At 39.1% G+C, this 57,671-nt stretch carries 60 protein-coding genes and 3 pseudogenes (1 of these 63 running past the window's edge); 13 read left to right on the top strand and 50 right to left on the bottom strand.

Features of this window, described 5'->3' with window-relative positions:
- The 6 genes and pseudogenes from FZC40_RS05150 to FZC40_RS05125 form a co-directional block, all read right to left on the bottom strand.
- A protein-coding gene (locus FZC40_RS05150; RefSeq protein WP_148602855.1) for a MutS-related protein crosses the window boundary here: on the bottom strand, positions 1-92 show its 5' portion. Its footprint begins 1,576 nt before the window's first position; only the first 92 of its 1,668 coding nucleotides appear in the window; it begins with the start codon at positions 90-92; its stop codon lies off the left edge, out of view.
- A 382-nt stretch (positions 93-474) separates the two neighbouring features.
- Complete coding sequence (locus FZC40_RS05145) at positions 475-1,485, bottom strand: uroporphyrinogen decarboxylase family protein (RefSeq protein ID WP_148602854.1); 1,011 nt, start codon at positions 1,483-1,485, stop codon at positions 475-477.
- A gap of 293 nt (positions 1,486-1,778) precedes the next feature.
- Positions 1,779-2,027: pseudogene (locus FZC40_RS05140) on the bottom strand (molybdenum cofactor biosynthesis protein MoaE); the annotation flags it as partial.
- Between the two features lie 182 nt (positions 2,028-2,209).
- A complete protein-coding gene (locus tag FZC40_RS05135; protein ID WP_148602853.1) occupies positions 2,210-5,149 on the bottom strand; it encodes a bifunctional diguanylate cyclase/phosphodiesterase in 2,940 nt (979 codons plus the stop codon).
- A 22-nt stretch (positions 5,150-5,171) separates the two neighbouring features.
- Entirely contained in the window at positions 5,172-6,632 is a 1,461-nt protein-coding gene (locus FZC40_RS05130; protein ID WP_148602852.1) for an extracellular solute-binding protein, read from the bottom strand.
- A gap of 310 nt (positions 6,633-6,942) precedes the next feature.
- Positions 6,943-7,650, bottom strand: coding sequence for an alpha/beta hydrolase (locus FZC40_RS05125; protein WP_148602851.1), 708 nt, complete (start codon positions 7,648-7,650; stop codon positions 6,943-6,945).
- Between the two features lie 430 nt (positions 7,651-8,080).
- Between FZC40_RS05125 and FZC40_RS05120 the strand changes: the two are divergent.
- A pseudogene (locus FZC40_RS05120) lies at positions 8,081-8,446 on the top strand (helix-turn-helix transcriptional regulator); the annotation flags it as partial.
- Here FZC40_RS05120 and FZC40_RS05115 read toward each other — a convergent pair.
- The 4 genes and pseudogenes from FZC40_RS05115 to FZC40_RS05100 all read right to left on the bottom strand — a co-directional run bounded on the left by FZC40_RS05115 (position 8,445) and on the right by FZC40_RS05100 (position 10,257).
- A complete protein-coding gene (locus tag FZC40_RS05115; RefSeq protein ID WP_148602850.1) occupies positions 8,445-8,909 on the bottom strand; it encodes a DUF3788 domain-containing protein in 465 nt (154 codons plus the stop codon). The pseudogene FZC40_RS05120 and the gene FZC40_RS05115 sit on opposite strands and share 2 nt — an antisense overlap.
- 36 nt (positions 8,910-8,945) lie before the next feature.
- Positions 8,946-9,707 carry a flavodoxin family protein gene (locus tag FZC40_RS05110; RefSeq protein ID WP_148602849.1) on the bottom strand — a complete coding sequence of 254 codons (762 nt, stop codon included), beginning with the start codon at positions 9,705-9,707 and terminating at the stop codon, positions 8,946-8,948.
- A 14-nt stretch (positions 9,708-9,721) separates the two neighbouring features.
- A pseudogene (locus tag FZC40_RS17045) lies at positions 9,722-10,069 on the bottom strand (DUF2284 domain-containing protein); the annotation flags it as partial.
- Positions 10,048-10,257: a hypothetical protein gene (locus FZC40_RS05100; protein ID WP_148602847.1), complete on the bottom strand. Its 210-nt coding sequence runs from the start codon at positions 10,255-10,257 to the stop codon at positions 10,048-10,050. The gene FZC40_RS05100 and the pseudogene FZC40_RS17045, both read right to left, overlap by 22 nt.
- 295 nt (positions 10,258-10,552) lie before the next feature.
- Here FZC40_RS05100 and FZC40_RS05095 point away from each other — a divergent pair, with 295 nt between their 5' ends.
- Complete coding sequence (locus FZC40_RS05095) at positions 10,553-11,011, top strand: hypothetical protein (protein WP_148602846.1); 459 nt, start codon at positions 10,553-10,555, stop codon at positions 11,009-11,011.
- Positions 11,012-11,248: 237 nt separating this feature from the next.
- Here FZC40_RS05095 and FZC40_RS05090 read toward each other — a convergent pair whose 3' ends face one another.
- The 15 genes from FZC40_RS05090 to FZC40_RS05025 all read right to left on the bottom strand — a co-directional run bounded on the left by FZC40_RS05090 (position 11,249) and on the right by FZC40_RS05025 (position 22,760).
- Positions 11,249-11,431 carry a hypothetical protein gene (locus FZC40_RS05090; RefSeq protein WP_148602845.1) on the bottom strand — a complete coding sequence of 61 codons (183 nt, stop codon included), beginning with the start codon at positions 11,429-11,431 and terminating at the stop codon, positions 11,249-11,251.
- 195 nt (positions 11,432-11,626) lie between these two features.
- On the bottom strand, positions 11,627-12,412 hold the full coding sequence (locus FZC40_RS05085; protein WP_148602844.1) for a FlxA-like family protein: 786 nt from the start codon (positions 12,410-12,412) through the stop codon (positions 11,627-11,629).
- A 98-nt stretch (positions 12,413-12,510) separates the two neighbouring features.
- Positions 12,511-12,798: a YciI family protein gene (locus FZC40_RS05080; protein ID WP_148602843.1), complete on the bottom strand. Its 288-nt coding sequence runs from the start codon at positions 12,796-12,798 to the stop codon at positions 12,511-12,513.
- A gap of 138 nt (positions 12,799-12,936) precedes the next feature.
- A complete protein-coding gene (locus FZC40_RS05075) occupies positions 12,937-13,920 on the bottom strand; it encodes a GGDEF domain-containing protein (protein WP_148602842.1) in 984 nt (327 codons plus the stop codon).
- Positions 13,921-14,083: 163 nt separating this feature from the next.
- Positions 14,084-14,188, bottom strand: coding sequence for a SatD family protein (locus tag FZC40_RS17350; RefSeq protein WP_243135754.1), 105 nt, complete (start codon positions 14,186-14,188; stop codon positions 14,084-14,086).
- Positions 14,189-14,362: 174 nt separating this feature from the next.
- Positions 14,363-15,031, bottom strand: coding sequence for a DUF5336 domain-containing protein (locus tag FZC40_RS05070; RefSeq protein ID WP_148602841.1), 669 nt, complete (start codon positions 15,029-15,031; stop codon positions 14,363-14,365).
- Positions 15,028-15,363 (bottom strand): PadR family transcriptional regulator, encoded by a 336-nt coding sequence (locus tag FZC40_RS05065; RefSeq protein WP_148602840.1) that lies wholly within the window; start codon positions 15,361-15,363, stop codon positions 15,028-15,030. The genes FZC40_RS05070 and FZC40_RS05065 overlap by 4 nt, the downstream gene beginning before the upstream one ends.
- Positions 15,364-15,721: 358 nt before the next feature.
- The gene (locus tag FZC40_RS05060; RefSeq protein ID WP_148602839.1) at positions 15,722-17,689 is read right to left on the bottom strand and encodes an ABC transporter permease; all 1,968 of its coding nucleotides are present in this window, start codon (positions 17,687-17,689) and stop codon (positions 15,722-15,724) included.
- A complete protein-coding gene (locus tag FZC40_RS05055; protein WP_148602838.1) occupies positions 17,686-18,369 on the bottom strand; it encodes an ABC transporter ATP-binding protein in 684 nt (227 codons plus the stop codon). The genes FZC40_RS05060 and FZC40_RS05055 overlap by 4 nt, the downstream gene beginning before the upstream one ends.
- A gap of 67 nt (positions 18,370-18,436) precedes the next feature.
- Positions 18,437-19,681 (bottom strand): sensor histidine kinase, encoded by a 1,245-nt coding sequence (locus FZC40_RS05050; RefSeq protein ID WP_148602837.1) that lies wholly within the window; start codon positions 19,679-19,681, stop codon positions 18,437-18,439.
- Positions 19,682-19,690: 9 nt separating this feature from the next.
- Entirely contained in the window at positions 19,691-20,377 is a 687-nt protein-coding gene (locus FZC40_RS05045; protein ID WP_148602836.1) for a response regulator transcription factor, read from the bottom strand.
- A gap of 107 nt (positions 20,378-20,484) precedes the next feature.
- The gene (locus tag FZC40_RS05040; protein WP_148602835.1) at positions 20,485-20,841 is read right to left on the bottom strand and encodes a hypothetical protein; all 357 of its coding nucleotides are present in this window, start codon (positions 20,839-20,841) and stop codon (positions 20,485-20,487) included.
- A gap of 298 nt (positions 20,842-21,139) precedes the next feature.
- Complete coding sequence (locus FZC40_RS05035; RefSeq protein ID WP_148602834.1) at positions 21,140-21,367, bottom strand: 4Fe-4S dicluster domain-containing protein; 228 nt, start codon at positions 21,365-21,367, stop codon at positions 21,140-21,142.
- Positions 21,368-21,537: 170 nt separating this feature from the next.
- Positions 21,538-22,065, bottom strand: coding sequence for a GNAT family N-acetyltransferase (locus tag FZC40_RS05030; RefSeq protein WP_148602833.1), 528 nt, complete (start codon positions 22,063-22,065; stop codon positions 21,538-21,540).
- Positions 22,066-22,271: 206 nt separating this feature from the next.
- The gene (locus FZC40_RS05025; protein ID WP_148602915.1) at positions 22,272-22,760 is read right to left on the bottom strand and encodes a GNAT family N-acetyltransferase; all 489 of its coding nucleotides are present in this window, start codon (positions 22,758-22,760) and stop codon (positions 22,272-22,274) included.
- 217 nt (positions 22,761-22,977) lie between these two features.
- Between FZC40_RS05025 and FZC40_RS05020 the strand changes: the two genes are divergently transcribed.
- Both FZC40_RS05020 and FZC40_RS05015 read left to right on the top strand, forming a co-directional pair.
- Positions 22,978-23,625, top strand: coding sequence for a GAP family protein (locus tag FZC40_RS05020; protein WP_148602832.1), 648 nt, complete (start codon positions 22,978-22,980; stop codon positions 23,623-23,625).
- A gap of 175 nt (positions 23,626-23,800) precedes the next feature.
- Entirely contained in the window at positions 23,801-24,049 is a 249-nt protein-coding gene (locus tag FZC40_RS05015; RefSeq protein ID WP_148602831.1) for a CPF_0552 family protein, read from the top strand.
- A 78-nt stretch (positions 24,050-24,127) separates the two neighbouring features.
- Here FZC40_RS05015 and glf read toward each other — a convergent pair whose 3' ends face one another.
- The 4 genes from glf to FZC40_RS04995 all read right to left on the bottom strand — a co-directional run bounded on the left by glf (position 24,128) and on the right by FZC40_RS04995 (position 27,740).
- Positions 24,128-25,228, bottom strand: coding sequence for a UDP-galactopyranose mutase (glf, locus tag FZC40_RS05010; protein ID WP_148602830.1), 1,101 nt, complete (start codon positions 25,226-25,228; stop codon positions 24,128-24,130).
- 121 nt (positions 25,229-25,349) lie between these two features.
- The gene (locus FZC40_RS05005) at positions 25,350-26,408 is read right to left on the bottom strand and encodes a lysylphosphatidylglycerol synthase transmembrane domain-containing protein (protein WP_148602829.1); all 1,059 of its coding nucleotides are present in this window, start codon (positions 26,406-26,408) and stop codon (positions 25,350-25,352) included.
- 28 nt (positions 26,409-26,436) lie between these two features.
- Complete coding sequence (locus FZC40_RS05000; protein ID WP_148602828.1) at positions 26,437-27,477, bottom strand: glycosyltransferase family 2 protein; 1,041 nt, start codon at positions 27,475-27,477, stop codon at positions 26,437-26,439.
- Positions 27,474-27,740: a hypothetical protein gene (locus FZC40_RS04995; RefSeq protein WP_148602827.1), complete on the bottom strand. Its 267-nt coding sequence runs from the start codon at positions 27,738-27,740 to the stop codon at positions 27,474-27,476. Before FZC40_RS04995 ends, FZC40_RS05000 begins: the two co-directional genes overlap by 4 nt.
- Positions 27,741-28,082: 342 nt before the next feature.
- On the opposite strand from FZC40_RS04995, the gene rsmH reads away from it, so the two are divergent.
- The 3 genes from rsmH to FZC40_RS04980 all read left to right on the top strand — a co-directional run bounded on the left by rsmH (position 28,083) and on the right by FZC40_RS04980 (position 31,031).
- Complete coding sequence (gene rsmH / locus FZC40_RS04990) at positions 28,083-29,132, top strand: 16S rRNA (cytosine(1402)-N(4))-methyltransferase RsmH (protein ID WP_148602826.1); 1,050 nt, start codon at positions 28,083-28,085, stop codon at positions 29,130-29,132.
- A 204-nt stretch (positions 29,133-29,336) separates the two neighbouring features.
- Positions 29,337-29,768 carry a MarR family winged helix-turn-helix transcriptional regulator gene (locus FZC40_RS04985; RefSeq protein WP_187389059.1) on the top strand — a complete coding sequence of 144 codons (432 nt, stop codon included), beginning with the start codon at positions 29,337-29,339 and terminating at the stop codon, positions 29,766-29,768.
- Positions 29,769-29,780: 12 nt separating this feature from the next.
- Positions 29,781-31,031 carry a multidrug effflux MFS transporter gene (locus FZC40_RS04980; protein WP_148602824.1) on the top strand — a complete coding sequence of 417 codons (1,251 nt, stop codon included), beginning with the start codon at positions 29,781-29,783 and terminating at the stop codon, positions 31,029-31,031.
- A gap of 90 nt (positions 31,032-31,121) precedes the next feature.
- On the opposite strand, the gene FZC40_RS04975 is transcribed toward FZC40_RS04980, so the two are convergent.
- Positions 31,122-32,678 (bottom strand): ABC-F family ATP-binding cassette domain-containing protein, encoded by a 1,557-nt coding sequence (locus FZC40_RS04975; RefSeq protein ID WP_148602823.1) that lies wholly within the window; start codon positions 32,676-32,678, stop codon positions 31,122-31,124.
- Between the two features lie 409 nt (positions 32,679-33,087).
- Here FZC40_RS04975 and FZC40_RS04970 point away from each other — a divergent pair, with 409 nt between their 5' ends.
- Positions 33,088-35,010: a sensor domain-containing diguanylate cyclase gene (locus tag FZC40_RS04970; RefSeq protein WP_186843658.1), complete on the top strand. Its 1,923-nt coding sequence runs from the start codon at positions 33,088-33,090 to the stop codon at positions 35,008-35,010.
- Positions 35,011-35,080: 70 nt separating this feature from the next.
- On the opposite strand, the gene FZC40_RS04965 is transcribed toward FZC40_RS04970, so the two are convergent.
- Positions 35,081-35,341, bottom strand: coding sequence for a hypothetical protein (locus FZC40_RS04965; protein ID WP_148602821.1), 261 nt, complete (start codon positions 35,339-35,341; stop codon positions 35,081-35,083).
- Between the two features lie 262 nt (positions 35,342-35,603).
- On the opposite strand from FZC40_RS04965, the gene FZC40_RS04960 reads away from it, so the two are divergent.
- Positions 35,604-36,104: a hypothetical protein gene (locus tag FZC40_RS04960; protein WP_148602820.1), complete on the top strand. Its 501-nt coding sequence runs from the start codon at positions 35,604-35,606 to the stop codon at positions 36,102-36,104.
- A 107-nt stretch (positions 36,105-36,211) separates the two neighbouring features.
- On the opposite strand, the gene FZC40_RS04955 is transcribed toward FZC40_RS04960, so the two are convergent.
- The 9 genes from FZC40_RS04955 to FZC40_RS04915 form a co-directional block, all read right to left on the bottom strand.
- The gene (locus tag FZC40_RS04955; protein ID WP_148602819.1) at positions 36,212-36,610 is read right to left on the bottom strand and encodes a DUF3592 domain-containing protein; all 399 of its coding nucleotides are present in this window, start codon (positions 36,608-36,610) and stop codon (positions 36,212-36,214) included.
- Positions 36,611-36,654: 44 nt separating this feature from the next.
- Positions 36,655-37,302 (bottom strand): ABC-2 transporter permease, encoded by a 648-nt coding sequence (locus FZC40_RS04950; RefSeq protein WP_186843659.1) that lies wholly within the window; start codon positions 37,300-37,302, stop codon positions 36,655-36,657.
- Position 37,303: 1 nt separating this feature from the next.
- On the bottom strand, positions 37,304-38,161 hold the full coding sequence (locus tag FZC40_RS04945; RefSeq protein ID WP_148602817.1) for an ABC transporter ATP-binding protein: 858 nt from the start codon (positions 38,159-38,161) through the stop codon (positions 37,304-37,306).
- 274 nt (positions 38,162-38,435) lie between these two features.
- Positions 38,436-39,341, bottom strand: coding sequence for a sensor histidine kinase (locus FZC40_RS04940; protein ID WP_311135681.1), 906 nt, complete (start codon positions 39,339-39,341; stop codon positions 38,436-38,438).
- A gap of 153 nt (positions 39,342-39,494) precedes the next feature.
- Positions 39,495-40,292, bottom strand: a complete 798-nt coding sequence (locus tag FZC40_RS04935) for an ABC transporter permease (protein WP_148602815.1) — start codon at positions 40,290-40,292, stop codon at positions 39,495-39,497.
- A complete protein-coding gene (locus FZC40_RS04930) occupies positions 40,285-41,208 on the bottom strand; it encodes an ABC transporter ATP-binding protein (protein ID WP_148602814.1) in 924 nt (307 codons plus the stop codon). The genes FZC40_RS04935 and FZC40_RS04930 overlap by 8 nt, the downstream gene beginning before the upstream one ends.
- Before the next feature lie 233 nt (positions 41,209-41,441).
- Positions 41,442-42,122, bottom strand: coding sequence for a response regulator transcription factor (locus tag FZC40_RS04925; RefSeq protein ID WP_148602813.1), 681 nt, complete (start codon positions 42,120-42,122; stop codon positions 41,442-41,444).
- Positions 42,123-42,245: 123 nt separating this feature from the next.
- A complete protein-coding gene (locus FZC40_RS04920; RefSeq protein WP_148602812.1) occupies positions 42,246-43,142 on the bottom strand; it encodes a DMT family transporter in 897 nt (298 codons plus the stop codon).
- A complete protein-coding gene (locus FZC40_RS04915; RefSeq protein ID WP_148602811.1) occupies positions 43,132-43,998 on the bottom strand; it encodes an AraC family transcriptional regulator in 867 nt (288 codons plus the stop codon). Before FZC40_RS04915 ends, FZC40_RS04920 begins: the two co-directional genes overlap by 11 nt.
- Positions 43,999-44,189: 191 nt before the next feature.
- On the opposite strand from FZC40_RS04915, the gene FZC40_RS04910 reads away from it, so the two are divergent.
- A complete protein-coding gene (locus tag FZC40_RS04910) occupies positions 44,190-45,677 on the top strand; it encodes a carbohydrate-binding domain-containing protein (protein WP_148602810.1) in 1,488 nt (495 codons plus the stop codon).
- A gap of 81 nt (positions 45,678-45,758) precedes the next feature.
- Here FZC40_RS04910 and FZC40_RS04905 read toward each other — a convergent pair whose 3' ends face one another.
- The 7 genes from FZC40_RS04905 to FZC40_RS04875 all read right to left on the bottom strand — a co-directional run bounded on the left by FZC40_RS04905 (position 45,759) and on the right by FZC40_RS04875 (position 52,347).
- Positions 45,759-46,919 carry an ArsA family ATPase gene (locus FZC40_RS04905; protein ID WP_148602809.1) on the bottom strand — a complete coding sequence of 387 codons (1,161 nt, stop codon included), beginning with the start codon at positions 46,917-46,919 and terminating at the stop codon, positions 45,759-45,761.
- 17 nt (positions 46,920-46,936) lie between these two features.
- Complete coding sequence (locus FZC40_RS04900) at positions 46,937-47,158, bottom strand: hypothetical protein (RefSeq protein WP_148602808.1); 222 nt, start codon at positions 47,156-47,158, stop codon at positions 46,937-46,939.
- Positions 47,151-48,341, bottom strand: coding sequence for an ArsA family ATPase (locus FZC40_RS04895; RefSeq protein WP_148602807.1), 1,191 nt, complete (start codon positions 48,339-48,341; stop codon positions 47,151-47,153). Before FZC40_RS04895 ends, FZC40_RS04900 begins: the two co-directional genes overlap by 8 nt.
- A gap of 149 nt (positions 48,342-48,490) precedes the next feature.
- Positions 48,491-48,991 carry a MarR family winged helix-turn-helix transcriptional regulator gene (locus tag FZC40_RS04890; RefSeq protein ID WP_148602806.1) on the bottom strand — a complete coding sequence of 167 codons (501 nt, stop codon included), beginning with the start codon at positions 48,989-48,991 and terminating at the stop codon, positions 48,491-48,493.
- A 239-nt stretch (positions 48,992-49,230) separates the two neighbouring features.
- Entirely contained in the window at positions 49,231-49,827 is a 597-nt protein-coding gene (gene rbr, locus FZC40_RS04885) for a rubrerythrin (protein ID WP_148565936.1), read from the bottom strand.
- A gap of 75 nt (positions 49,828-49,902) precedes the next feature.
- Complete coding sequence (locus FZC40_RS04880) at positions 49,903-51,687, bottom strand: phosphoenolpyruvate carboxykinase (ATP) (protein ID WP_148602805.1); 1,785 nt, start codon at positions 51,685-51,687, stop codon at positions 49,903-49,905.
- 9 nt (positions 51,688-51,696) lie between these two features.
- The gene (locus FZC40_RS04875; RefSeq protein WP_148602804.1) at positions 51,697-52,347 is read right to left on the bottom strand and encodes an HAD hydrolase-like protein; all 651 of its coding nucleotides are present in this window, start codon (positions 52,345-52,347) and stop codon (positions 51,697-51,699) included.
- A gap of 287 nt (positions 52,348-52,634) precedes the next feature.
- Between FZC40_RS04875 and FZC40_RS04870 the strand changes: the two genes are divergently transcribed.
- The 3 genes from FZC40_RS04870 to FZC40_RS04860 all read left to right on the top strand — a co-directional run bounded on the left by FZC40_RS04870 (position 52,635) and on the right by FZC40_RS04860 (position 56,118).
- A complete protein-coding gene (locus FZC40_RS04870; protein WP_148602803.1) occupies positions 52,635-53,192 on the top strand; it encodes a LemA family protein in 558 nt (185 codons plus the stop codon).
- A 25-nt stretch (positions 53,193-53,217) separates the two neighbouring features.
- Positions 53,218-55,134 carry a DUF2207 domain-containing protein gene (locus FZC40_RS04865; RefSeq protein WP_148602802.1) on the top strand — a complete coding sequence of 639 codons (1,917 nt, stop codon included), beginning with the start codon at positions 53,218-53,220 and terminating at the stop codon, positions 55,132-55,134.
- Positions 55,135-55,323: 189 nt separating this feature from the next.
- On the top strand, positions 55,324-56,118 hold the full coding sequence (locus FZC40_RS04860; protein WP_148602801.1) for a hypothetical protein: 795 nt from the start codon (positions 55,324-55,326) through the stop codon (positions 56,116-56,118).
- Positions 56,119-56,204: 86 nt separating this feature from the next.
- Here FZC40_RS04860 and FZC40_RS17740 read toward each other — a convergent pair whose 3' ends face one another.
- The 3 genes from FZC40_RS17740 to FZC40_RS04850 all read right to left on the bottom strand — a co-directional run bounded on the left by FZC40_RS17740 (position 56,205) and on the right by FZC40_RS04850 (position 57,107).
- Complete coding sequence (locus FZC40_RS17740; protein WP_420534734.1) at positions 56,205-56,294, bottom strand: hypothetical protein; 90 nt, start codon at positions 56,292-56,294, stop codon at positions 56,205-56,207.
- A gap of 20 nt (positions 56,295-56,314) precedes the next feature.
- A complete protein-coding gene (locus tag FZC40_RS17345; RefSeq protein WP_207724227.1) occupies positions 56,315-56,578 on the bottom strand; it encodes a hypothetical protein in 264 nt (87 codons plus the stop codon).
- A 199-nt stretch (positions 56,579-56,777) separates the two neighbouring features.
- Positions 56,778-57,107, bottom strand: a complete 330-nt coding sequence (locus tag FZC40_RS04850; protein ID WP_148602800.1) for a hypothetical protein — start codon at positions 57,105-57,107, stop codon at positions 56,778-56,780.
- Positions 57,108-57,671: the final 564 nt, after the last annotated feature.

Below are 57,671 nucleotides of genomic sequence, written 5' to 3'. Positions count from 1 at the left end.
TGCCGAAAGATAACTCTGGCTCTTCGGCCGGAGATCAGACTAAAAACAATCATCCCGATGATTCCAATGCATACAAAAAATAATACTCCCATTAAACTCCTCTGTTTCCAATGGCTTTGCACAGCCTTTTTTTTTTATAAAAATTATCAAAGTGAGACAGACTTTTTCACTGATCACAAAATAGTCCCTATATCGATCACTTTATGAAATATTGTATCATTTGATTGCCACCAGGAACAGGATTTAATGCACAAATAAATAAGTGCAAATGTGATAACACTAATGATATGTACAACACTTACACTTTTATAGTGTTAAAACACTCCATAGCATTTTTGAAAATTGGAGATGTCCAGTTAAAACATAACGGTTGAAACGGTGCCTGTTCGTTAAAATAGCCGGAGTCAAATCTCCGGCTATGCGTTCATATGAATGGTTTATTTCTTTAGGCCACCGTTTTTCAACACTGGATAATTAAAGCAATTCCTTGTTTATTTGATTAAGTTCAGTTGTAATCGCTTCGTAAACGCCAGGGTATACACTGCCTGGTCCGCCTTGTGTAATACACGGAATATAATAATGTTTTCCGCATCGTTTTACGGCCTTTCGCACTTCAGCGCCAACACTTTCTTGAGTCCAAGCCTCGTTATCAATCAGTGAGTTATCGATATCTCCCATAAAAGAAATCTTTCCACCGTAATTCTTAATGAGTTTCGGAACATTATTTGACGAAATACAGCCTTGCCAAATATCGATTCCCATTTCAATCATCAGCGGTACCAAATTCGCAGCGTAAGAATCGCTATGATGAACAATCAGCTCGACGCCGTTGGCTTTATAGAAACCATATATTTTTTTGTAAGCAGGGACAATAAATTCTTCAAACATCTCTGGAGCCATGAACGAATTCAAGGAGCTGCCCCAATCGTCATGATGGAAGATACAGTCAGGTTTATAATATTTGACCAGTTCCGCTGCATATCGCAATTCATATTCGACGATATAATCGATAAGCGCATGCATTTCTTCCGGTTCTTCATAGAAGCCCATCAGACAATCTTCCATGCCCATTAAATGATGGCATTGTTCAAAGACACCAGGGGCAACAAATGCGGTTGCAAAAACTTCGTTACGATCGATTGCTTCTATTGCCGGCATAAACGGTGCCCATGCTTCCGGTGGAAAATCTGTCTTGGGCGCTTTTACAAATTCTCGCCATTTTGTGATATCCTTAAGCACTTTGTGTTCGGCATCATGCAATGGAAATGCTCCAGGAGTTCCTTCCGGCCACGCAAAGGTAATTCCCCAACCATTTTTTGCCGGCTGGCCACCAGGCATCGGGAACTCACCCTGGCCTGAAATCGGATCTCCCATTATCATACCGTAAATTGCATCAGTACACACAAAAGCCTCATACTGATTGACAAAGCGGTCAGGATTGCCGCCTTTAATCGTTTCCAATAAATTCTGTCTTTTAGTTAGCATAAACATTTCCTCCTATAAGATATTATACCGCCATACAATTTATATGCGTATAATTATTGTAAAATCAATTATATCACCAGTTTTCAATAATTTCAAGCTTTACTTTACCGGTTAATATTTAATCTTTGATTACGATAACATTGCCGTTTTTATGCGATTATTAAGACGCAGTAATCAGGACTGAAGAATTTGTTATCCTGACACCCCGATTCGTATAAACTAGGTATTTTAAATATAAGTAATCATTTAGACCGCTTCGACTTCAAGTCTTCCATCTTTTAACTGATTTAGCTTTAAAATATCGGGTTAATGTTACTTTTTTCGATTTCAGTTTCACATGTTGTTTTAATCGATTCAACCAGGAATTGTAACGCATCGATAACATGCGGTCGGATGTCACCACCAATGAGAACATCCATAATATCTTCACCTACCTGCAGATACCCTTCTTTAAGCCAAACCCTGACATGGAAAATGCCGTCCATTTTTTTTGTTTCAGCAATGGCGGCATCAACCTTTAGGACATCATAAAAAAATTCCATCTATTTGCCGGGATATTGTTTATTCGTTCATCCTAGCGTTTCACTGCCAGCAAGGAAATTGTCATATCAATAATCATAAAAACGATGAAAAGGAGCAACTGCTAATGCTCTTTCTCATAAATTGCCAGGGTGATTCCTGGAAAGCCATTATAAAATGCCTTCTACAACAAATAAACGATCTTCTATTTTTTGTGCAAATCGAGAATTTCTTTTTTTAATCGTTCATCCTCTTTTGCAAATGAAAAGGTTGGACGTCCAAGGTAATAACCTTGTGCATAATCAATATCCATCTCTATGATTTTGACCAAATCCATTGACTCTTCAATGCCTTCCGCCACGACTTTAATGCCTTTATTATGACAGAATTCAACCAAATTAGCGACTATATTTTGTTTGTCACTATTGCTGTGAATCCCTTGAATCAGTTTCATATCAATTTTAATAATATCCGGCAGCAATGAAAGGATACGCAGTTCATTGGAATAACCGCTGCCAAAATCATCTACTGCAATTTGGATCCCACTTTTCCGAATAAATTTGATTTTTTCATTCATATTATTTGAATTATTATTTTCTTCTTCGGTAACCTCAATCACAATATTTTTAAAAATGTGACGGTAATGTCTTTCAAGCATCAAATGATCTTCTTCACTCAGTCTTTGGCTGGGGATACTATTTATGAATATTCTGCGTTCACCGATCTCCTGAGAATTTTCTTCAACGGTCTTATATGCCATTAAAATAATCATTCGTTCCAACTGTGCAGATTTTGACTGGGCAGCAGCAACCGTTAAAATTTCCATAGGATTTTTAAAGTCATTCAGTAACGAACGCATCAATGCTTCATAGGCAATGATTTCACCAGTTTTCAAATCCACAATCGGCTGAAAAGCAAAATGAATCAACTGTTCATCCAATAAACGATTGATGACTTCGCGATTTTCCAACAGATACGACATCTGTTGATAATAATCCCGATTAAATTCAAACAATCGTCCTTTTTCCTTATTCTTTGCCTCATACATTGCAAAATCGGAAAGCTTTAATAGATCGATGACGTTGTCTGCATCCTCGGGATACCAGGCGACTCCAGACGAAAAACGGATGCGGTTACTGGTACCATTCGGTCTAATGAAACTAAAGGATTTACTATAAGAATAGAGATTTCCAATAATTTTTCGAAGCTCATCCTGATCTTCATAGCCATGTAAATAAACGGCAAATTCATCTCCTGAAATTCGCGAAACAATTCCTTTAAATTGTTCAAAATAGCGAAAAATTTCACTGGCCCGGATGATGAGGCGATCCCCCATATCGTGTCCAAAATTATCGTTGATGTATTTCAAATTATCCAAATCTATAAAAATCATGGCTCCGATTTTATCCGGTTTTTCTTTTATTTTTCGATTTGCCTCACGTTTTAAAGCCGTGTTACTGAATAAATGCGTTAATGAATCATAATCCAATTCATTGGCCAAGCGACGATTTTCTTCAATATCAGCAGTGACATCCAAAATAACACCAACCGAACCGGTTGGCTGTCTAGCCTCCAAGATACGCAGCCATAGCTGTTTTCCAGCGTATTCATCATAATACTCATAAATATCATCGTGATCATCTATCGGATATTGAGTCAGTTTATTATAAAACAGAACCCAGTCATCCTTAGAAATCAGACTTCCCTGATCAATATGAAGCAGCTTGTATAAAAAATCCGTCAGAATGACATGTTTGTTGTTATCAAGAACCTCATATCCGCCAATGGGTAACAAACTCAATTCCAATATTTTCGACGTGGTCTTGGAAACATTCATCAGGCTCTGATTCAGCAATTGAACCGCAGACGTTAAATCATCAATCTCACGCATACCTGTTGGCAAAAAATGAATTTCATCATAGGGTGAAAGATTTCGAACATATTTTGACAATCTGGAAATCTTGCGGGTGAAAAAATAGACTAATACAAAAACAGCAGTAAATGCCAGCACCGTGGTAAGAGCAATACTGTAAAACACTTTCTCTCGCACAGACACCGAGTTTTCTGTCAAAACATCACTGGGTACGAAACAGGACAATGTCCAGTTTTGATCCACAAAAGGTGAATTCTCGCTGTAAACCTTCAGTTTTTGCACCGAACTGTACATGGTTCCCAATTCATCCAATGTGGTTTCAAATATTCCGCCCTCTTTTACCGCCTTCAATTGCAATGGCTCACCACTTTTTAAATAGGTTTTTGCCAGGACACCACTGGGAATAAACCAGCCTAAGTCCAGGGCATTGTCATGCATTTCTGAAATCACATAAAAACTGTTGTGATAAAGCAAATCCGAATCTGGCAAATAATGCTGAGAAAAATAAGGCATGGCAATTTCGATACCGATGACACCGTATCCGTTACCATTCTCATCTAATACCGGCATGGTATAACACACAACCTGCTGATTGTCATTTAATATATCCTTTGGTGTGGACCAATAACCAAAACGCTCCATTTCTGAGCCCTTAAACTGGGTACTCGCCCAGATTGGCTTTTCATAAAAATCAAAGTAATTTTCTTCTTTATCGGAGCGCATATCCAGATTCCAGCGAATGCTGGTTGGCATATGATATTCTTTGGATACGGCAGTCGGGCCGATTTCCAGCGAATAATTTGTAGACGCACTCACATCCGGAGTCGAATTTCTTATGTAAACTGCGGAATGCGCAGCTGTATCCGCTTTGTTGGCATTTGATCCATTCAAAATAAAGTATGCCCCAGTGACATGATTTTGCTTCAAAATTGATACCAGCGTAGCACTTGCCACCAAAGCAGCCTGATTGTAACTATCGTCGTCGAGATATAGATCTTCTGGAGATTTCTGGTTCTGCTGTGCTAATTGAACCAATTCTGAATTCAAGTTTTCGGTCTCATTTGCCATGTTGCCAATCATTGCACCAACGGATGAATCGAAGGTCTGGGCCCGGGTTTCTGTTGTATTGCTAAGCAAACGAACCGCTTCTGCATCCAACATAAAATATACCTGGGAAAACCATAAAGCAAAAATTAATGCGATACTTTGAAATATAACAATCAATGCCAATAAAATATTTAACTGTCTCCGAAGTGTCCATGTTTTTTTCATGCATTTTTCCTTACATCGTAGTTTATTCCTCAGAATATGAAATTCCTAATGTATCAAACTGACTGCGAATACTGGAAAGCCACTCGTCAAAACGGGCATTCATATCCAGGGCTGTCACTATTTCATCTTCGGTCATTCCTTGTTCCTTTAAGGCAACAGCACTTTGGCGTCCGGATTCTGCCATAGTTGTGAGGGATGTTTCCAAAACCGACCGAACATTATAACTGCCTTTAAAGGGTGTGGACGCATAGGTATTGGACTCCATAATCTGATTTAAAGCAATATCATAAACCGCCGCCACATTTTTTTCTGCCTGGTCACCGGAACTTAGAGACTTCAATGAAGCGTTATAGTCCGCATTCCCGTAAGCTCCCGTTTCTACCGGTAAATAGCCGGTTGTCATGGCAAAGGGAATGTTCTGTTCCTCGGCGGTAAACCATTTTAGAAAGAGCGCCGCACCCTCCTGCTTCTCAGGTGTAGATTTGGTCACACTCATACCTGCTCCCTGAACAATGGCGGTGGGGGTGCCTCCAGCAAAACAAGGATATGCCAGAGCAGTAAATTCAATAGGAGATCGGGTATTATCTTTTTCAATCCAGGTGGGAAAATATGCAGCGCCTGATGACGAACCAACATAGGCAATTAAATCACTAGCTTTAATATCATCTGAACGAAACTTACCAACTGCATTTAAATAGCCAAGGCTCATTCCGCCATAATAGATATCAAAAAGCTTTCTCAGGTCGGCATGATTTAAAACTGCCTTTTCATTCTTTCCATCAATGACCTCAACACCCAATTGTTTATTACCAATGATAATATAATTAGCAACCGAATCAATACCCATTAAGCTTTTACCGTCCCAGGCTATGTCCGGGGTTTGTGCATCGGTCCATTGGTAGTAGGCACGTGCGACTGCGTAGACCCCTTCCCAGGTGGTCAGGTTTTTTTCATTAACACCGGTGGCGGCAGCAAATTCATTCCAGGCTGTTGCATTGACATAAAGCAGCTCAGTACTTTTCACAATGGGAATGCTCAACAAACGATCGCCGTCATACTTGCCATCATTCAGGAATGCTGCAATATAGAGTTTCTGTTCATCTTTCGAAAAATAATCATTTAAATCACAAAGCTTGCCCAGCTGATCAATCTCAAGTCCTTTATCCGGATAGGTTGAGAACATATCCGGCATGGGTTCAGCATTGATAATACCCTTGGCCGAATCGGTTACTGCTTTCTCCAATTCTGAAATACTGCCTTTAGCCACTGCCGTAACGACGACCCCTTTTTCGGAACCCACACCTTTGTTGAACTGATCCACAGCCGTTTCCAAGGCAATCTTATTGTCCCCGACATAATAATGCCAAAGGGTGATTGACACCGGATTTTTGGGATCCAGCACCGACTTTTCCGCTGTCGAACAACTCGTCAGTAAAATAACCATACTCAACACCAGACACGCCGCTTTTAATTTTCTTTTCATTTCTCTCTCCTTAAAACATTAAAATAATTAATTACGAAGCTGATCTAAGTTTCGTAATTAATTGATATTAAAGAATCTTGCCTGTAATCATTTACACAACGGGTTTTATAACAGCGACGTTTTCTTTATCATAAAGCTCACCATGTGTTTTTTTATCTGGTGAATCATCAAAAAAGCCTCTGGCAAGTCATCAGCCAACGGCTCATATGAAGAATTAAACTATTTTTGTTGCATCCGAACTGTTTAATATTAATTATACATAAAAGCTATTAATTTTGCACTAACTTTTCGTATTATAACTGCATTTGACTCAAACGCTTATCCGCTTTTCTATCCATTGACTGAAGAAATTTAATTGTTCTTCCGTATGAAAATAATGTTCTCCATGCTCCATTACCGTCAGGTCGCAATTAAATTTGTGTGCAAAATTAGAAATGATGTCAAATTCGCACAAATCATCATCCGAACCGTAAAGAATTACGGTCGATTTAGGCCATGACCTAATCGGATGTTCTTTCACATAGCAATAATAATCCCAATATAATATCTGTCCAATCGGTGTGGCAATTTCCTTTTTTGTTTCTAACTGCTCCTCGCTTACATTAAACCACGTCATCATATTATTTATCATTCTTTCCATATCAACAACCGGCGAAACGAATATACTCTGCTTTAAATCCTCATCTTTGTAGGTCAGCAAGCTAAAATATACGCCCATACTACAAGCAAACAAACTGATATTGTTCCAATTTTTTTTTGCATATGCCATTATAATTGAAAGGTCTTTGACACAATATTGAACCTTGCATGGGGTTGGATCTTTTTTCCGTTCTCCATGCTCTGGCAAATCAAAGCTGAGTACCTGGTAACCGGTTTTTGTTAGTTTCTCTGCTAGAATTACAATTACATCATCCGCTTTGTTTGACATATTTCCATGTACCGCAATAAATATGTTTCTAGAATTTTCTCCCCATAAAATTGCAGGAATCCCCTTTATTTTCAAGTCTTGTTTAATCATTTTTTCTCCTGAATTCATTTTCTAATGTTCTATCTATTCCTTTCAGCTCTCCTCATAAACATATTAGATGTTATTTGCAAGTGCAACTCTGATCGATTTTTACATTGATTTGATTTATCTGAGCTTCTTTCACCTCTGATACAAAATACAGATTTTTACCCTGATTGGATTCATAAATAAAGTCGTACAGTGCCCTACTTGCTTAGTTGTATATTTTATTATATTATATAAACACAAACTACTCTAGGAGACTAAGTCTGAAAAGAGAAATTGACGTATTTGACTATACCAATTATTTACGGGGAGATCATCAGTGCTTATATCTTCGAATAATTATGTGCTTTGCATTAACAGCAACTCGCTAATTTGTGCATGAAAAGAGAGGACCTATAATTTTAGAATAGTATAATTGTAACAAGGAGCTGAATAAATGGAGTGGATTGAAAGATTAAATAATGCAATAAATTATATTGAAGAACACCTTACCGAAGAGGTCGATTATAATCAAATTGCAGCCGTTGCTTGTTGCTCAACGTATCATTTTCAGCGGATGTTTGCCTATATGGCAAATGTTTCCTTATCTGAATATATCCGTCGCAGGCGAATGACGCTGGCGGCAGTTGATCTTCAAGGCGCTGACGAAAAAATCATTGATGTGGCTTTGAAATATGGGTATACGTCTCCCACCGCATTTAACCGGGCGTTTAAAAACATTCACGGTGTTGCCCCTTCGCTAGTTAAAAAAGGGGGTGTCACACTCCGTGCATATCCGCCTATCAGCTTCAAAATTACGATTATTTGGGCAGTTTTACTTTAAGCTTTATTTTCTCTTTGGGTCTGACCCGAATTTTTATTAGTTCTTTTACATCATTTAATACCCTTTCTGAGGTGATGTTTATCATCAGCCATCTTCCGCCGGCTGAAAAAGGAACACTGTTAAAAAGATCCCGGGTGTATTCGCTTAAAAGCGGCAACAGGATTTCCGTTTCTGTCATTTCCTTGGTACCGATCACTACCAATGCGATAAAATAACCATCCATGGGATAAAGGGTGCAAAGGGATTTTCCGTTTTTCTTATATTTAATATTCCATCCCGGCTGAGCTGAGCACCTGCTAAAGGCCAGTTGCGGCGTAACCGAATAGGTATCTGCTAAAAAATCATTCATCTCGATCCACAAATCATTATCAATATAAGCCTCAATTTTCTCAAAAGAAGGTTCCAAATTTACCGGATATAATTCATGCCACACTTTTTTCATCACACCTCCTTTTTATTTTTATTATACGCCCTCAACCTACTTAAAAGCCACCTGCTTTATCATACTCCAGACCGCAAAAATCGCGATGATTTCAGCCAGTCCGTTTTTTATGGGATTCACCCGGACAGGATAGAAATAATTCTGTTTATCCTTGTAGAATTGGTAATCTGCCGGTAAATTCTGTTCGGACAAACTGGCCATTTTTTTGAAGATTCGAAACCAAATCAAGTTTCCCAATTCAGGCGAAGTATTATTTTTATTGACCATCGATGCATAAAAACATTTTGCACTTTCTTCAATGGCTCGATCCGTCTGATCTGCATACTTTTTTGTAGGCTCCCAAGGGGTGGTGGTTATTTTCAATTCACAGACTTTGCTGCCGCCGCCAAGGGTCATGGCAAGTGCCTTATTTACCTTTCTCAAACCAGAACCGCCATTGGCAACTAGCATCAGGGACTGATTGAAAAATTTCGGACGATGTAAACTATAGGCAAAACGATCCATGAAGTTCTTCATTAAACCGCTCACATTCTGGGTATACCCTGGCGTGCTAAGGATGACTCCATCCGCATCCAATATTTTCTTCTCGATGATTTTCCTGTCGTCCTGCAATGGACAGAAGCTTTCCCCTTTTGCGATACAGGAAAAACAACCGATGCAGGGTTGCAAATTGACATCGCTTAGAAAGATATACTGAAAATCAATATCGTCGCTACGTTTCAATTTTACTTCAATCTTCTGAACGATCTCATATCCTTTTCCCTTATGCGGACTCCCCATAATTGCGATAACTTTCATCTAATTGGCCTCCTTTAATCGATGAGCAGTATTCCATAGCGATTCATTTTCACATTCTTATCGGCTAGCACGTGAATGGGATAATCAAGATCCCGAACGGTTCCATAAACGTCAATCGCCATCGCTTCGGTACAGGGTCTTGCCATTTTTTTATTTTTACACGTGACTCTGTCCGATACGCAATCCGAACATAAATTACATTCATCCACCAGCAAAGCGAACGCTTTATGGAATCCCAGCAGAAAAATTTCCTTTTCTATTTTAAGTAATTCTTTATTAGTATGTTTACACCATTGATGTAAAGCCTCGTCGGTATCAAGCTTTTCCTGAAAATGAAAAATTACTGCACTTTCATATTCCGATAAAAACTCCCGACATTCCTGTACTGTTGGTGTATTTGGTGGGCAAGTACTTTTTTTACCGGACTATCACATCCGTACATACATTTTACTCGAACCCATTGAGCAACTTTTATTTTATCTCCAGTGACCCATTTAAAATCACTGAATTGTTTATTCAAAAATATGCTTTCTATTTTATCTTTATCCATCGGTTAACCTCGATTCATGAAAATTATATTTGTCCAGATACTCAACATGGTCTGGGATTGTCCCATCTACAACTTTTAATGGTTTGATAAATTCCAATAAAATTACATCCATATTTCACGCTCATTTAAGCTAAAACATTCGTTTTTTCATTGAGAAAAAACAGCGAATATGTTATAATCGAAGTATTGAATAAGCGGTGAAAACCATCTGTATAATCAACACTATCGCTTACATTGGTGAACCCGAAAAATATAGCCTGTGAGACCACACAATAAATGCAAATAAGGAGTTAATATGAGAAAAATCACCCTTTTTATCATTTTGGCCATTACACTGATTTTATTTTGCGCTTGCACCCCACAAAAGTCAACCGCCGGTGATGCCCCAGCGAACACGGATGCATCCACAACCACCCAAGGTTCGACACAGAGTTCGGATTCGTCCCAACTTGCCAAGTGGCCAGACGAGTTCAACGGCAAACTCCCCACCCCAGTCTGTAAAATCACCGATGTAACGCGCTATGACGAAAATTCTATGTCTGGCAAGCTGACCCTTGTTAATTTTTCAGATATGAGCAAGGCAGACGCCGAAACATATGTTGCCTCCCTGAAAGCCATGGGATTCTCTAGCGGCATTGATTTAAATGACGGCACAAAAATTGTCTTTAGCGGCGTCGGTACTGATCAATCTGCCGAAAACGGCATCAATTTTATGTATTTAAATTCCGATCAAACCGGAACGATTTCTTATTAAAGACAAGTAGCATACCATAAGCAAGCACAGGCTCTTTCGACGCTAACCGCAGTGCTAGGCATCCTCACCAGTCAAAGTTTCAATTGATGCATGGCCCTGAAAATAGCAATGCCTTCCCCAGTCACCACCCGACTGATCCGGGAGTGGTCCCTTTTGATATCAGCGATGAAGACGCTGTCCTTTTCATGTAGGACAGCGTCTTCATTTTTATAAAGAAAGAGGGAGACAGCTTTAAACTCATCGAGACAGTCTTTGTTTCTCAGCAGGCACGGGCTGATCATCAATATCGATGATCAGCCCGTGCCGTGTGTCAATAAAAGCTTGCATGCCATCGTCGCTTTCAGGTTCGACAGAAGCCATCAATTTGTTTTCGATCAAGGTGGTGGTCGCGAAGATCATTGAATAAACGTACTGGTTCATAAAGACGATCGCCAGGTCAGCGGTTGACTCATCATCACCTCGCTAATCCCGTAAAAAATTTATGGGCTTGCTATATTTTATGCTATGATATTTTCATATTTTAACCTTTTACCCGGTTCAAAACAGAAAACAAACTGAAAGAGAGCTTAAAAAACTGCCATGCTGATATCATTTACTGTTTTGGCAGCAAAAAAATCAGAAGCGAACATCGACAGGATCGTAAGAAATAAATTCATTGTTGATAATGTCGTTAGTTATATTCGTTTTATCTTCAGAAAGTTTTACACCCACGTCAGTTTTTATCTGATTAGTTTCCTTATTGTCTTCACTGGTTATGGAATCAGTTTCGCCAGTTTTCTCTGGATCTTTTTCTGACACTGCACTCTTTGTATCTTTTATTTTCTTATTAACGTCTGAAAGTTTTGCGGCTGTATTGGTGGAAACGCTGGAGATATTTCCCTTGATTTCGGAAAGTCGATTTTGTTTCAAACTTGAATCTTTGCCTCTGCTTCTATCAAGTTTTATTTCCTCGGTTAAAACCCCCGCCTGACCTTCCATATTCGTTTTTACCGCTTCGGATTTATTAACCTGTGACATGGTAATCCCGGCACTGATAAGTCCCTTCATTGAGACAACATCTAAATTTCCGGCAACTGTTTGTGTATTGCCTGGTGTTTGTTTATCTGAAGTCTTGGTTTCCACTCCCTCGACCTCCTTTTTAGTGGCTTCACTTTGGATTTCAATTTGTCGTTGCGTCAGCTGTTTATTTAAATCGTCAACCATTGCCTGCAGTTCTTGCTTTTTACTCATTTTAGTCTTGGTCGACATCTCTTCATTTTTTGAAAGATTTGCCATTTGTTCTTTTATGCTATCAATTTGTTTTCTGATTCCTTGTGAAATGCTATCCTCTTTCTTGTTTAAACTCTTTTGAGTATTACTGACAATGTTTGAGGAGTTGTTTGTTAAAGCTGCTACTCTCATTTTTTACCTCCACTTATTTATATGACTGTGTCAATTATGACACTGTTTCGCAAAATACACAACTCAAATGTTATCGTATACTTCTGCCGTTTAATACATCAACTGATCAAATCTGCCAGTTCCGGTATGCCCTTCGTGGGTTGAAATTCAATGATTTCATATTCAGCAATGTTTCCGATATGGAATGGATCTTCCGCTATTATGGCTTCAACTTCCTTTTGATCTCCGGCATTGCATAAAATGACACCGCCGTTTCTTGGGTTCCTTCTTCCGGATAAGATAAATTTTTCCTGGTTGTAGTATTTGTCCAGATACTCAATATGAGCAGAGATTGCCGCATCAACGGCTTCTAACGGTTTAATATACTTCAATAAAATTATATACATTTTCATGCTCCTTTACGCTAAAACATCCAGTTTTTCATCAAGAAAATCCGGTGACGATGCAAAATACGCCAATATTATTCTCACTCAAAAAAAGTTCCTCTGTTCATTCTGTTTTCATTTTCTTTATACATTGCTGCATTAAGAATAGTTTAGCAATTCTTCCGAGTTAATACCATCTCGGGGGAAAATTGAAATTCCAAAACTTGCACTAATATTAAATTCCATCTTTTCGACAATAAAGCACTCCGACAAAGATAATCTTATTCTTTCCACATATTCGTAGATTTCTTCTTCTTCCAAATTACGACGGATGATTAACGCAAATTCATCGCTGACCAAGCGACCCATGATATCATCTTCATGGATCACACTTTTTATTCTTGCAACAATTTCTTTCAGTAATAAATCGCCAATACGATAACCCTTAGAAGTATTGATTCTTTTGAAATCATCCAGATCCATAAAAATAACCGCAAAATTTATTTTTTCATTGTGAGCAATTTCCACAAATTGATCCAGTTTTTCAATAATCATTTTACGATTGGGAAGTTCTGTTAAAATATCGATATAGGCAAAATAATTTTCTCTGATTTCTCTTTTCTTTATTTCATTATCGTATTCTGTCATCAGGATATTCTGTTTAATAATTTCTTTTTCCGAAGTTGTAAGTTCCTCATACAGGTCAGCAAGTTCTTCCTTTTGTTGTGAAACTTCTTCCAGTTTAGCATCGAGACTTTTCTCATAAAATGAAATAATGCTAATGGTAATGATTGTACAGATTGGGACAATCACACCCGGTATTGCATTCGTGTTACCGTTTCCAAAAACCACAAATGCCACCATGACAGATACCACCATATTCATCGCAATGGCGATCAGATACCCTTGCTTTTTTACCGAGATAACCAGATAGGTAGAAATCATCACCTGGAATTGTGCAGCTATGCCACCTATATTTATACCAAATAAAAATTGAAATTGAAATTGTATTAACATCGTTATACCATAAAAAAGAAGACATATGCCGATTTTTATCCAAGGCATATACTTCTTTTCGTCAAGATCCATTTTTTTAGTACCATAACGTTCAATAAATCCGGTGTTGCTTCTATTCGTATCCATGCAAATCCCTTCTAAACGGTTAATAAGATTTGTTGTTCAGATGTTTAATTCACTTCATTTTAACACAGAAAAGTAGCCTGCTCAATGTGTGGCATGGGATGTGACAAGATTTTTACAAATATTTGATTTAACCATTTCCATCAATCTGATAGCCAGTACTTTGTCAAAAATCTCCAGACTGTTTTTCCAGTTTCTCCTGAAGTGCTTTCCGCTCAGACGGTATAATATCTTTGGACTTTATGAGATCACCAATAATTGCACAATACATCCTTCCACCTTCTTCTGCTTTTTTAGTATCAGTATGGTGTCCCGATGCGGATTGACATAGATGCCTAGCCAACTGTATTCATCATACGCCGGACGATTCAAAAAAGCACGCACCGATATGTTGGTATAGCGGGTGCATTTTGATCAATCAGAACGTCAGTATGCTCTTGATTAATCAAATCATTACATTGTCAATAAAACGGCTGACAGCCAACAATCCAACTATTAACAGAATGACCCCTATTGTAGGGATACTTACAAGATTGAATGTCAAAAAATGGCTAATCAGAAAGATCGATGCAAATATCAGAAACAGCACCACCCATGTGACCAAAAAAGACTTGATCCGATTTGATTTCTTTACCGGTTTAAATGATGTCTTGCAGACAAAATTCACAACCCCGATCGCAATGGTCACAATCAATAATCCATTGATCACATCACCCAGCGTCAGGAATAATGCCGAAAACGTCGTTTTTTTCAGAACAGCCTCAAGTATCCCGCCCGCAAGCCAAATGCCCAACATCAGACTTGATAATGAGCAAGCCTCACTGAACGCCACCAATATTTTTTCTTTCTTTGACCGAGGCGGAAAAGCATTGACGATTTCATCACAGAATTGTTTGAAATCGTCACCAATTACCGACTTCATGTTTTCGTTTCTCGCTTCGCCATCGGCAACCATCTGCATAATATCCTTTCGGACTTCCTCCTGATGATACTCCGAAATGTTGCAACCCCGCAGATAAACGACGATGTCTGTGAGACTCTTTTTGTTCATATCGTTTAAATTTTTTTCAAATTCATTATTCTCATGCAACAACTTTTTCGTTTTACTGTTCATTGATTGTCCTCCCCCAAATATTTCAATAGTCGATGCACGGCCTTATCCAATTCTTCAAAGCTATCGAAAAATTGTTTCAGTTCGTTCTTTCCAGGATCAGAAAGTTGATAATACTTTCGTTTTGGACCCTTGCCTGATTCTCGATAAGCCGCCAAAATCAATCCATTCTTTTCGAGTCTAAGCAGTAAAGGATAAATTGTACCTTCAGAAATATTACCAAAGCCAAATTTTTCCAATTGACGAGAAATCTCGTATCCATAACTGTCCTGTACACTGATGATGGCCAAAATACTGCCTTCCAGTGTTCCTTTAAGCATTTGTGATGGAATCATCTGATCCTCCTTTCGCTACCATGTAATGCATACTACTAGCTATATTGTATTACATGGTAGCTGTATTTGCAAGAATTTTTTTCGATCACACAAAAAAATCCTTCAAAAGGAGACTCAATGAGCCGTATTTCACTATAAAACTATCATCCAATTCAAACAAACCTGCTGAAAAGCCTCTTTCATTTCTTTAGAAAGAAAAAACTTCTGAGATGAATCTCATCTCAGAAGCTTTCTCCCGATTTTAATTGTTCCCGATAATACATCAACTTCTGATTTAATGCTTCAAGTTCATTCGCTTCAAGACAAGCAAAATAAGTTAAATGAACTTGGTACCATTGCCAGCAATGAGCTTTTGTACCTACAATGAGGTAATCGTTTCTGAAATAACCGTTTTCTTGATTTTTTTCAATGGGCCAATTACTGATAAAGTCCCCGTCATGATACAAATTACTGTAATCCCTACTATCTGATATAAAGGAAATGACCAGTCCGCTGCAAGAAAATCTAGCAGTTTCTTTTGTAGTAATACTCCCAATCCACACCCAATGATACACCCGGTCAGACTATAAGTAATCGACTGCGCTAAAACCATTTTATTAAGCTGTTTGTCCGACATCCCCACGGCCCGTAGCATTGCCAGATATTTGGATCGGGATACAATACTGGTATTCATGGTATTGATCATGTTTAATATACTGATTAAGGCAATGACTGCCACAAACCCATATATGAAAACGGCGATGGTCATAAAAGCGTTATCAGCCTCAGCATTCATCTGCCGTTTATCGTGCAGCGTGATGGTGTCATCAATCACTGCCGCGACTTCATTGACTGTCTGTTCGTCATTTTTGCCACTCAATTGAAGATCAATCAGATGTTCAGTTGGTTTCCCTAGAACCTTAACATCTTCAAGCTGTGATAATTTTAACGATAATTCAGAAGTCATCACCTGATCTGAAGTTAGGGTCAGATCCGGGGTATATGGTTCGTCGGTTTTCATCCCCATAAAAGCAGGATTGACCAGAACGCTGAATCCCAAAAACAGGATAATACTGATGGCGATCGAGCTGGTCATGAGGATCAGCGTCCGCTTTTTATTAATGGCGTTATTTACTCCCATGGCAATTTCAACTGGAAACAGTCTGGTGAAAACCCCTTGTTTCTGCCTTCCTGAGATTTTTACGGTCTCACTTCCGGTAACTGCATTGACTGGAGACACCTTTGCGGCCTTCTTGGCCGGCAACATGGAAGCAATTAAAACTGTCAGAAACCCAGTCAGCACCCCCGCTCCAATACCAATTCCACTGAAACTGAAAATTGAAATATCGCCAAATAGATAAGGATTGTAAATTTTTAGTATCCCGGAACAGATAAACGTTATGAACATTCCACCCAACACACCAATCGGAATGGCCTTCAGTAAAATGATCAGGCTTTCTCTTCTTACAATTCGTCTGATTTGCTTTTTTGAAGCACCAATACACCGTAATAATCCAAATTGTCGAACCCGGTCCATCACCGATATATTGAAAGTATTATAGATCATCACAACCCCGGTAACCAGTACTAGACCAAAAAGTACCACCCCAATGAGATAAAACGTTAATACACGGTTATTTTTGGTTTGAAGCATCAGGGCCAGAAGACCTTCATTGTAGCCAACCCGGTCCTCCGAAATATTTAAGCCGGCTGCAATTTCTCTTTCCGCATTCTGAATATTAACGCCCTCTTTAAGCAATACAAAATACTGACTGGTCACTGCTGACAGCCCCTCTGACGTTCCCTTTGACACAAATTCAAAGGGGATGGAAGCGGCCTTGGTGGCACCCCAATCATTAATAACACCGCTAATCACATAATCATCGGTGATCCCGTTAGACAAGGCAATATTTATCGTGTCACCAATATGCAAGGCGAGTTGGTCTAAATACCATTTTTCAAGCATGATTTCATGATCATTTTTGGGCGCCTCACCTTCTGCCAGCACAATATTCAAATTGCCAGCAAAATTCCCATCCATATATCCCAGGGCACACGTCTCGTCATTTATTTTACCCTCACCCAGGTCTTTCAGTATTCCTGAATTCTCAACATCGATCCGGCTTGCAATGGTATCAATTTCAGTCTGCGTTGGATTTCGAATGAGAATATGATAATTGCCTTCACTCTTAAGTACCTGGGCTTTCTCGAATGTCACCAGGGCATCCAACATGGAAAATATTCCCACTACCAAAGCCACCGCCATTATCACACTGAGAACTGTCAGCCTGGTTTTATTTTTATGCCCGGACAAATATTTCGGTGCTAAATCAAGATAGTTTTTCATCTCCTGCTCGCTCCAAGTTCTCTGACCATGCCATCGTTTACCTGAAAGACGCGATCCGCAAAGGATGCATAACTGTGATTATGGGTAATCATAATGACCGTCTGGTGATACTGATCTACCGACAGCTTTAATAAATTCATCACATCCTGACTATTTTTGCTGTCAAGGTTCCCCGTTGGCTCATCGGCAAGAATAATGGCTGGTTTTGTAGCCAATGCTCTGCCGATAGCCACACGCTGTTGCTGTCCTCCTGAAAGCTGGCTGGGCAGATGACGTTTTCTTTCCGTCAGACCCAAGAGCCCCAGTAATTCCTTAATGTAATTTTGATCGGGCTTTTGATAGTCCAGCAATATGGGAAGCACAATATTTTCTTCTACATTTAATTCGGGAATCAGATTAAAGGACTGAAAAACAAAACCAATATTGCGACGACGAAATACTGAAAGTTCCTCTTCTTTCATTTTATGGACCTCCCTGCCATCGATCATTACCATTCCTGATGTGGGCTGATCCAGAGCACCAACCATATTAAGCAGTGTACTTTTCCCTGAGCCTGATGGCCCGATAACCGATACAAACTCACCTTTTGATACGGAAAAAGACACTTGTTTCAATGCTTCTACTTTTGTATCGCCCATTCCATATGTTTTGTATAAATTAAGCGTTGATAAAATGTTCAATGTTCACACCTCACCTTTCTTTATTGAAATGATAGCATGCTCACATGACTGACAAGTGAATCTTTTCTTACAAATTTGTAAGCTTTGGAAAAATCAAATGAAACACGGTTCCTTCCCCCAATTCACTTTGAACTGTGATCGTGCCGCCATGCTTTTCAATAATAGATTTTGAAAGTGCTAGACCAATACCAATTCCCTGTTGATCTTTCGAGTATCGACTTCGATAAAAGCGCTCAAAAATATGATAGATATCATCCGGATGGATGCCAGAACCGTTGTCTTTGACCGTAATTTCAATTGCTAATCTATTTTCCACACCGCATATTGCAATGGAATCCATTGCTTTTGTGTGATCAAGGGCATTCTTAATGATATTCCCCAGGGCCTCATTGAGCCAAATTTCATCAAAGCACAGCCTGATAGACCGATCACAGACCAGACTGATTTTTTTATTTTCAAGTGCTGCACGGGTCATAAAAGCAGACCGGCATTTTTCAAGAAATTCATTCAAGTCATGGGTGTTCTTTTCCAGCGCAATGGTTCCGGCGTCAAGCTTGGCAAGCTTCAATAGATTCTGGATCAGATTTTCCATCCGTAACAGCTCCCGCTGACTTTTTTGCGAAAAATCAACCACCACCGCATTGCCTGGCTTTTCATCCAGAATAATTTCATTATACATTTGCAATGCCGCCAGAGGCGTTTTTAACTGATGAGATATATCGGAAATCGTTTCTTTCAGAAAAAGCCGATTGTTTTTTTCCTTTTCCATATGAGCAGTTAGGGCTGTTGCCATAGTATTGATTTTTGCAAATAAACGAGAGAGATGGTCTTCATAACTGTCCTCTAAACGGATGGATACGTCCCCATCCATAAAACCTTGAATTTTTTTGCCAGCATCATTAAGCTGTTTATCCTGTTTCCATAGAAAAAAAGAAAATGTCGCCAACAAGAGCAAGGAAAAACTGAGCGAAAGTGCCAATGCGATGAACGCATATTTCTGTTGGAATCCCGTGATCTCAGGCAATAAGAAATTACTTGTATTTTCATCATAGCCCGAATCCTTTAACACGGCTGTTCCCATCTTCTGATCAACTGCTGTTTTTTGAGTGGTGAAGGCCATCTTTATCAGCTGTTCATCCAATCCGTTTCCAAGCAGATACCCCGCTATTTCAGCATCATGTGCAATCATATTTCTTTTATAATCGCCTGCCATCCGCATCACATAAATCTGACTGACAATAATAAGCAGCAACAGAATTAACACCATTACTGCCGCTTGAAATCTCACATTTTTATCACTTAGTATCAACATTGTCTATCCTCACTTTTGGTCGTTCCATTTATAACCCACGCCTCTGACCGTTACAATATTCAATGGTTTTTGCGGATCTTCTTCGATTTTTCTCCGTAATCTGCGTATATAAACTGACAATGTATTATCATCAACAAAATTCCCATTTTCATCCCAAAGTCTGTCCAATATAAGAGATCTGGTTAACGTCATGTTCGGATTCTGCATCAATAAACATAAAAGCCGATATTCGGCTCCGGTGAGTTCAACAACGCTATTTTCTTTAATCACCCGATTTTCATCCATCTTAATAATGATGCCATTGGATTTAAGTTCATTTTGTGAATCATGCGTGATTTCGGCACGTCGCAATAGCGCATTAATTCTGGAAATGAGTTCATTGAGCTTAAATGGCTTAGTAATGTAATCATCCCCACCCATATCGAGGGCCATCACAATGTTGACCTCCTCGTCTGAGGCAGTCAAAAATATAATGGGGACCGTTGAATTTTGTCTTGCCTTCTTGCATATATCAAACCCCGTTCCATCTGGCAGCACAAGATCCAACAGTAAAAGGTCATAATTTTGTATTAACAATCGAGAAAGCGCTTCCTGTACAGTTCTGACAACATCAACCTGAAATCCGTTTTTATTCAGGGAAAACTCAAGTCCATCGATGAGACTCAAATCATCTTCTACCAGAAGAATATTATTCATTGATCTTTCCTCCCTTTTTCTGTTCTTATTGCCAGTATGCAACAAATACTTCATACTAATGATACCGCTGGAATATAATGGGCATCAGGAAATAAATATTTCTTATGTTAAACGAGATTGACTCTGGAAACATGAAAATTATTAAGCGTAACAAAGGGATCGCCGTCATCTCCAACTTCCTGAATAATCACAATGGGATCAGAAATGAGACCATATTTCTCATCTTCAGGATATGTCACAGCAATTGTAGGTTTATTCCCTGCATATGAGATCATACTTTCCATTGAATCCCATTTCGTACACAAGAAAAAATGCGCATACTCGCCTTGATCAACAATTTTTAAAAATGCACCTCTATTTCCATTGATTGCCAATGTATCCTTTACACCTGTCTCGTATTCATATTTTTCAAAAGAATCACTCATTTCAATGGGCACGATCCCATGCCATGTTCTTGATATCATATTCAAATCTCCTTACTCACTTCATAGCTTTTGACGTATCAGCAGGGATAACACGAAAAATAACACGGGGGCGTTTTGACTTACATAAACACCACAAATCGACTTGTCGTATGACAAATGAAATGCAAACTCCAGGCTATCATTTTATCAATGATGAAACAGACACAATTCAAAAAAACAAAACTTTCTTAGCTAAATATAAAAAAAAGAGCCAACATTGAAGGTGAAAATGCTGAACTCAAACTGCAACTTTTTCGTTGATCCCGAACTGTCACCCGATCTTGGGTAATCTACATCATTACCGGTTAGGCGGTAACCAATCCGTATCATCACCATTATAGGTAATTGATCCACTTGGACATAAATTTCCGCATCCATGGCAATGATCAACACAACCATCCGGATAAATAACAAGGGCTGAAGGTGCCTTCTCTTTATCATATACATCATGGGTACATTTTTCTGTGCAACTGCCACAACTAATACAAGTTTCATAATCAATAACTGGATACCACTGTTTTGCCATTTTTATTCTCCTCGTCTATTAGATATTCTTTTTATATTAAACTACAAAAGATTCAAAAAATCAATTGATTAACTTATCCCGTGGACTGATTTCCAAATACGGGGGGATTTCATTTTTATTTATCATCGAAAAGGTACTTTCGTCTTTCCGAACTTCTTTTTATTCTGATTTTAGAATATTAACCGAAGGACTTTTCCCTCCAGAATAATCGCGCCCTTATTGCAGGGATAGTTGCAGTCTTCAAAATATTTGAACCCCAGTTTCTCCATGACATGTTCAGACCTCAGATTCTCTTTTGCATGTCTCCCCACAATTTCTTTTAACTTTAGGTTCTCGCTTGCAAATCTTAAAATTTCGCCCATGGCTTCAGTGGCAAAACCTTTTCCCCAGAACGGTTTGCCTAAATTATAGCCAATTTCAAACATCCTAAATTCTTTCTCATAATATATCAGACCGGTGCCGATTAAACTCTCAGTTTCTTTTTTCACCAGCCCCCATCTGAACCAGTCATCATCAAAGATTTTCTCAGTTTCAAAGGACAGCCATTCTTTTGTTTTATTGATATCATTATGGCTGGTCCAGAACATATACTGCGCTACATCAGGGTCGGTTTCCCAGCCATGGAACACGTCTTCTGCATCATCCTGTGAAAATGGTCTGAGTATTAATCTCTGTGTTTCCAGAATCGGTGTTTTCATAAATTTCCTCCACTGTATACTATAATTAAAATTATTTAAGTTAGATGCTGCCAAAGAAATCACCCGTATTAGTTAAACGAGGTTAGCTTTGAGAAATTAGATCTTTCCGCATGAAACAATCAGTTTGCGCCGCATCACCCATTTTAAAATCATTTTATTACGCCATTATATGAATTAAGTTAAGTGAGCCTGGCACAAAGTCACAATTAAAACTCTAAAATCATATTATACCATTTAGAACCACCGTGAACTGATTTAGATGTACCCGTATTTACAAACCCAAATTTTGTATAGTAATGAATAAGTTTCTCTTTACATGTTAAAATAACGCCTTTGCGTTCCTCTAATTTTGATGCTTCTATCATGTGATTCATTAATTGTGCAGCAATTCCCTGATTACGATATTCTGGTATCACATCAAGTCCGAAGACAGTCTGGAAATCACCATCTGAAACATGTAGTTCCGCATCATTATATAATTCATCATAGATAGCCGTTTCATTGATTATACAACCATTGATAAACCCAATTATTTTCCCATCAATTTCTGCTAAAAAAAATTTTTCTGGAAATACCTTAATGCGTTGTTCAAATGATGTCTTCGTAGCAGCCTCTGCCGATGGAAAGCATCTAGCTTCCACTTCGACTACTGCTTCTAAGTTTTCTATAGATACTCTTCTAATATTAAGATGCATTACACTAATTTCCTTTTTCGCTGGAATATTTTGGTCGTTAACTGTTTTAAATGTTATTATTGTATCATTAAATTGCTTTTGACGAAAGATTAAAAGCATCCCCTTTTCAAAAGACCGTCACCAAAAATCCAGCCTCAGATTAAATTGATTTTGTCTATTATATTTATAAAATACAGGGTATAATAAGAAAAAATCAAATATATTTTAAGGAGTATTTATGGAACATACTTTTTTTGAGATTCTCCCTCTAGCCATTGGGTCAGCCATCAGTCCAACTGGCCTCTTATTTATTATGATGATTTTAAGTGGTAAAAACAATTCAAAAAAGAGTGCCCTGAGCTTTGTCCTTGGCGGGACCTTATGTTTGACCTTACTGGGACTGTTTATTTTTTTCACAGCCAAGCCGGCTGTCACTTCAACCATGCGTCCTGATATTACATCCAGTATCATTGATATTGTCCTTGGATTCCTGATTATAGTCATTGTGGTTACATCAGTCTTTTCTAAGAAAAAGCCCAAAAATGATGCTGCTAAAAATAAAAAAAGGCCTTACTCACTTATCGGATTTTTATACATGTTCATCAATATATCTACCCTTATTCCTTTTATTGCTGCAGCTAAAATTATCGCCATGAATAAGCTGGGTGACTGGGATGGTATAGCTATTCTCCTGGTGACAATCATAATCGCCATGTGTATGATTGCGTTTCCCGTTATAATCAGTTATGCCATGCCCCAAAAATCGCAAAGTATTCTTGGCCCGGTGAATGGATTTATGTCAAAAAACGGGGCTAAAATAGGCAATGTTTATTTCACACTTATGGCGATCTATCTTATTTATCATGGAGCAGTTGTATTTATGTAAATAATGTAGATAAAAGCAACACTGACCAATCCAAAGATATGTATCTTTATGACAAACTATGCGTTATTAGTAAAAATAATATGATTAACATATTAAGTGGAAAAAGAAAATTGTTTAAATCTCATTTTAAAGCGTATAATGGTAAAATAATATTTTTTATAAGGAGGGTTTATTTATGAGACAAATTATGGGGATTCAAGTTGGAAATCGCGAAAGTGATGCATTAAAGGTTCAGCAATTATTGACAAAAAACGGTTGTATCATAAAAACACGTCTTGGTTTACACGAATCGTCCGAATCATCATGTAGTATCACCGGACTAATTATTTTGGAATTTCTGCCTGATAAAGAGGAAGAAATAGCCGTTTTGGAAAAAGAATTGCATACCTGTGATTCTGTGATGGTTAAAAAAATGCTGTTCTAATTTTTTGACCATCAAAAAAACTACTCAATTAGAATTTGATTGAGTAGTTTTTTTTTCATTAATTTAATTTACAAATCATCAGATACTCAGAGACGATATCGATTCAACCATCTCCATCGCTCTGGCAACGACGACATCCATATTGTAATAGCGATACTCGGCAAGCCGGCCGGCAAAAACAACATTTTCTTCAACATCGGCTTTTGCTTTATACTTCAAATAGCATTCCTGCCACTCCTTTGTTGGGAATGGATAAAAAGGCTCTTCTCCATCGCAGGGGAATTCTTTCATGACAGTGGTTTTCAGGTGTTGTTGTCCCGTTATTTTTTTATATTCCGTAATCCGCGTGAAATCATAATCGTTGGGATAATTAACTACCGCTGCATCTTGAAAAGATTCGCAATCATGGTCTTCCATTTCAAAACGGACGCTCCTATATTTCAGTTTACCAAATTGATTATCATAAAAATAATCAACTGGTCCAGTGTAGATCATCTTGTCATAGTCAATCGCGTCTGTCACTTCCTTGTAATCAGTATTGAGCATCACCTTGATATTCGGGCGATCGATCATCTGCTCACACATTTTAGTATAACCCGCTTTGGGAATCCCCTGATAACGATCTGTGAAATACCGTGTATCCCGGTTGAACCGGAAAGGGATCCGGGATATTACCGATGGATCCAGTTCGCTCGGCGACACTCCCCATTGTTTAGTGGTGTAGTTCATAAAGAATTTTTCATAAATATCTCTGCCGGCATTGCTTAAAGCCACATCCTCACTGCTTTTTATCAACTCCACCTTTTCCTTTTGGCTTTCGATAAAATCTGCCATTTCAAACTGGGAAAGGTTGGTGTTATACAGCTGATTAATGGTCTCCAGCGTAATCGGCATGGGAATAAACTGTCCGTCCACAAAGCTTAAGACGCGATGCTGGTAATCCTGCCATTCGGTGAATTGGCTCAGGTATTTCCAAACCTGCTGATTATTGGTATGAAAAATGTGGGGGCCATAGTTGTGAATCAGGATATGGTTGGCATTGTAGCTGTCATAGGCATTGCCGCCAATATGTTGCCTTTTTTCGATGATTAGGATTGTGTTATTTTCATTTTGAGCCAGCAGATTAGCAAAGGTCAGCCCCGCCAAACCCGCTCCGACGATGAGATAGTTGAATTTCATATAATTTCCTCATATATTAAGTTTTGCAAGGAAGTAATATATACCTGAATCGGCAGCCTTGCAATCTGACGTCCTTTTCTTAGCTTTGATCTTTGATTTTAGACTTAAATGATCGGTTCTTCTAGATTATTCGTTTTTTTTCTATTTTTATTGACTTTACATCTTTTTTCAACAGAAACGACTTGGCAACGACAACAATCAAACTGATAATCACCAGAAAATAGAAGTCCAACCCTCGGGTAACCATAAGTGAGGGTGTTAACAAGGCACTGGTGAATACCCCCTGGAATACGGTGTAGTACATCAATTCGGTAATGCCTTGAGCCCCCGGCAGGGGCATCATTTCGACGGCCACATAAATCGCCGCCTGAAGCAGTACCACCGTGACCATAGAAGTCCCACTCAGGGAAAATCCCTTATAGACAAAATACGTGAGAATATACAGACAGTTTCGCTGTAGAAATGTCAAGATGAAGACAACCAGAATTTTCGTTTTGTTCAGCATTAAAAAATTGACGGCGCCATGGTAACCTTCAATAAAACTTTCAATTTTCAGCTGGCGTTCCTTTGATAATTTAAGGATATGGATTCTAATCAGAAATCCATCAATAGATTGAGTGATTTGACGCACAATCCCAGGTACGAACATGGCGGCAAGCAGAACGGCGACGGATATGATATTGAGTGCCAAGCCCAGATAATATAAAGCCATGAAGCTCTTGAGATAGTAAGTCAATGGAGCATACCAAAAGACCAACAGCACAATGCCGATGAGAGCAAGCACTAGCTTACTAAACAGGGCCAATATCATTAATATCACCGAACTATTCGATAAAGAGTTTCCATCTTTTCTCATATAATAGAGCTGCATTGGCTGTCCGCCCAGGGCTGAAGGCGTGATGGATGAATAAAAATAGCCGATAAAAGAATAGGCAATGCATTGAAGCATGCTGTTTGTTTCACCAAGACCATGCATTAAATACCAAATGATGACGGCCTCGAGGACAACAAAAATCAGAGCCGCCAAAATAGCAAGGAACAGATAGCCGACATTCATACTGGAAATAGCAATCAGGATCTCCCCAACGTCATTGCCCTGCAGCATTGTATAAATCGTCAGACCCATGACGAACAGGAAAAAGAGCAAATAAAGCAACTTTTTGTTTACTTTTACAGCCATCCGCCCCTCCTTTCTGATGCCGGTAGCATCAATTGAATTTATAAATTTTTTGAGCAACGCGATAACCGGAAATCGACAGTTTTCTACCAACGGAACCGGGCATATTAGTCAAGCCACTCATTGATGTATATTTCAGTTTACGATAAAGATTTTTATCGCGTGACTTGATCTCGTTCCACAATTTGTTTTTTTGCAGCATCGATTCTTCAGAATTAATCATCAGCAATAAAATATTGGTGATGGACATAATAATTGACAGATAGCGATACATATATGCTGCAAGTCTCGGTTCGTTCTTTTTCACGGCATGTAAATCCACACAGGTCAGCATCCGTTCCGTTACCCGAATTTGCTGATCAATCCGGCTGAGCATGACATCTTCATTCACGGATTGATCCTCTCTGCCAATGAAATAATGATAAAGATCAACGTCCATATAGTATAGGTGCTCAACATAGGGTAACGGCTGGTAGGCAAAAATATTGTCGACATAGAACGTGTGCTCTGGCAGTTTTACCCCACTTTTTCTTAAAATTGCTGTTTTGAAGATTTGCGAATGCATAAGCAAATACTGAGATGCTCTAAAATTGCCGATATCCTTCCACCTGCATAATTTTTCGTCATCCAACACATTCTTGTAAGAGATGTCATGACGCGTTTCTTCATACAGATGGTCATAAACATAATTACAGATAAACAAATCCGGAATGATGGTTCCGGAGTTACTCTGTTTTTTTAGACAAAAATCTCTAATTCTGAACATCAATCGATCCAACGCCTGCCGATCCAACCAATCATCGGAATCCACAACTTTGAAATAAATCCCGGTTGCATTTTCCAGTCCCACATTTACTCCAGAACCATGACCGCCGTTTTCTTTGTTGATAACCTTGATCATATCTGGATACTTGATACTGTAATTCTCAGCTATTTCACGTGTTTTGTCTGTTGAGCCATCATTGATGATGATGATTTCCACATCATTTCCGGCATATAATAATGAATCAATACAGCGATTCATATAGTCTTCTGAGTTATAACAGGGAACTATAAAGGATATATATTTCATGCTGACACCTTTCTAGATACTTCGCAATGCATCAATGAGCTTGACGCAACTGGTACTTGCTGATGCTCGCACTGTTCAAAAGCCGATACGTCTAAACAGCCGATGATCGTCATCATCGGCTGTTTTCCTGTTTTAGCTGAACCGAGAATTGAATCAAACTCCGTCTCGTCCACTAAAAATTCGATGTGTTTAAGCATTTCAAGGTTTTCCTCACTTGTGTTATATTTTTTGGTGATATCCTGCATCGATAATAATTTATTCATATTTGCCTCCATTAATTGTCAGTGCTTTCATTACACCGATATTGTTATTTTTTCACTGCTCATTACTGATTCAATCGCTGATTCAATACTCCCCCACTCCATTATTATTCAGCAAATATTGTAACATTATAATCGCCACATTGTCCTTAAAGAAATAATTGACGGCTAAAAAAGCATGTCTTTTTGCTGTGAATTTGATTTTATGAGTAGTATTTGGTATTATAATATTTCAACAACATTAAAAAACTATTAAAAAGGTGGAAAAAAGAGTGAGTACAACATATTATATGAAATTCATTTCAAATTTCGAATTTGCACACGTTAAATTTCTAGTGTCGCGCAATGGATAATCAAGAGCAAAAACATCAGCGACGTCCGCGATACAAAGGCACGCACCCAAAAGCTTATAAAGATAAGTATAAGGAACTGCAACCTGAAAAGTATGCTGATACGGTAGAAAAAGTTATCCAAAAGGGCAGTACCCCTGCTGGTATGCATCGTTCAATTTGTGTTAAAGAGATATTGGAATTCTTGCAAATCACACCCGGACAAACTGGATTAGATGCCACCCTTGGTTTTGGCGGCCATACTTTGGAGATGTTAAAATGTTTAGACTCAAAGGGGCATTTGTATGCAACGGATGTCGATTCAATTGAGTTGCCCCGCTCCCAAAAACGCTTAGAGAGCTTAGGTTATGGCTCTGAAATTTTAACCATCAAGCAAATGAACTTTTCCGATATCGATCAACTTGCATTAGAATCAGGGCCATTGAATTTTGTATTGGCAGATTTAGGCGTCTCTTCAATGCAGATAGATAATCCCGAAAGAGGATTTTCATTTAAAAGTGAAGGGCCATTAGACTTACGCCTGAATCCTGAAAAAGGGATATCTGCCGCGGATCGTTTAAAAACTATTTCCCAGGATGAATTAGAAGGAATGTTGATGGAAAATGCGGATGAGCCTAACGCCGCCGCAATCGCTGGCGCAATTATTTCCCAACGCAAAAAAGGAATTAACATTTCAACGACAACTCAACTTCAGGAAGTAATCAAAGACGGGCTTAAATCTATTCCCGGAAATAATAGTAAAGATGCGATTAAAAAATCCTGTCAACGATGCTTTCAGGCGTTGCGAATTGATGTCAATGATGAATTTGAAGTATTATATGAATTTTTGGAAAAACTTCCCGCGGCCCTTGCTGAAGGTGGGCGCATTGCGATCCTTTCTTTTCATTCAGGAGAAGATCGTCTCGTTAAAAAATCATTTCAGCGCTTTTTTCGTGAAGGCGTCTATCGTGAAATAGCTCCCGGTCCTATTCGGCCATCATCAGAGGAATGTAATGCCAATGGCCGTGCTCGTTCTGCTAAATTGCGATGGGCTGTAAAAGCATGATTTTTAATTTTCATCGGTTTCTCTGCTTCAACTCCAAACTGTGATCCATTCCTTCTTGTAATTGACGATCCATTCTTTTGATAGAGATGTTCCCTTCTAGAATATGATATGGTTTTCAGGTTTAAAAAAGTCAGTATTAATTATTGACCTTTTTATTTTTTTTATATATAATCGTAGCATGCTACATATTTAGCGAGGGTAATGATGCAACAAAATGACGAAATCGGATTTTTTATAAAACTTATTAGTGAATGTCTTCAAAAAAAAGCTAATCAAACCCTTAAAGAGTTTGATTTGACTTTATCTCAGGCACGTATTCTTTTCTATCTGCATGATCGTAATGAGACACAAACCTCTCTGAAAGATCTTGAAGACTTTTTTGAAGTGACCCATCCGACAATTATCGGTATCTTAAACCGATTAGAAGGAAAAGACTTTGTCCGAAATGAACATAATTCAAAGGACAAACGGCTAAAGACTATTTTTCTCACTGAAAAAGGTATCAATCTTTTTTTTACAATGGATCATTTCAGGAAAACAACCGAACGAAAAATGATGCAGGGATTGACAAGCGATCAAATCACTGAATTGCAATCATTATTAACAACCGTTTATAAAAACATTCAGGAAATTTAAGGAGAGAAATTAATGACTCAATCACCTAACCAAACCAACCTGGAAGTTGGAAACAAGCAGAAATATCTGGGAAATAAAGGCCTCATCGTTTTTATGGCGCTCATGAACATGTTTGTTCCTCTTTCAACAGATATGTATCTGCCAGCGCTGCCCAGCATGAATTCATATTTTGGAAGCAGTTCCGCCGTAACAAATTTAACTTTAAGTGCATTTTTCTTTTTTTATGCTATTGGCATTTTATTTTGGGGGCCTCTCAGTGAAAAGTATGGCCGTAAACCCATTCTTATTGTGGGAAGCATTCTGTATGCCGCAAGTAGTATCGCCTGTGCGCTTTCAATAAACATTTACTTCCTGATTGCCGCCAGAATCCTTCAGGGGATCGGTTCCGGGGCGATTACATCCGTTTCCATGGCGGTTGTAAAGGACTCGTACTCTGGAAAAAAACGGGAATCCATTTTAGCCATTTGTCAATCCATCACGGGGCTTGCACCCATGATTGCACCCATTATCGGTGGTTTAATTTTAAGCTTCTCCACTTGGAGAGGCTCCTTCTGGACCCTTTCACTCATTAGTCTTGTCAACCTTGGTTTCTCGCTTCTATTCCAGGAGACGTTAAAAGATGAAGATCGCTATACCGGAACATTGTTTGGCTCCTTCGGTCGTTTGATCATTGTCAGTAAAAATAAGAGTTTTATTATCCCGGCCTTCATATTTGCTTTAAGTACGCTTCCATTTATGGGTTATATTGCTGTTTCATCCTATATTTATGTGGATTACTTTGGTCTCAGTGCTCAGGTTTACAGCTATTTCTTTGCCGCCAATGCCTTGCTGTCCATAGCGGGACCTTTTATCTATGTTAAATTTCTAAGCAATATGGATAAAAAGCTCTTTGCTTCAATAATTTTAGCCATTGCAACATTAAGCGGCGTTTTAGTCATGACACTGGGTACCTTAACACCCTTATTATTCTGGGCGTCCTTCATCTTCATGTCTGTAGCAGGTACTGTGATGCGCCCTTTCAGTACCAATCTGCTACTTGATCAACAGGAAAGTGATACCGGTTCTGCCTCTTCTGTAATTGGTACACTCTTCACCGTATTCGGGAGTATTGGCATGTCTCTAGCTTCTATTTCATGGGGAAATATCGTCTTCGGTCTCGGCTTGCTGATCACAGTCTTCTCATTATTATCCCTGCTTTCATGGAATTTGTTTATGAAATCAAAAATTCCCTGCGTGGGAGTAAAAAACAGCTCATCGAACTGAAGCGTTCGTTAGATGTCTTCTCTGGTTCTTAATATTGTTAATTGGAAAGACCTTGTTTGACAGACCGTCAAACAAGGTCTTTCCTGCAATTTAAAAAGCTTTGGTTGTCCACTGGGAACAATCCCATACCTGACTGACAAAGTCCTCATAAAATTCGGGTTCATGGCAGACCATCAGAATAGCTCCGTTATATTCTGTCAATGCGCGCTTAAGTTCGGCTTTCGCATCGGCATCGAGATGATTGGTCGGTTCATCAAGAACCAGTACATTTGTCAATCGGTTAATCAATTTACACAGCCTTACTTTCGCCTGCTCACCACCGCTCAGCACCCTGACCATACTTTCAATATGCTTTCTTGTCAGTCCACATTGCGCCAGCGCAGAACGCACCTCATTCTGATTTAATCCGGGAAATTCTTCCCACACTTCTTCAATACAGCTGGTGCTGATATTCTGATCCATTTCCTGTTCATAATAGCCAGTTGCCAGTTTTTCACCCTGTTCAACGGTGCCCCTAATCGGCGGGAGCAATCCCAGAATGCTTTTTAAGAGGGTTGTTTTACCAATTCCATTTGTTCCAGTTAATACAATTTTCTGTTTTCGCTCCATGATTAAATTAAGCGGTTTCGACAGTGGTTCATCATAACCGATGACTAAATCATGGGTCTCAAAAACGCGCCGGCCTGTTGAACCGGCTTCTTTAAAATGGAATCTGGGTTTCGGCTTATCAGCTGAAAGCTCAATAATTTCCATTTTATCCAGCTTTTTCTGCCGAGACATGGCCATATTCCGGGTCGACACCCTGGCCTTATTTCTGGCAACAAAGTCCTTTAAATCGGCGATTTCATTTTGCTGGCGATTGTAAGCCGCCTGTTCCTGGTCTTTTTTTGCTGCCAGCACTTCCTGAAATTTACCATAGTCACCGACATAACGCATCAGTTTCTGGTTATCCATATGATAAATGATATTAATTACCTGATTGACAAAAGACAGATCATGGGAAATCAGAATAAATGCATTTTCATAGTCATTCAGGTACCGCTTTAACCACTCAATATGCTGTTCATCCAGATAGTTTGTCGGTTCATCTAATAGCAGGATATCCGGTTTTTCCAGCAGCAGTTTTCCAAGCAGTACTTTTGTCCGCTGGCCGCCGCTTAATTCGGTAATATCTTTTTCCAGGCCGATTTCGTTCAGACCCAGAGACTTCGCGACTTCTTCCACTTTTGAATCAATCAGATAGAAGTCATGAAACTCCAACAGTTCCTGGAGGTCTCCCACTTCTTCCAAACTCTTTTCCAGTTCTTCGGGACTGTCTTCACCCATTTTTTCATAGAGAAAACCAATCCGGCTTTCAATCTCCAGCAAAAATTCAAAGGCTGAAGTCAGTACATCCCGGACTGTCATTCCCTTTTGTAAAATGGCATGCTGATCCAGATAACCAACCCGCACATTCTTGGCCCATTCCACCTTGCCCTCATCCGGCATCAGCTTTCCGGTTACAATATTCATAAACGTGGACTTACCCTCACCATTTGGACCAATTAAACCGATATGTTCTCCTTTTAACAATCGAAACGAGACTTGATTATAAATCGCCCGATCGCCAAAACCATGAGAAAGATTTTCGACATTTAAAATACTCATTCATTCTCCATTTCTTAATTCACAAATATAAATTGATTTCATTTTTTGTAGATAATCAGCCTGATTTCTGTACACCAGATCTAATAAGAACGACTGGTGTGAAAAATTTATCAAGGAAGCAATATGCGATTCAATCTGCTGCTATTACTTCTTTAATTATACCATAATTCTACCTATATTCGGAAGCTGATAAAACGCCATTAAATTATTATTAATGGCGTACCTGAACGGATCGGATGATTTGCCTAAGATTTATTAAAAAGACTTGCATCAAAAGCGCTATCCTGATTGACTATACTGAGCTTCTCGCAGTATAATGAGATTGCAAAGCATTACAAGTTTTTATTTTAGCCGTTTTCTGTCTCCATTTCGCATTGATTTTATAATTTTACCGGAAAGAAGGCATCCCATGCGCCAACATAAAATATTACTGCTGATCATCATCCTAATGATGCCCTTTTGGGGAGGATGTTCCAATCAAATTTCTACACCACATCAAGAAGCTGAAAAAGGTCTTCTTGATTTCAGCCAAGTTAGTTTGGAAAATAAAGTGATTCCTTTAGACGGTGAATGGGAATTTTACTGGAATCAGCTTCTGGAACCTGGAGAATTGGAACAGAGCGCCATGAGTGGTTATGTAAATTTTCCTTCCTCATGGAATAAATACGAACTAAACAATGAGCAAATTTCCGGCGGCGGCTATGCAACCTATCGATTGAAGTTTATATCCTCTGAAAAAGAAATTCTGGCGCTAAAGATTCCTAAAGTCCGCACGGCCTATAAACTTTGGGTCAATGGAAATTTGATCGCAAATGCTGGGGAAACGGGGAAAACTAGAGATACAATGACTCCGCAATATTTGCCACAGGTTGCTTCCTTTGAAGCGCAGCCGGGAGAAAATGAAATTGTCATTCAGATTTCTAATTTTTTTATGCCCTGCGGGGGGCTGCTCAACAGCATCCAACTTGGCGGAGAACCCCAGATCCTTGGATTACGCTATAATGGTATTGCTTATGAACTTTTCCTTTTTGGCGCTTTAATGATAATCGGTATTTATCATCTGGCTTTATTTTTCTTTAGTAAAAAAGACCCTGCCCCGCTGTATTTTGGCTTATTTTGTCTGCTGGTGGCCATTCGAACTTTAATTGTTGGCGAATCCTTTCTCTTCTTTCTTTTCCCATACTTGAACTTTGAAATTGCCCGAAAAATACAGACCCTTGCTTACTGTTTGGCGTTACCAATGATTGTCATGTTTTTCAGGTCGGTTTTTCCTCACTATTTACATTCCAAAATCGTCAAAATGGTTCAATTTCTGGCAGTGGCTTATGCCGTGGTCGTTCTTCTTACCCCAACAAACGTAAATACCGTCATCAATCCTTTTTATCAGATATGGAGTATTTTTCTTATTATTTATCTGTTAACCCGACTCATAAAAATAGTCCTTAATAAAGAAAAAAACGGTTGGCTTTTTCTCTTGGGTGGTCTGGTTCTGGCGTCAACCAGTCTCATCGATATTGTCGCCCTTAGCGGATGGATCAATGATAGTTGGCCGCCCTTATTAAAAATGATCTTTCAAGACGATGATTACAGTTCATCCGGTCAATTGATCTTCGCCATTGCTAATTCTTTGCTGCTGGCAAAGAGCTTCTCTGACTCTTTAGAATACAAAACCGAAATGGGTGAAAAATTGACCGCAATGAATGATCATCTGGATGACCTGGTTTCTCAACGGACAAGAGAACTGACCGCCTCAAACGAAAAAGTCGAACAGCAAAATTTTGAATTGGAACTAATCAATCATGAACTTCAAAAACTTTCACTGCGAGATCCGCTGACCGAGCTATGGAACCGACGTAAATATGATGAAGCAATCCAATTGGAATGGCTTCGGTGCTTGAAACAGCAAAATCCAATAGCGTTGTTATTTATTGATGTCGATTATTTTAAGAATTATAATGATCAGTATGGTCACATAGCCGGTGATGAATGTTTGATGAAAATCGGGGAAACACTTAGAACTTCTCTGTCACGTCCAACCGATATGGTGGTTCGTTACGGCGGCGAGGAATTTATTGTGCTTTTATCTGAGACCCCGAAAGAAGAAGCTGTAAATATCGCGCATTGGCTGCTAAAAAGAATCGATAACCTTGCCATTCCCCATGAAGGCTCTTTGGTGAAAAACTGTGTTACTGTGAGCATCGGAGTTTCATGTATGATTCCAACTGTTGGTTCTACCCATGAACATTTAGTCAAAACTGCAGATAAAGCTCTGTATCATGCAAAAACTGGTGGGAGAAATCGAGTTGATTATTTGGATGAATTGTTGTCATAAACATTAAATGCTTTACCCAAAAAAATCCCCAGAAGGGGATTTCAACGCATTGATACCAATTCGATTTTTTTCAGCTATCCTTCCCGATTTCCTCATACCCGAGAACTTCGTCCATTTCCGATTTTATGGGTCGATATTTTGCATGCCAGGTCAGCCGATCTAATTTTGGCTGCACTACCTCATAAACCGAATCGAACGTCGAGATTTCGCCTCGGTCGCCCATCACTTCGAGAATCCCATTCTGGTAATCCCCCTTCAATACTTCCCCCGTTGTATTCGACAAATAGAGATCATCGCTAAATGTCAGTTTTCTTAAATCCAAATCGATCATTTCTATTCTCCCTTCATTTATTTGCTTTCTTTGTCATGATAATTATACCCCTGATTTACTGTATTATTCACATTTATCTAAATCAATACTTCATTTTATAAGTTAAACCCCTAATTTTGAAACGGGATTTTTTTCATCGATCAATGTGAAGATTAATATACTTTAATCTTCACAAATAAAACATAAAGTTAACATATGACATCCAAATTTTTGTTGTAAACTAACTTATAACAAAATACGCTTCAGACAAGGACTAATGTTTATGATACTATCAAATACGCAAATGCAATCATCAAATCAATATATCGAAACAAATACCGTTGCTGCTATTAATGCTTATATTACCTTTGCCATCTATGTCCTCTTTTTTTCAGCCCTCGCAGTTTATCAGGTAACATTTCCATTCGATCTCCCTTTTGTCGGATTAGTTACCCTGGTTCAACTGCTAATTTGTATCTTTCATACCGTTAGTGTTGGAAATTCAGGTTATACGACTTCCATTTTTTTAAATCTATTTTCTTTGATAATTCTGAATCTTTCTGAATTCAAGAAAGTCATTTGCAAATCTACTAACCTTGAATTCATGATTCACCTAGGTACCATCATAAGCATTTCCATTCCTTATTATTATATTGCTTATTGCAATATAATTGATGAAATTACGATAAAAAATGAAAATCCAACCCAATCTAATAATAAGTTAACTATCACTCATGATGAAGCAATCATAAAAACTGACAGAAGAACTGGTGCAACGCATTAATACGAAAATAAAAGCAGGGTTTGAAAATGCAAATTCCAAATTATCAGTTCTCCATAACAATATAAATTAGATGGGATCCTGGGGGATTTTACAATCTCCCCAGTCCATCATAAAAGGAAACTCAAAATTTCCATCATCAAACCACAGATTCCAATTAGCACTAAGTTAAATAAGCCACTTCTATCTCCAACAGTAACGATTTTTTCAGGTTTTTCTGGTTTACACCTGATTAACACAGTCTGACCCAGCTGATAATGTGTACCCACCTGTACCGTAGGCCCTTCAGCATGATAGATACCATTTGCAATTGTATATTCTAAAATTGGTGTAAACTCATCAAAAACCGCTTTCCCGGTTCGTACTTTATTTTGGTGAATCTCAGCCACGATTGCCTCAAGTTCAACACCATAGGAATCCTGTTTTTTTACCCGAATCAGGCAAATTAATGACCACACGATTAGAATAATTCCCATTACTTCTAAACTATATGATAAATAGTCAATCATCTGAATTTCTCCTCTTTGATCTCAAATAAGTTTTATTGACTCGCTCACAGATCTATTTTTTCAAAACGCGTTACGGATTTCAGGTAAGCAAGAGTAGTCACCAGTAAAAACACCAAAATTCCAAAGCTAAGAACAGCCAGCTGCTGAGGCAAATAGCGGAGATTCAAAGTATCAAGTGTGGTTTTCAGAGCTGGTATAAGCTGAATTAAAAGCTCGGCAACACCAACGAAGATGGCCATGGCACTGCAGGCGAAAACATAGGGCAGCCCTATTTTGAAGGCCGTCTTATAAACCATGGGTAGAAAGACCATGTTGAAAATGGCGTACATTATAAAAACAAGGCCGAACAGTGCAATATTGGCTTCCATTCCCGCCTGATTTTCTAAAGGATTGAGGATGTTTCTCAGAATAGCAAAAGGTATCGAAACGGCAATTTGAGCAAGTTCCATGATGATGATCACGCCAAATCGTGCCTTCACTGTAGCCCTTTTGGGAACGGGCAGAAGGGTTGTAAAATACACATCATTGTTCGCCTGTCCTCCCACAAAAATGAAAAAGATACCCAATGTCTGATAGAAGAAGGCAACATAGTATGGATAGTTGGGAATCAGAAGCATGAACGCCATCAAAAGGAATATATAACAGGTGGGATGCAAGGCGAGTTTAAATTCTTTGTAAAGTAAATTTTTCATTTTATGCTCTCCTTTCAATATGAACCATGATGGATTCCAAATCGGCTGGGGAGCACTTGATGTCTTGCGCATTTCCACAATCCTTGCTTTTGATCAATCCCGAGAATTCTCCCCTGCGTTCATGACAACCGATAATGATGGACTTTAAATTCTCAGTTAGCTGGTCCATCGATCCTTCCACCAGTCGGTAGGAATCAACAAAAGTGTCCTTTTCCTCACTGACAAGAATTTCTCCGTTTTTAATATAGGTGATTTCGTCAGCGCATTTGTCAAGATCGGATGTGATATGTGTAGAAAATAAAATACTTGCCTGTTTCGAATCCACCACATCAGTAAAGATATTTAGGATTTCATCCCGAGACACCGGGTCCAGGCCACTTGTAGGCTCATCCAGAATCAGAATTTCCGCATGGTGGGATAACGCCAGAGCAAGGCCGTATTTCACACGCATTCCCTGGGACAGCTCTTTAACATTCTTGTTCGGATTCAGTTCAAACTGTTTGAGGTAATCCTCATAGGCCTTTTCATCCCACTGATCATAAAATCGTTTATATACGTTGGTAATTGTCCCCAGCTTTTTTTGCAGATAATAATCCACCCCACCAAAAGCAAAGGAAATCCTCTGCTTGATTTCAGATTCATGAGTCTTTATATCCATCCCGAAGAATTCAACCGATCCGGTATCAGAGTGAACCAGGTTCACCATGGATTTCAGGGTTGTGGTCTTCCCTGCCCCGTTTCGTCCAATAAACCCCATAATAGAACCAGCCTGAAGGGTTAGCGACACGTTTTTTAATTTAAATGCATCATAGCTTTTATTTAAATGCTTAACCGACAGTATTTCTCTCTTGTTTTCCATAATACCTCCAACGTATAAAGATTTCTGCTTTCTCATTATTTTTGATCATCAATCGTTTCATGGCTTCAGTTTATAGTCAAAAGGTTTAGGAAAGGTTAAGTTTGGCAATAAAAGTGTGAATAAACCGATAATATAATTCAGTCTCATTGCAGCTTGTATTTTATGCTAATCTCCTTTTCAAAAACACTGGTGGTTTTTATTTTTGGTCCAGTCTTTCAGGGATCATTCATATGGCATTAAAAAAAATATATATTAAACAAGCTATGGGGTTTTATTAGGGCATCTCCCATAGTGGCAGTTCAACTCGAATTTCAAGCTCATATTCCTGTAAATTCGCTTTTGTATGGCCGTTCATTTTTTCGACAAGAGATTTAACGATGGAAAGTCCCAGGCCGGTGGTTTTTCCCCGGGCTTTATCTGCTGTATAAAATCGATCAAAGAGACGTTTTACATCAATTTCCTGTGGATTCATTACCGGATTTTTAAATGAAATCACCGCATGTTCTTCCGCCAAAATCTCTACCCTAACATTCCCTAGCGAATGAGCAATACAGTTCCGAATGAGATTTTTCACAATTCGGGTAGTCATTTCTTGATCTCCAAAAGCAAAGACCGATGGCCCTTCTTTAAAGCATACCGACAGATTGTTTTCTTCAAAAACTGCAACTGACTCTGCAAGGCATTCGGCCACAAGGTTTGTCAGATTAAAACCTTCAATTGTTGGTTCAGACTCGGCATTTAACAAATAGGAGTATTCAAAAAAGTGCTGAATCAGGTTGCCCAGTTCATCAGCGTGTTTTTGGGCAATGTGAAGTTTTGCTTGTTGATCCTCGGTTAATTCCTCTTTTTCCATGAGTTGCTGATAGCCTTTAATGGCAGTCAGAGGGGTTCGCAGATCATGGGATATATTGGCAATCATTTCCTTAAACTGTTTTTCTTCACGAATGCCGCTAAGCCGAAGGGTTTCTTCGGCTTTGAGACTTTTATTCATATTAGCGGCAAGACAATTAAGTTCTGGATTAATGAGTTCCAGGGACAATGGCTGCCTGGTTTTCTCTCTCAAACGCTTATCAAGCTGGCTGTTCATGCTGTGAAGCTGATACTGGAGAATTCCAATATAAACGGCCAGGAGGCCCACTAAAAAAATCAAAAGACTCAATGCAATCGTCAATCCTTTCACCAACCTTTCTGTTAATAATGTTTGAAATATTTTAAAATTTCAGTTCAGAAATATGATACTCCTAAGTTGTGTTTCAAGGCCAACATCTCTGGCTTATGGGAAATTCCATCATGCAGCACCATCATGCATTGGCCGTTAAATCAGGGTTCGTTTCTACTTGATTTCTGCTTTTCTAAAGGCGACATAGGTAATGGCAAGCATGATTATAATGAAGATCAAACTGACTAAAATAGCTTTGAAAATGTCTGCTGTTTGTGCATTCAAGTCCAAAAACGAATAATGGCCTCCAAAGGGTGTTAATGAAAAAACACGATTAAACCCTGGCGAACTGGCTGCCAATAATGACAACTGGCCACCAAGAAGTGAAATTACATAATAAATAGGTACCACCAGAACCGGTTTCTTGAGAATAAAAGCAAGTGGCACACAAACGCTTAGTTGGGATGCATAAACAATGATCAATACTAAAGCGATCAACAGGAATTTCAAAAGATTAGATGCCTGAAAAGCAGCTGTGCTAGCCTGGGTCAGGTTATTCAGAAATCCCACGGAGACAGCCCCCATATTAAATCCAAAACCTGTCCATAAAGCAATCCCGGTAACAACGGCATAGGGAAGTAAAATAAACCCGATCCCACAAAAAAATACAATGACTTTACTCACAATAACGGTTCCTCGGCTGCTGCCGGATGAAATAGCATCATGGATTGTTTTATTATCAAAATCACCGCAGATGAAAACCCCTGCTAACACAGCACCGAGAATGCTGACCATATTAACATCCGAGAACATAAAACCAATGCCAGTCATTCCGGCATCTATCTGTCCCTGTTCCAGTAGATATGCAAGAACGGTCATGGCCAGGGCACTGATGGTGGTAATAGAAAACAATATTTTAATGGCCATTGATTTGCGCAGTTTAAATAAATCAGCCTGGATTAAATTAAGCATGACTTTCACCCCCTACCACAGAAATAAAGTAATTTTCCAGAGTATCCCCTTCAATTGAAAAATTCGTCACAATAATCCCGTTTTCAAAAATCAATCGTGCCACCAGGGCTTTATCATCCAGATAATCATAAAGTTTTACCGACTGATCAGGCATCACCTTATAATTGGTGGTATTCAAAGCCATTTCCAAAATGCTGGTGAGCTTTTCCGGCTGATCACAGCTAATGAGAATATGGTGTCGGCAGTTTTCTTCAAGCCGTTCAAGGGTCAATGTCTGTTTGATCTCTCCTTTATGGATGATGATATAATCGGTTGCGGTTTGATAGAGCTCCGGTAAATTATGACTGGAAATTAAAATGGTCATTTGGCGTTCTTCACATAACTTTATTAGCAGATTACGAATTTCGACGACCCCAATGGGATCAAGGCCATTAATGGGTTCATCCAGAATTAGAAGTTCCGGGTTGCCAAGCAGGGCGATGGCGATGCCTAAACGCTGTTTCATGCCCAGAGAAAAGTTTTTAGCTTTCTTTTTTCCGGTTCCCCCAAGTCCTACCAGGGTCAGGAGTTCAGCCTCAACTTCTTTATTAGGAATGCCTCTCATAATTCTGTGAAGTTTAAGATTATCGCCGGCAGACATGTTAGGGGTTAAACCGGGATATTCAATCATGGATCCCAACCGTTTTCGTTCGGTTTGCAATGCTTTTTCACCGGTATGACCGAAAAGCTCAATGCTCCCACTTTTGGGGAAACTCAGTCCCGCGATCAACCGCATGAGCGTCGTTTTTCCAGCGCCATTTTGTCCGATGAGTCCATAAATTTTCCCGGCCTCCAGGGTGATCGACACATTATGCAGTACATCCGTGCTTTTATAGGTTTTTGTGAGATTGTTAATTTTCAGCACACAATCATTCATTTCATTTACCAATCCTTTCCTGACTTTTGTGGTAATTGCGAAATGTCTATCCCTTGATGTCGGTTTATATATAGTTCGCAATTACCTTTGACCTTAGTTTAGAATCAATAGGTTTAGAAAAGGTTAAGAAGGACAAAAATATGTCAGGAAAGAGATAATTCAAATTCGAAATCCGTTTTTTTGTACAATGACACCTCACAAAGGCTGTTTTTCAGTATCGTGGGACAGATCATTTAAGCTTTGTACAGCCGATAGCCAAATCCCCAGACGGTTTCGATATAGTCTTCATGAGGATTGGCCTTTTTCAGTTTGCTGCGCAGATTGCTCACATGGGTTTTCACCGCATTATCATCCCCAAAATAATCTTCCTCCCATACAGTTTCATAGAGATTCGACTTGGTAAAAACCTTACGGGGGTGTTCTAAGAGAAGTTCCAGTATTAAATATTCTTTGGTAGTTAATTCGACTTCCCTCTCCCCCACACTCACCCGTTTGGTGCTGTCGTCCAGGGCTAGATCCTTATGCTGAAAAACCTTGTTTTCCTGGATCTGCCGATGGGAACGTCTTAGATTGGATTCCACCCGGGCTACCACTTCTCCTAAGTCAAAGGGTTTAGTTATATAATCATCGGCGCCGATTTTCAAAAGGTCGATTTTTGTGCCAACCAGTTCCTTTGCAGAAATAATGATCACCGGCACATCCGAAAACAACCGGACTTCTTTGAGGATCTCATCACCGCTTTTATAGGGAAGCATTAAATCCAGCAAAATTAAATCGTAGGCATGATTTTTGATTTCTCGGATGCCATCTGTTCCTGTGTATATGGATTTTGCCGCATAGCCTGCATCGGTTAATGCTTCTGCCAGCATATGGTTCACATCCTTATTATCTTCAATAATTAAAATCATATCCATAGGTTGTCTTTGATACCGCCTTTTACTATTGTTGTTTTTGAATCGATGATAAAATTATATCACTAAATGAAGGGCTTTGTCTCCAACTGATCAGAATTTCATGTTTAATGATTTTAAACTTAATTATATACTTGCTGCAATTTTTTTGCTTTCCGATAAAAGCAAGCCGGTCAAAACCAGAACAATACCGCATACCGCCGTTGCTGTGATTTGTTCGTGCAGTACGAAGGCCGAAGTGACCGTCGTAATTACCGGCACCATATAAATGTAAACACTTGTTTTGACGGAACCCAGGAGCTTGACTGCGAAATTCCATGTGACGAAGCAAAACGCAGATGCCCCCAAACCTAAGAACAGAAGATTCAGCAGGTTTTTGGGTTCGGCCAGCTGGGAAAGCGTGACATTGAAATCCATCAGGAACACGACCGGCATCATAAAAATCAAGCCGTAGAAAAAGATGCGCCGTGTCATTTGAATCGTGTTGTAGCCGAAGGCACTGATTTTCTTTGTTAAAGTTGAGTAGGCCGCCCAGATAACCGCCGCCGCGATTGCCAGCATATTGCCTAATGGATTAAGTGCCAAGGCCGTTTCGGTATTGAAACTAAGCAGGCAGATTCCCGCCATCGCGATGCAGAAACCGCCCATGAAACGTGCGTCCGGCCCTTCATCATGTAAAAACAGACATCCGAAAATGGCGGTGAAGAATGGCGCGATTGAGATGATGACGCCGACATTGGAAGCTAATGTATAAGTCAATGCGATATTTTCAAACAGATAATACAGCGTCACGCCACACAGCCCGGCAGCGGCAAATGTCCATTCCTGTTTTTTCAGCAATACAGACAATCTGCGGGGACAAACACACCATAAAGCAAAGTACCCGATTACAAAACGGATGAGCAGGATCTCGATCGGAGCAAATGTCTGGAGCAGTACCTTCGTTGAAATAAAGGTTGTGCCCCAAATCAGTATAGTGATAAAAGCAGCAATATGCCCCGACGGATTTTTATTATTTGTCATCCTGCCACTCCTTTGCCGGCTCCGGCGGTTGTTCTGTATCCGTGAAGATTCTTTGATACTGCTTCGGCGTCAACCCAATGAATTCCTTGAAAAAATTTGTAAAATGACTTTGGTCGGAAAAGCCAGCCATATACGCCGCATCAATCGGTGCTATGCCTTGTTCCAAAAGATTTTTTACTCTGTCCAGCCGTACCGTCTGAAGATATCGGTACGGCGAAACGCCTACTTGCTTTGTGAAGGACCTCAGCAGGTAGGACTTGCCAAAATTGGTCATTTCCAATAAATCGTCCAGGGTGATATTTTCCGCAAAATGATTTTCCATGTAGGTACAAAGCATTTTGATTTGCTGATTTGGTTCCGATATATCAATTCCTTCAAAAGGCGCTGCATATTCCTGCAGAACTTGCTCCAGCAGGAAAAACAAGACCTCTTCCTTTTCCAGCTTTGGGGCACGACGGATAATCGCATTGTAAAAATCCCGAACAAATAGTGTAATGTCGCTTTGACAAACTACATTCTGGGTGAAATAAGGTGTATAGTCTTTACCGGTGATTTCTTTGACCACTTTTGACATAATTTCCGGCTTGATATTGATCGCCCGATAATCTAATATTTCTCCATTGATGGGCGCACAGAAATGATTGTCCCGGGGATTGAACAGAAGCAAATCTCCGGTGGCGACATCATATTCGCGGTTTTTGCACCACAAGTGCCGACTGCCCCCCTCGACAAATCCGATGACATAATACTCATGAAAGTGATTGGGGAATTTTTGAATGATTCCACTCAAATTATAAGCTTCTATCTCTAAATCGCGGTCATAATAAACATGCCGCTGTTCTTGCACTTGTGCCATGACTTTTCTCTCTTTCTCTCATTTTCTATATTATTTTATCACCATAACAAAAATATTTCTTGAATGATATGACACCATTTCGATTTTTCATAAAAAACAGTGTTTGTTCACATTTCGATCACGCAACTATTGTATATTTAATAACAGCAATGATGCTAAACTATAAATGAAAGAGAGAAAACAGACTTACTATGAAAAGATTAAAGATTCTGATACCATTTTTTATAATCATGTTATTATTAACCGGATGTCAATCATCCGCTAATACTGCCACGACAGCTACTGCTGCTGTGGCAGTAGCAACAGCCGGTTTAACGGCCGTTGTTCCATCCACTTCTACAATTGCCGTCGACCCGGAATTTTCGGACCGAGATTTAAAAACAACCTATGACGATAGCACAGCCGTACATGTGACGATGGCTGGAACAACTATTCAGGTTTCAGGCGATGGCGCCACGGCAAGCGGCGGGGTACTGACCATCAGCAAAGAAGGTATTTATGTCGTTACTGGGAGCCTGTCGGACGGACAGATTGTGGTGGCAGCGGCGGATACAGACAAGGTTCAGATTGTCCTAAACGGTGTGACCATCAATTGTGCCGATAATGCTCCAATCTATATTAAAAGTGCCAACAAGGTATTTGTCACACTTGGTAAAGATACTGTGAATACCTTAACCGACGGTTCCGCCTATGTTCAGACGGATGAAAATACCGTCGACAGCGTTATCTTCAGTAAAGCTGATTTAACCATCAATGGGGAAGGTACTTTAAATATTACGGCTAATTATAAACATGCCATTGTCTCAAAAGATGATTTGATTATTACTGGTGGAACCTATAATATTATCGCTGTAAAAGATGCCCTCAGCAGTAAAAATTGTATAAAAATCAAAGACGGTGTGCTTAATATCAACTCATCAACCGGAAAAGGAATTACCTCAAAAAATGACGAGGATAATACTAAAGGATATGTTTACATCTGCGGCGGAACGATTAAAATAACAAACAGTGTTGAAGGAATCGAAGGCACCGCAATCATTGTCGAAGGCGGAACAATTGATATTACTTCACAGGATGATGGTTTTAACGCCGCCGATGGAATCACAACAACAACAACTAATTCAAATGGTCCGGGCGGTGGCGCAATGGAAGCTGATGCAAACTGCTATCTCACCATCTCGGGCGGAACAATTAACATCAATGCGACCGGCGATGGGATTGACAGCAACGGTAATCTCTATATCTCAGGGGGGACTATTGATGTCAGCGGACCGACAGCTAATGACAATGGTGCTCTTGATTATAATGGCACAGCTGAAATCACTGGTGGAACAATCATTGCCGCAGGAAGTTCGCGAATGGCACAAGGATTTTCCGATACTTCAACTCAGTATTCCTTACTTAATAACTTCACAACAGCATGTACTGCGGGAACCGAAGTAACCTTAACGGATGCATCTGGGAATATAATCGTTTCATATACGCCCGTTAAAACTTATCAGTCGGTAGTAATCAGTGCTCCAGCACTTCAAAAAGGAACAACCTATACCTTAACTTGTGGCAGTCAAACTACTGATATCACACTTACCTCGGTCACTACCAGCAACGGTCAGGCAACTGGAATGGGTGGCGGTCAAGGTGGTGGTGGCGGTCAAAATGGCGGTACGAGACCACAATAATGAAATATAATTTTTAGCCACTAAAAGCATGTCCTCCTCGATTGTGAGGCGCATGCTTTTTACTATTTTCTTTAGCCTTATCTACACAAATTTCACATAGAGTCGATCTTCTTTATACTCGGCACTTTCCACGCTTTTATTCTTAAATATATCCGGCAAGGTGAAGCATCTTTTCTGATTCTTAATCTGAATCATCAGTTCATTTCCCTTCTGCCCCATATTCATTTCATTTTTATCTGTAAACGGGAGGTTTAAAATATAGTAATACCCGTCGCTTTCCTTTTTCACTTCAAATATCTTATCGGCAAACAAGACATCTGTGGGATCTGTATCACCAAAAATTGTTTCCGCTGCTTCCAGAAGCACTTCTTCCGATTTCAGTTCCTTATTCAAAAGCATCAAAGTAAAAATCGGCACATTGCAAAAGCTCTCTCTGATTTCATTAAGCCCTTCTTCCTGAAGGTTGATCCACTTGCTGAAATACCCATCCAATGCCTGTCTGGGATAAACCTTATTGACAATCACCGCATCAATATTATAGTTATACAGATGAAGATATGTGAAATTTCTTTTTGCTTCCTTGATGACAATCCGTTCCGGGGTGGTAACAATGCGGATGCTCAAAATTTCCGGATCAGTCATAATGGTCTGGAGCTGATAAAGCTTCTGATTCAACCTTTCAATATCATCGAAGACATTGTCTTTCGGCATCGGTATTTTCATTACCTTTTCAACCATCGGGCCCGCCACTTTTGTAGCTTTTCTCTTCATCGGAAGCATAGTCGTAATCATATTGCCAAACATTTCCGGGAACTTCAGCAACGCCATGGTTTCTCCGGTTGGCGCACAATCCACGATTAAAAGATCGTATTGGTTTTCTTCATAAATATCGATGATTTTAAATAGCGAAAATAATTCCTCCAGCCCTGGGAACACAAGCAGTTCCTCGGTTTCAATGCCACCTGCCACTTTTGACGTCAGTAATTCCTTCATATAGTTTTTCATGTTTCCCCAGGCCAGTTCCCCTTCGACGATCGCGTCAATTTCAAGTCCCCAGAGATTATCAGTGATGACAGCCGGTTCGTTTCCCAGTTGTACTCCGAAAGAATCAGTCAGACTATGAGCCTGATCAGTGCTCATAATCAATACTTTTTTACCGTCCTTAGCCGCCTTAACTGCAGTGGCAGCCGCGATACTGGTTTTGCCGACGCCGCCTTTTCCTGTATATAAAATGATTCTCATTTTTATCCTCTTATCTTTCAACTGATTGTAACTTTCTTAACTTTTTTTTCTTCTTTCGGCTCACTTCCTGGATGGGCTGCGTCAATAACACATTCCATTGCCAGTTCCCTGATCATCATTTTCATTTCTTTTTCGATGACATCCATATGTCCAACCATGGATTTTGGTAGCAGTGATGAAAATGCTTCTTTCTCAATCTTTTTCGCCTGGATCATTTTCTCGATAAATTCACTACGCATTTCTGACCTCCAATTGGTTTTCAAACTGTATGACGAGAGTATCCGCATCATACCTAGCATTAACAACTTCCATTCCCCGGAGCGTGTTTGGCATGGGGATATTCCGTTTGTAGTTGCCGATTTTTATAATCACGTCCGACCCACTGATATTGACCGACACCTCATTTTTTGAAATATTCGGCAGATACAATTTCATGATATAACCATTTTCATTCGCTTCATAACTTTCCCCTTCAATATCATCCCTAATATCAAACAGGTCGTCTTTCCCGCTGAAAGCATCTTCGCAGATGCGGTTGATGGAATCCAGCCCGAGGAGATCCGTGTCATACCAGGGGATATTATACTGAGGAACCGTCTCAAAACAATTCTTGATCTCTTCAATATAGGTTTTCTGAATGTTAACCCACTCATCAAAAAAAGGATTGTCTATTTCCTTCGGGAGAATCCGGTTGATAAAAACGCCGTCCACATGATAGTTATACAGTTTCATATACATATAATTCCGTTTTGTCTCTTCCACCACCATTTTCTCAGGAATCGTAACCAGTCTGACCGAGGTGATTTCCTTATTTTTCAACAACTCCTGCAATTCAATCAGCTTTACATAGAGCTTTTCGATATCGCTCATGGCATGCTTGTCCGGCAATTGAATCTTGAACAGCGACTTTGAGACCGGCGATAATATCCGCATGGCCACTTTTCCCATTGGGAAAAATTTATCCATATACCAACATAATAGCTCTGGAAATTTAAGCAGAGATAATGTTTCTCCGGTCGGGGCACAATCCACAATAATCCGTTCGTAATCGCTGTTATTATAAATGTCCTGGATTTTAAGGAGCGAGAATAACTCATCCATTCCCGGCATCATGGTAAATTCATCCATCTCTAAATTATCCTGATTAAATGAACCAAGCAGATCGGTGAAGGCCTTCATGATATTTTTATAATCATTTTCCATCATGTCATTTGCATCCACTTCCAATGCATATAAATTCTCAGCCACCCGGACTTCATTCCCGCCGAAGGTCATATTAAATAGATCCCCCAAATTATGGGCCATGTCTGTGCTGATGATCAGGGTTTTCTTCCCCTCATTTGATGATTTCAAGGCATGAGCTGCTGCTACACTGGTTTTTCCAACGCCGCCTTTGCCTGTAAAAATAAGTATCCGTTTCATAACTTCCTCCATATTTTTAATATTATTCCCTTTCCGAATTGTTCAGTTTCCGAAGTATTGTTTAAAAAGATGCTGCCTTCCGGCAGCAGGTTGATTAGGAATCGTAATACCAATAATTATTACAGCTTGTTGAGTGGCACCTTCTGAGATCACTCAATGGTAATTTTTCTTACCTTTGTTTCAGGATTTTTATGATTGATGCTTTTCACACGATCCCGACGCAAGGTGTCCATCACTTTGTCGATTAATTTAAAGACCAGCTGAATTTCTTCTTGCGTAAAGCTGTCCATGGCCAATTGCCCATAGCGACTCATCTCGCTGATGATGCGTTTAATCTTACCCAAACCATCATCCGTCATATGGATGGTGACAACCCGTTTGTCCTCAACGCTTCTTTCACGGCTGACAAGCCCCCGCTTTTCCATTCTCGCCACAATTCCTGTGGCAGTATTAAGGGGAACCCCGATATAATCAGCAATCTGAGTCATATTCACATCACTTCTTCGGTACAGCAGGAGCATCATAAACAGCTCATTCTTAGAGCAGTTAAAAAGATCATTGCCCCACGTCTCCGGTGATAAAAGAAATTTTATCTTGTCAATATACTCAAATATTATTGATTCAAATTTGCCCTTAAACTCTTTATCCATTGTCTTCTTTCCTTTTTCATTTCACTACAATACTTCAGCTCGTGAACTATTTTTAATTCTACTACCGAAGTATTATATTGTCAACTATTAATTTCAAACTTATGAATCTGTTTCATCTGCCTCTACAAACTGATGAACACATTATCTCTATATCATATTCTTCACACAAAAACAATCAGCAGCATGCCGTTAATACATGATACTGATTGTTTTAATTATATTATTCAATTAAATAAATTTTAGTAGGTCTCCTCAAACAGTTCAAAATAATCTTTTGCATGCTTGCAGGCTGGGCAAGTATCAGGTACTTCTGCGCCCTCATAAATGTAACCGCAATTTGAGCATTTCCATTTAACATCACTGAAACGTTTGAAGGTTCTTCCCAATTCAATATTGGCAGCCAGCTTCAAATAACGTGTTTCATGCGCTTTTTCAGCAACAACAACTTCCAGCCAGGTTTCTGCAATTTCCGGGAAACCTTCTTTTTTTGCTATTTCAGCAAATTTAGGATAAAGTTCTTTCCATTCTTCATTCTCCCCAGATGCTGCATGCAGTAAGTTGTTTTTGGTGTCGCTTAGCGCCACTGGAAAGTCGGCATTGACGTTGACATTAACGGCTTCTCCAGTAACATATTCGTTGCTTACAATATATTTATAAAACAATTCACCATGTTCTTTTTCATTTCCGGCTGTTTCAGTAAAGATATTGCTGATTTGAACATATCCTTCCTTTTTGGCAACCGATGCAAAAAATGTATAACGCATTCTAGCCTGGGATTCTCCGACAAAAGACTGCATTAAATTTTGTAGTGTTTGTGTACCGTTCAGTTTACCCATATCTTTCTCCTTTATAATGATTATAATCTTCTATAAGTATATTATATACCCTATTTCCAAAAGATCAAACATATTTTACAGCTTTTCTGAGTTTGTTTTATCAATAAATCGAATCAACTCTTGAGCTGCTATGTAGGGTCCATCCTGTTCGCAGCCAGGAATCCCCAGCTGTGTTCTAATCATTCCAACCTGCACTCCGATTTCTTTCATTTTTTTGAATGTTTTCCTGGCAATTTTTTCATGCTCTTCTTTCATCTGAACCGCACCGAACGGGTTGGCAAAATAGGTATTGGTTAAACCCACTTCTCCAGTGGTTCCTTTGGCCATCCGTTTTCCCTCAGAGAAAACATCATAGGCCGCGTTTAAATCTTCGAATATTTCGATGGCTGGGACTTCATCATCGATTTTCTCGTAGTTGTTGATGTAAAAGATGAAATCCACCCGGGTCGATTTTGAAATTTCTTCATAGGTCATTTGAGGAACAATGACTCGGGCATTCGCAATGTTGGGGTTCATAAAAATACTGCGATCCATTGTGCTGTAGGCATAACCCGGCTGTAGATCATCCAGCCGTACAAAGGCGCCAACTTCAGTGCCGACTGCCATGAGCTCACCTTCCTTGTTAAAATGAAGAGATCCCATATCATCAATGAGGATGTCAAAATCACACGCCATTTCTCTGGGGAGCTTATTAATGGCTTCCAGTGTCTCGGATTTTCCAGCACCGCTGTCGCCAATCAGCATGATGTTCGCCGATTTTCTGCCCCCAACTCTTATCTTTGCAAAGGCCCCATGAATCGGCAGTGCTTTCATTTCAATCTGGATGACATTGTGAAGCGTCAGCAAAATCTTCTTCATATACCCAAAATAATCGATTTGAGCAAGATCTGGAATCAGTCCATAATAGACATCATCTTCTTTTGTCACAAAGCCGAGTTTTTCATCTTCGTCAAAAATACTTTCATCCAGACCAAAGAAAACCACTGAATCCGGTTTTTGTTTTGTAAATTCTTCTGGTGTGGCCATTTCGAATAAGTTGAACAAGCCAGCGCCTAATGCCATATACTCTTTTTGAACATAAACAATGGATAATAAGCGGCCGACCTTCAGGGGTATTGCAAACCATTCATCACTCGCCAGATAAAATTTTTGTAAAATACGTTTATCCTTAACCGGAAATACCCCCTCGCGTTTGTTCGACTGGGTGTAAAATATAACAGGGGGCTCAAAAATCGCTTCCCAAATATAAGGGATCTGATAAAGAGAATCATTTTTGCTCTTAGCCTCCCGGTCGAATTCAAAATAATCGGCTAAAAATGCCACCTGGGCACCACTGGGCAGCTGTCGATAAATACGCACACCTTTTCCGGTTACATTAAAATGAATATTACGGTAAAGATCCAGAACCATTTTCTTAAACGCATCATTGTTTGATATCAACGAAAAAGCTTTCGAGCGTTTTGTGGTTTCATCCGGGCTGTAACCATCCATTTTTATCATAAAACGCTGGATTCCTCGCCAGTAATTATAAAAGCCTTCAAGAAAGCCCAAAAACAACTGGGAATACTCTTCATAAGTCATTTGAATATCAAAATAGCCGGAACGAATAATTTCTTCCAGTGAATTGATGTTGAGCAAATAGACAAAATCAACAAATTCACGTTCATTAAAATCACGGTTTTCATTTTGAAATGGTTCCAGTGTTTTGATTAGATAAGATTTTTTTACCTCCAGTTCTTTAATAAATGTTTTAATTAATTTTTTAAAAAACGAAGATTTTATGATCTGTCCAATATTTGTGTATTTCAAGTCACCTTTAATGATTGCTGTACGTTCTAAATTTAAATAATCTTCTTGCATACTGTCCTCCTAACAAACAATATTCAGGAGTTCGGAAAAACTTGCAATGAGTTGTATTGCCCCAGCTTCTCTGAGCTCTTCCACGCTGCCGCAGCCATAAGTCACCCCCACGGAAGCGATGCCAACTTCTTTTGCCCCGATAATATCGTAATAGCGATCTCCAACCATTAAAACATCCGATAAATCAGCGATCTGATGATCATTCAGAAGATCGGTAATGATTTCTTTTTTATTGCTTCGGGTGCCGTCGTTATACGTTCCATAAACCCGGTCAATCTCAATGTCAAATGCCATGCTCTTGATGATTTTTCTGGCGTTAGTTTCATTTTTGGTTGTCGCTACTCCCAGAAAGCACTTGTTTTTATATAGGGTATGAATCGTCGCTTTCACTCCGTCATAAATCGGGGTTTTATACATTCTGCCATTGTCGACATACTCTTCAAGATAAAACTTGTATCCCTGTTGGGCTTCGCTTGGAGAAAACCCAAAAACGTCCTGAAAAGTTCTAAGAATCGGCGGTCCAATCAGCGGATTGACATCAATAACTTTTGGGTCCGGATAATGCATTTTTTCCAGAGCATATTCAAGACAGAAACGAAAGGTTTCGCTGGAATCAATAAGCGTCCCATCTAAATCAAATATAATGTGTGAATATTTCATATAAACTAATATCTCCTTTCCTCAGGTATTGTAGTAAAAAATCTAATCCGATTCCTTATTCCTTACCAATTCATCTTTGGAATTCGGATTCTTTCTAATTTAACCTCATTGTAATATACAAATACCCATTCAACAAGACAAAATATCACACCAAAAGCATGTAAAGCTTTTCTTGTTGTACTATTTTTTTATTGTCAATCCGGACCTCGTATCCGTAAAGATTCGTTGTGACCTTCATTAATAAGTGTTATAATAGAGCAAACAAAATTAAAAAGGAGGATTTAAAAATGATTGCACTTCTAATTATTATCGGTCTTGTTGTTATAATTGGCCTTTGGCTCATCGTTTCTCGAAATAACTTCGTTAAGATTAAAAACCAAGTCGAAGAGGCTTTTTCGACTATGGATGTTTATTTAAAGAAACGTTATGATCTGATTCCCAACCTTGTGGAAACGGTAAAAGGTTATGCGACCCATGAATCAGAAACCTTCGCAAAGGTAACCGCTGCCAGAACAGCAGCCATGAGCGCAACCAGTATTGACCAAAAGATCTCCAATGAAAACGCCTTGTCGGGAACTTTGAAAAGTCTCTTTGCTGTTGCGGAAGCTTATCCCCAACTCCAGGCAAATACGAATTTCCTTGATTTGCAGCAACAGCTGCAATCCATCGAAAATGACATTGCCAATTCAAGAAAATACTACAATGCAACCGTTCGAACAATGAACACGAAGGTTGAGTCCTTCCCAAGCAATATTGTTGCCAATATGTTCGGCTTCAAAAAACAACCATTCTTTGAAGTGGGAGCTCCAGAAGAACGAGAAAACGTCCAAGTTAAATTTAATTAAAAATATCATTTTGGAGGTAAACGAAGTGAAAAATCGATGCGCACTTCTTCTTCTTGGCCTTCTTCTTTTAGGATCTGTTTTTCCTGGAAGCACGTTTGCTCAAGAAGCTTTTGATATAACACAATATAATGTGACCATGGACGTTCAGGAAAATCATGCTTATGATATACAAGAAAACATAATAGTCGCTTTTTCTGCAGCACGCCATGGTATTTTTCGATACATTCCTTATAAAGGAGATTTTTATCGCGAGATTGATGGAAAGCCCGTCGATACACCTTATACCGCCCGAGTCTCTAATGTTTCGGTTTCTAATTTCAAATATGAAACATCCAATGAAAATAATAATGTTGTCATCACTATTGGCGATAAAAATCAAACAGTATCTGGAACTCAAACCTACCCCATTTCTTACGTTTGGAACCCAGGTGATGATAAAATTAATTCTATGGATGATGTTTATTACAATATCATTCCACAAAATTGGGATACAAGCATTCAGAACGCCAGTTTCACGATTGTTATGCCAAAAGCTTTTGATTCTTCTAAGGTAGAATTTATTACAGGTGGCTATGGCAGTACCGATACCACCGCCGTTGATTTTACCATTAACGGAAATACCATTAATGGAACTCTGAATCGGCCATTATCCAACAATGAAGGCGTTACCTTAAAAATCAATTTACCTGAAGGTTATTTTGTGGGAGCCTTTACCGGTAACGAATTTGATCCCTTGATGTATATCCTGTTTGCTTTATCCTTACTGGGTGCAGCTCTGATCTGGTTTTTTACCGGACGAGACGAAAAGCCTGTGGAACCGGTCGAATTTTACCCTCCACATGATTTCACCCCATCCCAGATTGGTTTTATTGTGGATGGCGCTCTTGACAAACCGGAAGTCCTTTCCCTGCTCATGTATTGGGCGGATAAGGGTTATATGACCATCGAACAGGTGGATAAAAAGAAATTTATATTCCATAAGATTAAGAATCTGCCAGATACAGCAGAAGATTTTGAACAGACTTTTTTTGTTAATCTTTTTGATCAAAAAGATAGTTTTTCAACCGAAAGCGTGCCGGCCAGCTTTTACGATACGTTTGTTGCGACGAAGCTCCAGATCAAAAGTTATTTTAATCTTCCGGAAAATAGACTGTTTACCGCGGCATCAAAGGCTGGCTTTGGATTCATCACAGCGATCATGTGCTTTCCGCTGCTGACACTGGTGATCAACGGTGCTTATCGCTCAAGCATGCTGACATCTTTGGGGGATGGTCTGCTTGCTATCGGTTTTTCCGCACTCTTTACTGTGTTGCCAACAATCTTCAGCGTTAACATCATCACCACTGCAATTCGAAACCGACAGGGCACTTCAACCAAAAAAACAACTGGTCGGTTGATTTTAGGCATTGTACTCACTGTCGTCTTTGCTCTGATTGTGTTTGTTGCCAGCATGCTATTGGGTTATGAAAGCATCATCCCGGCACTGATAGCTTTACTTGCCACCTATGGCATTTCAGTATTCCAAATCATCTCAATCAAACGAACGGAAACTGGCCGTCAGTGGTTAGGCGAAGTTCTTGGTTTTAAGAATTTCATTGAAAAAGCTGAAAAAGATCGTATTTTAGCTTTAGTCAATAAAAACCCTCAGTATTTTTACAATATTCTGCCCTATGCTTATGTTTTAGGGGTCACGGATAAATGGGCGAAAAATTTCGAATCGTTTGCCATTGAACAGCCTAGCTGGTATTACGGACAGACCTATGGGGATCCCTTTACGTCGATTGTATTTGCCAGTGCGCTGATGCACAGCATGAATTCAATTTCATCCAATATCATTGTTCCACCAAACTCAGGCTCCGGCGGCTTCGGCGGTGGCGGCTTCTCAGGCGGCGGTGGTTTCTCCGGCGGCGGTGGTGGCGGCGGCGGCGGCGGCAGCTGGTAAGGGCCATATGTGTCATTGATTATGAATTTAAACACCTATAATTCATACAAAAAGCAACGGCCTAATTAACCGTTGCTTTTTTACCTTTACATTTAATTTTTTTCCGACTATTTACACCATAACGCATAAAGGATATACTAAACATTAGCGAGCATTCACAAATTTATGTGAATAAGAGGAGGTCTCACAATGTCTATCGTCCAAGATATCATACAAGGGTATGATCATATTTTCAAAAGTAAAAACGATTGCCCGTTTGAAGTTATTGTAACTGACAATATTTATTCAGACAGGTTCGAATTATGCAATACAAAGAACGACCAAATGGATGTGAAAGGAGCTGAACCGGAACTTCAAAACAGCAATGAACTGTTAGTGCTGCCGGATGAACAAAATTCAATGTTTTTGTTGTTGATCCGGCAGGATCATTTTAATGAAAGCGGTGTTTATTCTCAGACAATCGCCTATGAATATACGCATGCAATCGATTATTTCGAGTGCAAAACCAAATATAATATCCTCAACCTGAGAAAAGATTCATTTCCTGACCATGATTGTTTTCAATTTGTTTCGGAAGTTAGAGCAAGTTTTAGGGGTCCGACACTATTCTATCACCTGACAAATGCTGATAAAGACGCTTTAGTTTTTGCCTATATCAGTAAATTAGTACCCGCCTACGAGAAAATACTAACCGGTGATCTCTCTGAAAACATGTATGACCTTGCACAATTCTACGGTCAGTATCTTGCCATCAGATGCTATATCAATGCACCGCTCAGTCTGCCGGGGTACATCACCCATTCCTTCGCGGGAGATTTACTGTTACAACTCAATAAAAACATCGGGGATACAAATATTTTTGATAATTATGAATCACTTAGTGTTGCTTACAGCGATTTTATTAATAAAAAAACACAAGGAACCCCCAACCCTCTTTTAGCTATGGTTCACGATCATTCTCATTGTGGGTGTAACCATTCTTGAACCGCTCCCTGTCAAGTAGACAAAACAAATAATTATAAATGAATATGTGTGCCGCCAATCATATTCATTTATGATTGGCGGCATTCTTATGCAACAGACCCCAGATAACCCCTGTATTCGAGTGGGGGCATACAATTCAGACGCTTCTGATAATGATGGTTATTGTAATAGTCGATATAATTTTCGATAGCATGCTTTAATTCTTCATAGGTGTCAATTTTTTGAGATAGTACATCTCCGATTCCAGCTGATTTATTGAGAACATAACTGTAAGCAACATTTTTAACAATTGGTTGTAAACCGTCAATTCCTGAGGCATTATAATTGCAAATCCATTGATTGTCGTTTTACTTATTCCCAACATCCGAGTTTGATTGTGAATCGGATCTATGCTATTTGCAATTGTTTGGTGCACTTTTAATTTTTCTTCTCGTATATTTTTGCTTTTTCTTTCCATCAAAAATATGCCCCACCTTGTAATAAACAGTTTTTTTATTTAGACTGTCCACTATAAGGGGAGCATATTATAATTTTAAGTATACAAATGATAAAGTATAGATATTATAAAATAAAATAAAACACCCAATAAAAATATCATTATTATTTTGCTTTTTTTCATTTTAGACACTTCAAACTAATTCTCTTAATTGTAAAATAGATTACCAACTGCCACCACCGCCTTCACCTAAATAAATCGAAGTAACTTCTGGATTTGCGAAGTAATATGCCAATGCATCAGCTACCCAATCTGCACTACTTTGACCACTTGCACATATGACTACTCCATCAACAATAAAGCCAACAAAAATCCCTCCAACAAAAACAAGAACTGATTCAGCTGATTCAGTAGACATTACTTCGTTATTCGAAGTTTTGTTTTTTATTATGTTGTCTTGAGAATTACTAGCAAAAGCTACGCTTGGTAAAACTGTACTCAAAATTAAAACCGCAACTAAAAAACTTGAAATTTTTTTACTGTTTTTTTCCAAAATTCATCCTCCTAACTCTTTATTTTTATTTTGTATACTATAAAATTCATACTGCAATATTTTTTTAAAACCCTATTTTCGTATTATGTGTCTTCTTGCTTTTATTTGTTTAGCTCTCTAACATCATTGCTAAGGTTTTTTAACCCGCATCATTATTTACAAAAATAAAATAGCAAACATATATTTATTATTGAGCATATGCCTTTAAATGCAACTAGTCAAGTTCTATTTCATGATTATCTTATTTGATCGCCTATAGTGATAGCTCAACGTATTGAAAGATTACCAAAATATTACCGGATATGATCAACGATATTATCCAGTTGTTCCATTTGCACTCTTTCTTCCTCTCATCCAAACACATCTAACTGGATGCGCAAAGATCGCATATCTGAGCTGAAGTTATTGTTTTGTTTCAGGCAGCCTCGGAAATTTAATTATTTTTTGTATTTGCAAATTTAGTTAAAACCTTTAAAATGAAATTAGTTGCAAAAATAACCGCTACCAATTTCGTCTAGGCTGCAAGGCTTCTTTTAACCAGACTGTTATCCGCCTTGTTCATCA

The sequence above is a fragment of the Acetobacterium tundrae genome, assembly GCF_008086615.1.
GTDB lineage: Bacteria > Bacillota > Clostridia > Eubacteriales > Eubacteriaceae > Acetobacterium > Acetobacterium tundrae.
Note: the sequence above shows the minus strand (reverse complement) of the source record. Positions and strands in the feature narration are given on the sequence as shown.

What these genes read in the sequence shown, in the direction of transcription:
- FZC40_RS05125 (WP_148602851.1), bottom strand. Translation starts at nt 7,650, where the DNA reads ATGATTAAACAAGACTTGAAAATAAAGGGGATTCCTGCAATTTTATGG.
- FZC40_RS17350 (WP_243135754.1), bottom strand. Translation starts at nt 14,188, where the DNA reads ATGTATTGTGCAATTATTGGTGATCTCATAAAGTCCAAAGATATTATA.
- FZC40_RS05065 (WP_148602840.1), bottom strand. Translation starts at nt 15,363, where the DNA reads ATGATTCCATCACAAATGCTTAAAGGAACACTGGAAGGCAGTATTTTG.
- FZC40_RS04880 (WP_148602805.1), bottom strand. Translation starts at nt 51,687, where the DNA reads ATGCAAGAAGATTATTTAAATTTAGAACGTACAGCAATCATTAAAGGT.
- FZC40_RS05115 (WP_148602850.1), bottom strand. Translation starts at nt 8,909, where the DNA reads ATGAAAAAAGTGTGGCATGAATTATATCCGGTAAATTTGGAACCTTCT.
- FZC40_RS05070 (WP_148602841.1), bottom strand. Translation starts at nt 15,031, where the DNA reads ATGAACAGTAAAACGAAAAAGTTGTTGCATGAGAATAATGAATTTGAA.
- FZC40_RS05110 (WP_148602849.1), bottom strand. Translation starts at nt 9,707, where the DNA reads ATGAAAGTTATCGCAATTATGGGGAGTCCGCATAAGGGAAAAGGATAT.
- FZC40_RS04985 (WP_187389059.1), top strand. Translation starts at nt 29,337, where the DNA reads ATGCAACAAAATGACGAAATCGGATTTTTTATAAAACTTATTAGTGAA.
- FZC40_RS04890 (WP_148602806.1), bottom strand. Translation starts at nt 48,991, where the DNA reads ATGGATAAAGAGTTTAAGGGCAAATTTGAATCAATAATATTTGAGTAT.
- FZC40_RS05060 (WP_148602839.1), bottom strand. Translation starts at nt 17,689, where the DNA reads ATGAAAAACTATCTTGATTTAGCACCGAAATATTTGTCCGGGCATAAA.
- FZC40_RS05025 (WP_148602915.1), bottom strand. Translation starts at nt 22,760, where the DNA reads ATGCATCTTAATATTAGAAGAGTATCTATAGAAAACTTAGAAGCAGTA.
- FZC40_RS05020 (WP_148602832.1), top strand. Translation starts at nt 22,978, where the DNA reads ATGGAACATACTTTTTTTGAGATTCTCCCTCTAGCCATTGGGTCAGCC.
- FZC40_RS04900 (WP_148602808.1), bottom strand. Translation starts at nt 47,158, where the DNA reads ATGCGTAGTGAATTTATCGAGAAAATGATCCAGGCGAAAAAGATTGAG.
- FZC40_RS05095 (WP_148602846.1), top strand. Translation starts at nt 10,553, where the DNA reads ATGAGAAAAATCACCCTTTTTATCATTTTGGCCATTACACTGATTTTA.
- FZC40_RS04970 (WP_186843658.1), top strand. Translation starts at nt 33,088, where the DNA reads ATGCGCCAACATAAAATATTACTGCTGATCATCATCCTAATGATGCCC.
- FZC40_RS04935 (WP_148602815.1), bottom strand. Translation starts at nt 40,292, where the DNA reads ATGCTTAATTTAATCCAGGCTGATTTATTTAAACTGCGCAAATCAATG.
- FZC40_RS05135 (WP_148602853.1), bottom strand. Translation starts at nt 5,149, where the DNA reads ATGAAAAAAACATGGACACTTCGGAGACAGTTAAATATTTTATTGGCA.
- FZC40_RS05035 (WP_148602834.1), bottom strand. Translation starts at nt 21,367, where the DNA reads ATGGCAAAACAGTGGTATCCAGTTATTGATTATGAAACTTGTATTAGT.
- FZC40_RS04870 (WP_148602803.1), top strand. Translation starts at nt 52,635, where the DNA reads ATGATTGCACTTCTAATTATTATCGGTCTTGTTGTTATAATTGGCCTT.
- FZC40_RS04980 (WP_148602824.1), top strand. Translation starts at nt 29,781, where the DNA reads ATGACTCAATCACCTAACCAAACCAACCTGGAAGTTGGAAACAAGCAG.
- FZC40_RS04860 (WP_148602801.1), top strand. Translation starts at nt 55,324, where the DNA reads ATGTCTATCGTCCAAGATATCATACAAGGGTATGATCATATTTTCAAA.
- FZC40_RS04875 (WP_148602804.1), bottom strand. Translation starts at nt 52,347, where the DNA reads ATGAAATATTCACACATTATATTTGATTTAGATGGGACGCTTATTGAT.
- FZC40_RS04945 (WP_148602817.1), bottom strand. Translation starts at nt 38,161, where the DNA reads ATGGAAAACAAGAGAGAAATACTGTCGGTTAAGCATTTAAATAAAAGC.
- FZC40_RS05075 (WP_148602842.1), bottom strand. Translation starts at nt 13,920, where the DNA reads ATGGATACGAATAGAAGCAACACCGGATTTATTGAACGTTATGGTACT.
- FZC40_RS05045 (WP_148602836.1), bottom strand. Translation starts at nt 20,377, where the DNA reads ATGAATAATATTCTTCTGGTAGAAGATGATTTGAGTCTCATCGATGGA.
- FZC40_RS05040 (WP_148602835.1), bottom strand. Translation starts at nt 20,841, where the DNA reads ATGATATCAAGAACATGGCATGGGATCGTGCCCATTGAAATGAGTGAT.
- FZC40_RS04925 (WP_148602813.1), bottom strand. Translation starts at nt 42,122, where the DNA reads ATGGATATGATTTTAATTATTGAAGATAATAAGGATGTGAACCATATG.
- FZC40_RS04965 (WP_148602821.1), bottom strand. Translation starts at nt 35,341, where the DNA reads ATGATCGATTTGGATTTAAGAAAACTGACATTTAGCGATGATCTCTAT.
- FZC40_RS05100 (WP_148602847.1), bottom strand. Translation starts at nt 10,257, where the DNA reads ATGGATAAAGATAAAATAGAAAGCATATTTTTGAATAAACAATTCAGT.
- FZC40_RS04915 (WP_148602811.1), bottom strand. Translation starts at nt 43,998, where the DNA reads ATGGCACAAGTGCAAGAACAGCGGCATGTTTATTATGACCGCGATTTA.
- rsmH (WP_148602826.1), top strand. Translation starts at nt 28,083, where the DNA reads ATGGATAATCAAGAGCAAAAACATCAGCGACGTCCGCGATACAAAGGC.
- glf (WP_148602830.1), bottom strand. Translation starts at nt 25,228, where the DNA reads ATGAAATTCAACTATCTCATCGTCGGAGCGGGTTTGGCGGGGCTGACC.
- FZC40_RS05090 (WP_148602845.1), bottom strand. Translation starts at nt 11,431, where the DNA reads ATGAACCAGTACGTTTATTCAATGATCTTCGCGACCACCACCTTGATC.
- FZC40_RS04905 (WP_148602809.1), bottom strand. Translation starts at nt 46,919, where the DNA reads ATGAGAATCATTTTATATACAGGAAAAGGCGGCGTCGGCAAAACCAGT.
- FZC40_RS04950 (WP_186843659.1), bottom strand. Translation starts at nt 37,302, where the DNA reads ATGAAAAATTTACTTTACAAAGAATTTAAACTCGCCTTGCATCCCACC.
- FZC40_RS04920 (WP_148602812.1), bottom strand. Translation starts at nt 43,142, where the DNA reads ATGACAAATAATAAAAATCCGTCGGGGCATATTGCTGCTTTTATCACT.
- FZC40_RS05005 (WP_148602829.1), bottom strand. Translation starts at nt 26,408, where the DNA reads ATGGCTGTAAAAGTAAACAAAAAGTTGCTTTATTTGCTCTTTTTCCTG.
- FZC40_RS05085 (WP_148602844.1), bottom strand. Translation starts at nt 12,412, where the DNA reads ATGAGAGTAGCAGCTTTAACAAACAACTCCTCAAACATTGTCAGTAAT.
- FZC40_RS05000 (WP_148602828.1), bottom strand. Translation starts at nt 27,477, where the DNA reads ATGAAATATATATCCTTTATAGTTCCCTGTTATAACTCAGAAGACTAT.
- FZC40_RS04955 (WP_148602819.1), bottom strand. Translation starts at nt 36,610, where the DNA reads ATGATTGACTATTTATCATATAGTTTAGAAGTAATGGGAATTATTCTA.
- FZC40_RS04975 (WP_148602823.1), bottom strand. Translation starts at nt 32,678, where the DNA reads ATGAGTATTTTAAATGTCGAAAATCTTTCTCATGGTTTTGGCGATCGG.
- FZC40_RS05145 (WP_148602854.1), bottom strand. Translation starts at nt 1,485, where the DNA reads ATGCTAACTAAAAGACAGAATTTATTGGAAACGATTAAAGGCGGCAAT.
- FZC40_RS05080 (WP_148602843.1), bottom strand. Translation starts at nt 12,798, where the DNA reads ATGTATATAATTTTATTGAAGTATATTAAACCGTTAGAAGCCGTTGAT.
- FZC40_RS05130 (WP_148602852.1), bottom strand. Translation starts at nt 6,632, where the DNA reads ATGAAAAGAAAATTAAAAGCGGCGTGTCTGGTGTTGAGTATGGTTATT.
- FZC40_RS04895 (WP_148602807.1), bottom strand. Translation starts at nt 48,341, where the DNA reads ATGAAACGGATACTTATTTTTACAGGCAAAGGCGGCGTTGGAAAAACC.
- FZC40_RS05050 (WP_148602837.1), bottom strand. Translation starts at nt 19,681, where the DNA reads ATGTTGATACTAAGTGATAAAAATGTGAGATTTCAAGCGGCAGTAATG.
- FZC40_RS04930 (WP_148602814.1), bottom strand. Translation starts at nt 41,208, where the DNA reads ATGAATGATTGTGTGCTGAAAATTAACAATCTCACAAAAACCTATAAA.
- rbr (WP_148565936.1), bottom strand. Translation starts at nt 49,827, where the DNA reads ATGGGTAAACTGAACGGTACACAAACACTACAAAATTTAATGCAGTCT.
- FZC40_RS04960 (WP_148602820.1), top strand. Translation starts at nt 35,604, where the DNA reads ATGATACTATCAAATACGCAAATGCAATCATCAAATCAATATATCGAA.
- FZC40_RS05015 (WP_148602831.1), top strand. Translation starts at nt 23,801, where the DNA reads ATGAGACAAATTATGGGGATTCAAGTTGGAAATCGCGAAAGTGATGCA.
- FZC40_RS04995 (WP_148602827.1), bottom strand. Translation starts at nt 27,740, where the DNA reads ATGAATAAATTATTATCGATGCAGGATATCACCAAAAAATATAACACA.
- FZC40_RS05030 (WP_148602833.1), bottom strand. Translation starts at nt 22,065, where the DNA reads ATGAAAACACCGATTCTGGAAACACAGAGATTAATACTCAGACCATTT.
- FZC40_RS04910 (WP_148602810.1), top strand. Translation starts at nt 44,190, where the DNA reads ATGAAAAGATTAAAGATTCTGATACCATTTTTTATAATCATGTTATTA.